This window comes from Arminella tubonensis (assembly GCF_003240585.1).
Lineage (GTDB): Bacteria > Pseudomonadota > Alphaproteobacteria > Rhizobiales > Rhizobiaceae > Rhizobium > Rhizobium tubonense.
The window spans coordinates 1-52780 of sequence record NZ_PCDP01000084.1 but is presented as its reverse complement, the minus strand read 5'-3'; the positions used below and the strand labels follow the sequence as shown (position 1 = coordinate 52780).

The window sequence follows — 52780 nt, the reverse complement described above, 5'->3', positions numbered from 1 at the left end:
CATCCTCGATGAACCAGCTCGACGCCGCCACCCAGCAGAACGCCGCCATGGCCGAGGAAACCACGGCATCGGCCGAGACGCTGGCCAACGACACCGAGGACCTGCTCGACCTCATCCGCGGCTTCCGCATCAGCGACGGCCGCCAGGCACCGCAACAGCACAACAGCCGCCGCGCCGCCTGATCCACGCAGCGCCTCACGCCGGACGGATTTCAGACCGCCGGAGAAATCCGGCGGTTTTGCGTTGTGCGGCTTCAGCGACTGAAGAGCAGACGATCACGCAGCTTCTGGCTGTCTGCTATATAAAATCGTTCGAACCAGGCGGTCTCGCCTGGCCCTGGTGGCTTCGCAAGTTTGATGACGCCTTTACCCGCCTTGGCCGCGCCGGATTTCGGCACGCCTGCCTCTTCCATCTTTGTTCTGAAATGCAGATGATCGAACATCCGAAGCGCCTCGATGGCGTAGGCAGTGGCGACGCGCGCATTGCTGATCTGGATGAGATGGTCGCCATTGCCCTCTTCGCCGCTAAACGACAAATTGGAGGAACCGGCAAATAGCTTTGCGCTTGGCAAATCAAAGTCGGTCACCACAAATTTATGATGGATATTGATCCCCGCCTCCCCGGACCACTCCTCCTTGAAAGGCGTCGGAGCGTGGGCTCCGAGATATTTGAAATCCACCACGCCGTCGGATCCATCTGGCTTGACGAGCTTCAATCCGCTTTTGCGATTGACAACGCCGTAACTGAACAAAGGTTTGTCCAACAGCCTATCAAGGGCCTTGCGGATCGGTCCCTTTGTGTCCTGATTGAGGAATGCCACCGAATAGAAAATGCTCGACGTCGCCTGCTCGATGGCGCCCTCCAGCGGCGTAAGCGAGACGCTGCTGGTGCCGGGATGCGGCGAAAAACAAATGCGAACCGTCGATCCGTCGGGGGCCGTCAGGGCATGCCAGATCTTCGAAAGCGGGTCCGCCTCCAGAGCCTTCGGCCCGACGCGGGCGAGAGCGAACATCTGCGAAAACAGATTGACGGCCTCCGGCGCGCTGAAAAGCAGCATATTGTTGGCCTGGATATATAGGCCGCGGAACGAAAAGTTTGTCGATCCGCAGATGACGCGCTCGGCCACACCGTTGCGCTTCACGATAACAACCTTGTTGTGCTGCAACCCGTCGAAATGATGTCTGTGGACTTCCGCGCCTGCCGTTCTCAGTCGCCCTGCCGCCTGCGTCTCCGCGCTATCGGCTTTACCGTGGTCATCTGAATCGTCGATGACAATACGCAGTGTGGCCACTCCGCCGGCTGCACGGCGAGCGACTGTCTCAAGGCATGCAACCATGTCCGGCTCGTTGAGATCATAGGCCAACACATCAAGGGTCGTCGCAGCGTCCTGAGTGGCTTCGGCGAGGATACCGAACAGCAACTCAGTCGATTTCCCTCCCAGCCATTGATAGACGCCGTCGGGTGCCTTCGTCTTATCGAGCGACAGGCCATCCTTCGCCTTGTCGGGCAAAATCAGCTTGCGGCCGGCCCTGTCGGGAAAAGTGTCGGCAAAGGCTTGGGATGACGCGAAATTCCTGGTGAAACCGATGTCGACAAATCCAGGAACCGTTTCATCGAAGAGCTCGATGCCGACAGTTACCTGATCACCGGCGCGAAGCGCAGCCGCGGTCATGTGCATCATGGTAACCCGATAGGCATATTCACCCGGTTTTGGCTGATAGGGAAAATGGATCCACCGGAAGGTCTGCAGCGGGGCTTGCGAGGTCAGGTAATCCCGGTTGCCGGTAAGCGTCGTGCCCTGGGGATAGTCAAAAGCGAGCCGGTTACGCAGCCACTGAAAGCCTGCCGCACCCGGTGATTGCACCTCGATGGCAAAGCCAACAAAGTCCGGCGCGGGTTTCGGGTCAACATTCATGCCGATCAGGCACATTCTTTCACCGCGGCGAAGCTTCACCTTTAGCGCACCTGTCGCGCCCTCAACCTCGTGCACTGGCATGGACTCGCTCGCTAAAAAAATTTTGCGAGTAGCTGATTAACACAATTTTAAGTGGATGTCCTTTGGAAATGCGTCAGATTCGCAAAGATTGCCGGCCGCCTACCCAACTATCGATTGTCCTCGATGATCATTTCCGCGGCCTTTTCGGCGATCATGATCGTCGGCGAATTGGTGTTGCCGGACGTGATCGACGGCATCACCGAGGCATCGACGATCCGGAGTTTGCCGAGCGCTCTCAATTTCAGCCGTGGATCGACGACGCTGTCGCGGTCACCGCCCATCCGGCAGGTGCCAACGGGATGAAAGATCGTCGTGCCGATTTCGCCAGCCGCCCGTTCCAGATCGACATCGCTCTGATAGGACGGCCCGGGCTTGAATTCTTCCGGCTTGAAACGCGCGAAGGACGGCTGCGCCACGATCTTGCGCGTCAACCGGATCGATCGGATCGCGATGTCGCGGTCTCGCTGTGCCGTCAGATATTTAGGACTGATCGTTGGCGGAGCCGCAAAATCCGGGCTGCTCAGATGCACCGAGCCACGGCTCTCCGGCCGCAGATTGCAGACGCTCGCCGTGATCGCCGGAAAGGCATGAAGCGGATCGCCGAACTTGTCGAGCGAGACCGGCTGCACGTGATATTGCAGATCCGGCGTGTCCTTGTCGGAACCGGAGCGGGTGAAGATGCCAAGCTGGCTTGGCGCCATCGCCATCGGTCCCGAGCGCCGGACAAGATATTCGAGCCCGATCGCCGCCTTGCCGAACAAGGTCGTCGCTTTCTCGTTCAGCGTTGGCACGCCTGTGACCTTGTAGACGAGACGGAGCTGCAGATGATCCTGCAGGTTCTCGCCAATTCCGCTCACCTCGGCAACAACGTCGACACCCGCCCGCCGCAAGACCTCGCCCCGGCCAATACCGGAAAGTTCGAGGATATGCGGTGAACCGACGGACCCGGCGGACAGAATGGTTTCCTTCTTCGCATACACGCGCTTCGCAGTGCCGTCGTGCTGGAATTCGACGCCGCTGACAGCCCCTTCCTCAACAAGCAGTCGGCGCACCTGAGCCTTGGTCAGCACCGTCAGATTGCCACGCTTCATCGCTGGGCGCAAAAAAGCCTTGGCCGTATTCCAGCGAATGCCCGAGCGTTGATTGACATCGAAATAGCCTGAGCCCTCGTTGCTGCCGCGGTTGAAATCCGGCGTTTCCGGGATGCCGGCTTCCTTTGCAGCCGCTTGAAATGCGTCGAGCACCGCCCAGCGCACTCGCGCCTTCTCGACGCGCCATTCGCCACCTGAGCCGTGCATCTCGTCTTCGCCCCGATAGTGATCCTCAGACTTGCGGAAGAAGGGCAGCACGTCGTCCCAGCTCCAGCCGGCGCAGCCCATCTGCCGCCAGAGGTCGTAGTCGCGCGCCTGGCCGCGCATATAGATCATGCCGTTGATCGACGAGCTGCCGCCCAGCACCTTGCCTCTGGGGTAGCCGAGCGAGCGACCGTTCAGGCCCTCCTCGGGCGCCGTCGTGAAGCACCAGTCGGTGCGCGGATTGTTGATGCAATAGAGGTAGCCGACGGGAATGTGGATCCAGTGGTAGTTATCGTTGCCGCCCGCTTCCAAAAGCAGCACGCGGTTGTTGCGATCCTGCGAAAGCCGGTTGGCGAGTACGCAACCTGCACTGCCGGCGCCGATAATGATGTAGTCGTAGCGATCCATGTTCATGCCATTCGGCCAGCGTCAGCGGCGATAGACGAAACCCAGCTTCCGGCCGATCCAGGACGCGTAGAATTCCCCGATGATACCGCGGCGAAAGAGCAGCACGCAGACCATGAAGACGATGCCGGTAATGATCGTCACCGGAAATTCCGAAGTCGCGAGATAATTCTCCAGCGTCACCACAAGCCCCGCCCCGAAAAGGGGCCCGATTAATGTGCCGATGCCACCGAGCAGCGTCATCAGGATCACTTCGCCCGACATCTGCCATGTGACATCCGTCAGCGTCGCGAATTGGAAGACGATCGCCTTCACGGCACCCGCAAGCCCGGCAAGGGCCGCCGACATCACGAAGGCGCCGAGCTTGTAGCGCGCCACCGAATAGCCGAGCGATATCGCCCGGCTCTCGTTCTCCCGGATCGACTTCAGGATCATGCCGAACGGCGAATTGATGAAGCGCCAGATGATCAGCACCCCGATGATGAACACGCCAAGCACGAAATAATACATATTTGTCGAGCTGTTGAGATCGATGAAGCCGAACAGGTGGCCTCGCGGGACGGACTGAATGCCGTCCTCACCTTCCGTGAATTTGGCCTGCAGACAGAAGAAATAGAACATCTGCGACAGCGACAGCGTCACCATCGCGAAATAGATGCCCTGCCGCCGGATCGCGACGAAACCCATCACCACGCCGAGAAAGGTAGCACCGGCCACGCCGACAAGGATGCCCAACTCGGGCGGAAAGCCCCATTCCTTCACTGTATAGGCAGTGAAATAGGCAGCCCCGCCGAAGAAAGTGGCATGCCCGAAGGACAGCAGCCCGGTATAGCCAAGCAGTAGATTGAAAGCGCAGGCAAACAGTGCAAAGCACAAGAGCTTCATCAGGAAGATCGGATAGAAGAAGAATGGCGCCAGCACCAGCAGCAACAGCCCGACAATGAGAAATCCCGCCTGCACCGAGGCGGCGATGCCGCTCTTTTCCGTTGGGATCGTTTCGGTGATATCAGCCATCCTATGCATCCCGGCCGAAGAGGCCGGCGGGCCTGATGAGAAGTACGATCGCCATGATGACGAAGATCACAATGTTCGACGCTTCAGGATAGAATACTTTGGTGAGGCCTTCCGCGATACCGAGCAGATAGCCGGTGATGATCGCGCCCATGATCGACCCCATGCCGCCGACCACGACGACGGCAAAGACGACAATGATGATGTTCGACCCCATCAGCGGCGAGACCTGGTAGATCGGCGCCGCCAGCACGCCGGCGAAGGCAGCGATCGCGGCGCCCAACGCGTAGGTGAGCGTCAGCAGCACCGGCACGTTGACGCCGAAGGCCTGGACGAGGATCGTATTTTCCGTGGCGGCTCTGAGATAGGCGCCAAGCTTAGTCTTTTCGATCAACAGCCATGTGCCAACGCAGATGATGAGCGACATCACAACGACCCAGCCACGATAGATCGGAAGGAACATGAAGCCGAGGTTGGCTCCGCCGGCGAGTGCTGGCGGCGTCGCATAGGGCTGGCCCGACGAGCCGTAGAGGTAGCGGAAGGTGCCTTCGATCGTCAGCGCCATACCGAAGGTGAACAGCAGGCCGTAGAGAGGATCGAGATCGTAGAGCCTGCGCAGAAACAGCCGCTCGACCACGGCTCCCAGCAGGCCGACGATGATAGGCGCAAGGATCAGCGACGGCCAATAACCAATGCCTGCGTATGCAAGCAGCAGGTAAGCGACAAAGGCGCCGAGCATATATAGGGCGCCGTGCGCGAAGTTGATGACGCGCAGGAGGCCGAAGATGATGGCAAGGCCAAGGCTCAAGAGCGCATAGAACGAGCCGTTTATAAGGCCGATCAGCAACTGGCCGAGCAACGCTTGGACGGGAATGCCGAAGATCATCGTCATTGCCTACACCCCCAGCACTTTGTGCAATGTATCCATCCTGCCAGCCAGTTCACCGACCGGGAATTCGGAGACCATCTGCCCATGATCCATCAAATAGAAGCGATCAGCGATGCGACTGGCAAAGCGAAAATTCTGCTCGACGAGCAAGATAGTCATGCCGCGCTGTTTTAGCTTCTTCAACACGTCACCGATGCGCTGCACGATCACGGGCGCCAGGCCCTCCGTCGGTTCGTCGAGCAACAGCATTTTCACGCCGGTGCGCAGGATGCGCGCCATGGCCAGCATCTGCTGCTCGCCGCCGGAAAGCTTGGTGCCGGAGCTGTTGCGGCGCTCATAGAGATTGGGAAAGAGCTCGTAGATTTCGTCCACAGACATGCCGCCTTGAGCAACGACAGGCGGTAGCAGCAGGTTTTCGGAAACGGTCAAAGTCGCGAAGATGCCGCGCTCTTCCGGTACGAAGCCGATGCCCGTGTGGGCCGCCTTGTGTAGCGGCACCTGCATCATATTGTTGCCTGCAAAGCTGATCGTGCCTTTGCGGCTCCGGACAATGCCGACAATGGTGCGCAGGGTGGTCGTCTTGCCCACTCCGTTGCGGCCAAGGATGGTGACCGTTTCGCCCTCGCCGACATCCATGTCGACACCGTGCAGGACATGGCTTTCGCCGTACCATGCATTGAGGCCCCGAATGTCCAGAAGCGTGCCCATCAGCCCTCCTCCGTACCCATATAAGCCTCGCGTACACGAGGGTCCGCGCTCACTGTCGCATAATCGCCCTCCGCGAGGATTTCGCCACGCTGAAGCACGGTCACATAAGCGCAGATATCGGCGACGACGGAAAGATTGTGCTCGACCATCAGTACCGCACGCGACCGCGCGACCTCACGGATGATCCCGGAGACGACGCTGACATCTTCCTGTCCCATGCCCGCCATCGGCTCGTCGAGAAGCAATACTTTTGGATCGAGGGCCAGGGTCGTGGCGATCTCCAGCACGCGCTTGCGGCCGTAAGAGAGATCAGCCGCGAGCTGGTCTTGTTCCTTTGTCAGGCCCACGGACGCCAAAAGCTGTTCGGCGCGTTCGTTGAGCCGATCAAGCGCGGACATTGGCCGCCAGAATTGCGTGGCGAGATTGTTCGGTCGCTGGAGAGCGACACGCACATTGTCGCGTACCGTGAGATGCGGAAACACGGCGGAAATCTGGAAGGAGCGGACCAATCCCATGCGCGCCACCTTGTCAGGCGGCGTTTTCGTGATGTCGACGCCATTAAGCTTGATCGTGCCATCAGTCGGCTGCAGGAATTTGGTGAGGAGATTGAACACCGTCGTCTTGCCCGCGCCATTCGGTCCGATCAACGCATGCACGCTTGCATCATACACATCGAGATCGACATTCCTGACGGCCGTGAAGCCACCGAAATCACGGCGCAGGCCACGGGCGGAAAGGACCACCCGTGGCTTGTCTTCAGTTGGCATTGCCGAGACCGCCATGGTCTCTCACTTCACCAGATCGCAGCCGCTCTTGGCCGGATCGATATAAGCTTCCTTGCCCGGGATCGTCGCGAGGACGTTGAAGTAATCCCATGGCTCCTTGCTTTCGGCGGGCTTTTTCACCTGAAGCAGATACATGTCGTGGATCATCCGTCCGTTCGCGCCGACAGTGCCCCCACGTCCGAAGACGTCATCGACCGGCATGGAATGCAGTTCCTTGGCAACGGCTTCCGTATCGTCCGTGCCGGCCTTCTGGACGGCCTTGAGATACTGTGTCACGGCGGAATAGGTGCCGGCGTGGATCATGTTCGGCATCTTGCCGGTACGCTCGAAGAAACGCTTGCCGAACTTGCGGCTTTCGTCGTCACGGTTCCAGTAATAGCCTTCCGTCAGCGTCAGGCCTTGCGCAGCTTCAAGGCCGAGGCCGTGAACTTCGGCAAGCGTGAACAGCAGCGCTGCCAGGTGCTGGCCACCCTGGGTGATGCCAAATTCGGCCGCCTGCTTGATGGCATTCGCGGTGTCGAGGCCCGCATTCGCAAGTCCGATCACCTTGGCGCCCGATGACTGGGCCTGTAACAGGAAGGAGGAGAAGTCCTGGGTGGACAGCGGATGGCGGACCGAGCCGACCACCGTGCCGCCACTCGACTTGACGAAATCGCTCGTCTGCTGCTCCAGCGAATAGCCGAAAGCGTAATCGGCGGTGAGGAAGAACCAGGTGTCGCCGCCCTGTTTGACCAACGCGCCGCCGGTGCCGACAGCCAGGGCATGCGTGTCATAGGCCCAGTGAAAGCCGTAGGGCGAACATGCCTTGCCGGTGAGATCGGTGGTGGCGGCGCCAGTCACGATATCGATCTTCTTCTTTTCCTTGGCAACTGCCTGAACGGCCAATGCCACCGAGGAGGTCGTCAGTTCCATGATCGCATCGACCTGCTGGGTGTCATACCACTGACGTGCGATGTTCGAGGCAATATCCGGCTTGTTCTGATGGTCAGCGTCGACGATCTCTATCGGTACACCCAGAACCTTGCCGCCGAAATCCTCAGCTGCCATCTTCGCGGCCTCGACTGAAGACTTGCCACCAAAATCGGCATAGACACCAGACTGATCGTTCAGGATGCCAATCTTCACCTTGCCGTCGGATGCACCGTCGGCGAATGCGACCGTGCTGCTTGCAAGCAGGAATGCCAGGGACGCGATGAGTTTGTTTCGCATATTTTCTCCTCCCAGAGATCAGCCAGATTGCGGGGTCTCTTCGAATTTGGCCGGCAGCCCTCCTCAAGGCAACCAACGCAGCCCTTACGATCACGGAAATCCCGCGTTGAAGCAAGGGTCGTTCACAACTAATTCAAACTTGTGGCTCGGCATAACCTGCTGACACGAGCGAGCTGCTGTAAATCTCTCGGCAAATTCGGATTTTCGCCTGGCAAGCGCAGGCGCGCACTCGCACGGTAATGTTGCACGACCGTTGCGCACGCCACCAGGTCGATCATTTCGCTGCGCGACCAGCCATCCTCGACTGAAACGGCGTCAATATATTAAACTCTAGTCCGTCGAGCCTCCCGGCACTGGCGGCTTGGCGGCTCTGGACGTGCTCTGCAACGTATTGGCCTTGGCTTTCGACGCCTTGCTGACCTTCAGCGCGCGGCTGGCAGCTTTTGCCTGCTCCAGCATCATCTCTATTTGAATCTGCTGGATCTCGGTCAACCGCTCCCACTGGCGATTGAGAAGATGATCGACCTTTTCATGGAGGTGGCGGATTTCCAGTTCGGCTTTCAGGTTGACCTTATAGTCGTTGAGGGCGCGCAACCGATCCTTTGCTTCCTGCCGCCGCTGGCTCATCATGATGATCGGCGCCTGCAGAGCGGCAATGGTCGAAAGGATCAGGTTCAACAGTATGAACGGATAGACATCGAAAGCCGCCGTCGTGCCCAAGGCAAGGTTGATACCCATCCATACCGCCAGGAAAAGGCAGAAGGATATGATGAAGGTCCAGCTGCCGCCGAACGAGGCGACGATGTCGGCCATGCGGTCGCCGATCGACCGGTGATCTTCGTAGTCCTCTTCGATATTCTCGGCCAGGGTGTCATGCGTCTTCAGGCTTTCGACAACTTCGTCCTCGAGATTTGAAAGCTCGCCGCGCTCGTCCCTCAGCAATTCGGCGATATATTGCCCGCGATAGTCGTCCATTGCCTTTCTGCTTATGTAGTCGTCGGAGCGAATTCCCGGGTGTTTTTGACGCATGAACTCCGCCAGAGCCGGGCGCAGATCGTCGAAATGCACCGCGTCCTTCTTCTTGAGGACTGCGCCTGTAATTGCATCGACCAGTTTGACAGACTTGGCTTTTGCTTGGGCAAGGCTCTTTGTGTAGTCATGCATCTCAACGGTTGCGGCTTCGCCTTCGCCCGCATCAAAATCGACTATCCCCTCCGCCGAATCAAATGTCTTCGCGCCTGTCATTGAAGAATCCCCTTTTTGTGGTTCCCGCTCGTCTAGCCAATGATCAGAACAGGAATATGACAGTTTATCGACAGCGGAGATCGGCTTTGTGACGGCCGCAGCCACGTTGCTACCCGCTTGACCGCCGAAGGCCGGTTCGTCCGAGTGCCTAGCTGCCCCATTCCTGGAAACCCGTCGGATTGTTACAAACCAGAGAATATTCCGGCAACCTTTTGGGCAACATCATGCTGCATTGCAATATGCGTCTTTCATTAGACAAATTCACCGGCTAGCCTAGGCGGGCGTCGGTCGAGTCTTTCAGCCATTGGCATCGGACGGCGCTGAAATATATCAATTGCTCAAGCGATGATGCGAGACATCCGATGAGCACGTGAAGATTGTGATATGGAGTAGGTGATTGCTGGCATCCGAAGCGGACGAAATCGTCTTTGAACATCTGAGCGAGAACCGTTCGCGGGCGGCACTGAGGGGGGCATTCTGGTCGGCTCTCGACACTCTGATACCGACCGCACTCAACAGCCTGGTTTTCATTGTCACGTCGCGATTTCTGCAGCCGCAGGATTTTGGTCTCGTTGCGCTTGCCTTCAGTATAGTGAGTTTTGCCGCCGGGCTTGGGCCGACCGCTTTCGGTGAAGCGCTGATCCAGCAGAAGTCGATCAGGCGAAGTCATCTCGATACCGTTTTCTGGCTGTCATTTGTTTCGGCTGCCCTTCTCTACGGCGGGCTGTTCGCAGCCTCCCCCTGGCTGGCGCATTCATTGGGGCACGACGAGATCGTCGGCCTCTTGATGATCATCGGACTGAAGATCTTCTTCGACATGATGATCATCGTTCCAAACGCATTGATCGGCAGGACAATGTCCTTCCACCTTGCCGCGGCGCGCACTGCCATTTCCACCTTCGTTTCAGCCACGATATGTCTGTCTCTAATTTTAGCCGGCTTCGGCTTGTGGGCACTGGCGATCGCGCAGATCGCTGCACCGGCCGCGGCCTGCGTTGCCGCTTTCTGGGGCGCTCGATGGCTGCCCGGATTCCGGATCAAGCTTAGCAGCCTTCGCGAGTTGCTCCACTACGGCATATTCGCTTCCGGGAATCGATTCCTGCAGACCATGAGCCTTGACCAGCTGATCATCGGCACCCTGGTCAGTCCCGCAGCACTCGGCATCTATAATTTTGCCAAGCGTCTGTTCGAAATGATCAACAACGTCGTCGCTGGCGGATTGACTTCGGTCACTCACGTGCTCCTCTCCTCGCTGCAGCACGATCAAAACAAGGTCCGCGAAGCCTTTCTCATGGCAACGTTCGGCTGCTCGCTCATTTCTTTTCCGGCCTTCATGGGTCTGGCCGCGGTGGCGGACGACGCCATCCCACTGATATTCGGATCTCATTGGGCCGCCGCAATATGGCCGGTTCGCTGCTTCTGCGTCATCGGATTGATGAGCGGAATAGGTGTCGTTCAGGCATCCCTGATCACGAGCCAGGGCCGATCCGACTGGTGGTTCTACTACCAGCTTGCCCGCAACATTGTGACCATCCTCACCGTGTTTCTGCTCTATAAATATGGCGTCACGACCATTGTCTTCGCGCTGATGCTCGAGGTGCTGCTGATGTGGCCGATAACGCTGTGGATGGTTTCCCGGCTCATCGGATTGAGCATCGGCGACTATTTCGTCCAGTTCCTGAAACCGACGGCAGCCTATCTCGGCATGCTTGCCGCTGTTCTGGCAACGTCGGCGGCGTTGCACGACTGGCTGCCCGCCGGACGACTGGTTGTCGAAATCCTGGTCGGCGCGATCGTGTACTCAGGCCTGATATTCGGTCTCTGCAGGGAGAGAATCCTCTTCCTGGTGCGCACGACCCTGCAAGGTCGGCGAACGAAGACGCAGTAGTGCCGTTCATCTATTCCGCGATTGCGGTTCTGGTCATAAATAAAGAGGAACTACAATGACGCTGGTCACGTTCATCATCCCCGTCCGACACCAGGAAAATTCGAACGACTGGTCCTCGCTGAAGGACAGGCTGTCGCAAACGGTGGCTTCGATCGCCGGGCAGACGAATAGCGACTGGCGCGCCGTCATCGTCGCAAACGAAGGTGCCGATCTTCCCGATCTGCCGGCGCAGTTTTCGGTCGCGAGGGTTACCTTTCCGCCGAACCAGCTTCACGACCTGGACGGTGCAGATCGCGAAAAAGTCTACGACGCGTTTCGATTGGACAAAGGCCGTCGCGTGCTGAGCGGGATGCTTTCGGCCCGCGATACGCGTTTTTTCATGATTGTCGACGACGACGACTTCGTCAGTGCAAATATCGTTGCCTTTGCAGCCACGCATCCCGATGCGAACGGCTGGAAGATCGACAAGGGTTACCTCTGGAACGAAGGCGGCCGCTTGCTCTTGCATCACAATGATTTTGCGAATTTCTGTGGCACATCGCTGATCGTGCGCTCGGACCTCTACCATCTCCCTGCAACCTTCGAGGATGCCGATATCGACTTTGTAAAGTCGATGCTCGGCAGCCACATCCGCATTGGCAAAGCGCTGGCCGACGCCGGCAATCCGCTGGCAGCGCTACCCTTTCGCGGCGCGATATATCGGGTCGGGCATAGCGGCGCGCACAGCAAATCCTCGAACTTGATCAGCACATATTTTCTGAACATGTCGGTTCTGCGTCGCCCCAGGGAGCTTCTGCGCAATCTCTTGCGGGTGCGCACGCTCGATCGCAGCCTGCGAAACGAGTTCTTCGGCGTGCGGGCAAATGGATAGAGCCAGACCCGGAACGCCAAACCGAGGCCCTGGAACTATTCGGACAGTTAGCGGAGGCACTGCGATGAGAAGCCAAGCCATCCATCCCCTTAGCGGCGCTTCGACCAATGGCAGCTGACGAGACAAGGCATCGGTACGCGTCGCTGGATGCAATGCGCGGCCTGGCCGCGTTTGCGGTCGTCGTGTACCATCTCCAGAGGCCCTATGCTCCGTCGGCCTACATTGCGGTCGACTTCTTTTTCGTCCTCAGCGGATTTGTAATCGCCAGAGCCTATGGCGAAAAGCTTGCGAGCGGCATGTCTGTAGCCGAATTCATGAAAGCCCGCTATCTGCGCCTTTATCCCCTGTTTCTCCTCGGCAGTCTCTACGGCCTCGTTCAACTGCTGGCACATTGGCAATCTTCGGGCGTGGGTGCCGCAGATTTGCTTGCAAGCATGGTATCCACCTTGTTCATGTTGCCGTCGCCCAGCTTCCTGACGAGATCGGCGACAGATCTGTGGCCGCTTTACCCGCTGAACGGCCCGGCCTGGTCGCTGTTCTGGGAATTGACCGCAAATCTCGTCTTTGCGATTACCCTCTTCAAGCTGCAAACACGGAGCCTCGTGGTCGTCGCTGTCCTCTCCTTGGTAGTGCTGGTTGCATCGGTCTTTGTGCACAAGACGCTTGATCTTGGCTGGGAATGGCGATCCATCGATGGCGGCCTCGCCCGCGTCTTTTTCTCTTTCACCCTGGGTATGATCATTTACAGGCTCCGAAGCGTCCATAAAATCGGGCGGACCGTCAGCACCTATTTCGCCATCATTCCGATCGCCGCAATTTGCGCAATGCTGCTCCTGCCCACCTATTCGCTGAAATTCGCCCTGCTCTTTTGCATTCTAATCTCTCCCCTCATCGTCTTCGCGGGCACAATGCTTGAAGTACCGCCGAGATTTCAGCGGGTCTGCATTTTTCTCGGCTATCTCTCCTATCCGATCTACATGTGTCATCGCGGCTTTACCGAGGCCTATGCCTACATTCTTCGCGATGTTCAGCTTCCGCCGCTTGTCTATATCCTTCTGTTCATCGCCTTGATTTCCGGGATTTCTTTCGTCTCCGCGCAGGTCGCTACCGTCCTCACGAGATTTGCGTTGTCGTTGAGCGGCGCAACTAAGAAGGCAAGCGCCAACGCCGGTGGCTCATGACAGCTTGGCTCCCACACCGAGCCCTCTCAGAAATTTTTCCTGTGGTGACGAATAGCGCGAATTGGAAGGACGCCGGAGCAGCTTGTCACGAGAATGACACGGCCCCCGCCTGAACAGATGGTCCACGCTGCTCAGGCCTTCGCCCTGGTCCATCGGCATCAGCCCGCAGGCGTCGGTTCCCCGAGCGACAGCATCAGCCGATTGGCCCAGTTGAAGAACGCAGCACCATGGACGACGTCGGCGATTTCCAGATCGTCCAGTCCCTCGGCGCGCAAGCGCTCGATCTCGGCCGCACCAAAGGCCGAGGGCGTGGCTGTGAGCGCTACCGATGCGGCGACGATGGCATTCCAGCGACTGCCGAGATCGGCATCCGTCCCCTGATCGAGAAGCCGTTGGACATCGTCCTGCCGCTTGGAGTGATGCGATGCGAAGCGTGCATGGACGGAGGCACAGAAGATGCAGCCGTTGGACCGGGACGCGGCGGCGGCGGACAGTTCGCGGTCGGCGCGCGGCAGCCCCGACTTGGTGTTGTAGAAGATATCCTTGTCGGTCTTTGTCCGCGCCTCAAGAATGTCCGGATCTCGGGCAAGCAGCATGAAATAGGTCGACTTTGAGCGAGAGGCATCGACGAGGCCGGCCCAATGCCGTTCGGTCAGATCCTTCTCCTCCAGAGGCGCGAGCCATGGCGTCCAGCCGATTTCGGCCTGCGTGAACGCATTCGGGCGATTGTCGACGTCGGCATGGATGATCGTCTCGGTCATGATGAATATCTCCTATTCGGCTGCATTTGCTGCGGACTGGGGCTTTGCCCCAGACCCGGCAGCAGCGAGTGCGCTCAGGCCAACAACGACACGGATCTGGAACGCCAGGAAGGCGACGATCTGCGACAGGGTGACGATCGCCGTCGTGCTCCAGCCGGCATCCAGGAGTTTTTGCAGGGCCGCTGGGCTTGCCTCACGTGGCCGGAAGACCAGCAGGTGGCTGTGTTCCAGGACCGCGGTTAGCTTCTTGCCGAGAATGACGGCATTGAATTCGGAAATGCTGAATGCCGCACCTGGCTTGTCCTCGACGGAAAGCGGCCCGCTCGGAAAGCGTCCATAAGGGCCTTGCGTGCTTCCCTTCTCGACCTCCGCGTTGACCGCGCCGATAAGCGATGCGCCGCCTGGGATTTCAGCGAGGCCTGAAGCGTAGAATTCCGCGACTTGATCGGCGCGGTGTAGTCCGGCGACGAAGGCGGCAACCGCTAGACGCTCGGTCTGTGTAACGTCGCCCTGCTCGACCGGTTCGAAAAGCGCGAGGTAGCTCTTCTGGGCATTGGCACGCGTTTCAGGTCGCTCCGAGCGAATGTGATCGACTTTCGACCCAGCTTTTATCCCGGCCAGAAGATTGATGATGTCAGGTGTGATTGACGACATGGGAATTGCCTTTCGTTGTTGGTGGGAGCGATCAGGCGTTGGCCGCATCCAGACGCTCGATCTGCCGGTCCGTCTGTCCGCTCCAGCCGAGCGCAGGTGCAACTTCCGTCGCGATCAGTTCGAGCGAGCGCAGGATGTATGCGTGTGGCGGATCGACGGAGTGAACCTGGAAGACGAGATCGGTGACGCGCGACAGCGCAGCATCAGCCCGCAACGACACGATGACGTCGGCTGGCGTACCGACATGTACGTCAAACGCCTTGATCAATTCCGCCGTCGTCCTGCCTGATATGGTATGGCCGCTGGCGACAAATCGATCGACGCTTCGCTGCAGGCCAAGTTCGGCCAGATGCAGCGCTTCTTTTCGGTCGTCGGCAACAAACAGACTGCGTGAACCGAGAATGCGCGGCGTACGGCCCGGAGGCAGGGCCGCGAGATAGGCGTCGATGATCGGGTTCTGCAGATCCCAAAGATCGACATTCGGCGCTTCAGAGGGGCGTGGCTGGGTGCGCGACAACATCAGGCCGTCGCCATCACGCCCTGCCCTCAGCCCACCGTCCACAGAGAATGTCGCCTGCCAGACGCGATCGGCGAGATCGGGGGCATCAGGATAAAGGCGGTTGCCGCCGGCCAGTTCGCCTCCATTCCAGGCATTGCGGATGGTGGCGAGATGCCTGGCATAGACCGGTCCGCGCGCGGTGCTCTCCAGGCCGAAAGGCAGAAAGGCTTGGGGGGTGCCGCCGGTCCCGAATCCGACTTCCAGCCGCCTTCCGGACAGCAGATCGAGAACGGCGGTGTCTTCGGCCACCCGGACGGGATTTTCCATCGGCAGCGTAATGACCCCGGTACCGAGGCGAATACGGGACGTGCGGGCGGCGATATCGGCCAGAAGAACGAGCGGCGCCGGCAACCCTCCTTCCTCACCGTTGAAGTGGTGCTGCGCCAGCCAGGCGCTGTCGAACCCGAATTTTTCCGCATGGATGATCTGCTCGCCGACCAGGCGATAGCGCGTCTGGGCGTCCGCCTGATCGAGGACGCGGCTGAAGAAGCCGAGCCGCTTCGGTTGTGAATAAGTAGTCATGGAATTATCCTGCACTTGTGAGAGCACTGTGCGTCAGCGTCTGATATCGCTTACCGGGAATCGCATCGAGAAGTTCGCGCGTATAGGCGCTTTGCGGGCTACCGAAGACCTGCTCGACCGACCCGCCATCGACCAGTTTGCCATTGTTGAGCACCGATACCGTATCGGCAATCTGCCGGACGACGGAGAGATCGTGCGACACGAAAAGATAGGTGAGACCCAGGTCCTGTTGCAACTGAGCCAACAGCGCCAGAATCTGTGCCTGTACGGTAACGTCGAGCGCCGAGACCGCCTCGTCGAGGACCAGGATCCGTGGATCGAGGACCAGCGCCCGGGCAATGGCGACGCGTTGACGCTGGCCGCCGGACAGCGCCTGCGGCCGTCGCTGCAGGACATCGTTGGGCAGGCCGACCTTTTCGATCATCGCGCTGACCTTCTCGAGGCGCTCGGCCTTCGAAGTCCGATCGAAGTTCAAAAGCGGCTCCTCGACGATCCGGCGTACCGTCTGATGCGGATCAAGCGATCCGAAGGGGTTCTGGTAGACAAGCTGAATTTTCCGGCGAAACAGCCGAAGCGTTTCCCCCTTGAGTGACGCCAGATCGAGCCCGTCTATCGAGATCTTGCCCCGTGTCGCACGCTGGAAACCGGCGATGGCGCGAATGGTCGTGGTCTTCCCGGAACCGGATTCCCCGACGATCGCATGCGTGGTGCCGGTTCGGACGCGGAACGAGATGTCGTCTACCGCACGAAAACCCGCTCCGCTGCTTTGCCCAAAATCCTGGATGAGATTTTCGACCACGATGATGTCCGGCGATGGATCGCCTGAGGCATTCGCGGCAATTGCAGCCACCGGCGCCGGCTTGGCATTCAACGATGGCGCGTCGGACAAGAGCTGGCGCGTATAGCTGCTTTGCGGGCGGCGCAAGATCTCAGTCGTCCGGCCCTGTTCCTGGACGCAGCCATTTTGCAGCACGATTAATCTGTCAGATCGGTCGGCAGCGACCCCGAGGTCATGGGTGACAAGCAGCACCGCTGTACCCGATTCCTGGCGCAACAGATCGATCAGCTCGAGGATATGGCGCTGCACAGTCACGTCCAGAGCGCTGGTCGGTTCGTCGGCAATGATCAGCGAAGGTTTCAGAGCGATGGCGATGGCGATCAGCACCCGCTGCTTCATGCCACCCGAAAGTTCGTGGGGATATTGCTCGGCGCGAAGTTTCGGCTGATGGAGCCCGACGCGGTGCAGGAGATCGATGGCGATCGCGTGGGCCTGCGCGCCCGATGCCCTCCCGTGGATGGTCAAGATTTCCGCGACCTGCCGACCGATCGTCTTGACCGGATTGAGCGAATTGCCCGGGTCCTGAGGAATGAGGCTGACGACGGACCCGCGGATACCGTTCAATCGTTTTTGCGGCCAGCGGGCGATATCCTGGCCATTGAGGCGGACGCTGCCGCTTTCAAGACGGCCATTTTCCGGCAGCAGCCCGATGATCGCCTGCGCCGTCGAGCTCTTGCCGGAACCGGATTCTCCAACGAGAGCCACGACTTCGCCAGCCGCAACCGTGAAGTCGATGCCGTGCACGGCGGTCCGCCAACCATTGCGGTCTTCATAGCCGACGGTCAGCCCGGAAACCTCGAGCGCCGGCACAGCGGTGGTGGAAAGTGTCTGGACGATGGTCAAATCCGCGCCCTCCCGACCGCCTGGCTGACGCGATTGACCGACAGAACCACGAGCACGACGACAACCCCGGGAGCTGCGGTCAGCCACCACGCCGTCGCGATGTAGTTCCGTCCCTCGGCGATCAGCAGCCCCCACTCCGGCGTTGGCGGCGGTGCGCCAAAGCCGAGGAAGCCAAGGGTAGCAAGCTGGAGGATCGCCCAGCCGATCTGCAGTGCGGTGAAGCCGATGACGGAGGTCAGGGAATTTGGCAGGATATGGCGCCAGAGCACCCGCAAGAATGTGCCCCCGCTTCCAAATGCGGCCTCGACATAATCGCTGCGGCGGACGGTGACGACTTCGGAACGCACTAGCCGCGCGAAACTCGCGATCGAGGTGACGCCGACAGCGATTGCCGCATTTCCGGTGCCGAATCCGAGCAGTGCGATGACGCTCAGCGACAACAACAGCGCAGGTATGGAAAGCAGCACATCGATGAAGCGGATGATGGCTGCATCGAGCCAACCACCGAGCGAGCCGGCGAAGATGCCGAGCGTCGTGCCGACCACAAGCCCGATTGCGACGGCTGCGAGGGCGCCTGAAAGCGAATGGATGGCCCCGTAGACGATCCGGCCATAGAGATCGCGGCCAAGCGAGTCCGTACCCAGCAGATGCAGTGCGCTCGGCGCTTTGAGCTGCTGGCCCGGCAGGCCGGCAAACGGATCATAGACCGTGAACAGTCCGGGTGCGACCGCCCAAAGAGAAACGACGGTGAGAACAATAATGCTGAGGACGAGACCCGGTTGAATGCGCCGTAGCCGCCGTCGCGAGATCGGTTGCTTGTGAGCGCTTGCAAGACCGGGTCGAACGGGCGATTCGATGTCAGTTGTTTTGAGCTCGCGCTCGCTCGCGTTGAGAACGCTCATCGGACGCCCCCTACAGCAACCTTCAGCCTTGGGTCGAAGACCGGATAGAGAAGATCGACGATAAGATTGATGGTCACGAAGGCTGCGGCGGAAATGACCACGATGGCCTGCAGCACGGCGACATCCTCGCTGTTGACGGCCTGCTCCGTAAGCCCGCCGATGCCGTTCAGCCCGAACACCGTTTCGGTGACCACGGCGCCAGCGAGAAGCTCGCCGAAGAGCACGCCAGCCACGGTCATCACGGGCAGCGCGGCGTTCTTGGCGACATGCCGCCAAAGGACCCAGGCATGCGACGCGCCCTTGGCGCGCGCCACCGAGACAAACGGCCGCGTCAGCACCTCATCAATATTGCGCAACAGAATTTGCGCCATCGGCGCCGAGATCGGCACTGCCAGCGTCAGCACGGGCAGTATCAGGCCCTGCCACGGTCCAGGGTTGATCACCGGGACGAGCCGGAACCGGAATGAGAACAGCTGAATGAGCATGATGCCGAGCCAGAAGGCCGGGACAGAGACGAACAGTGCCGGGACGGACTGGACAACGGCCCGCAATCTACCGAAGCCGGAGAGGTTGGATAAAATAGCGATGACGACGGCGAGGATTGCGGCCGTGAGAAAGCCAAGTCCGGCAAGCCATAGGGTCGCCGGCAGATTGGTGGCGATCTGTGCGCTGACCGGAACGCCTGCCTTCAGCGAATAGCCGAAATCACCTGTCAGGAATTTGCCTATAGCGTGGATATATTGCTGCACGATCGATCCGTCTGCAGCATAGGCGGCACGGATTTCCGCGAGCTGCTCAGGGCTAAGGCCGTAATCCGGATTTTGGAATTTGATCAGCACGGCATCGCCGGGCATGGCCTGCAGCAACACGAATGAAATCGTGAAAGCGGCCCAAAGTACCAGCGCCGCCTGTCCCACTCTCGATACTATATATCTTGTCATAACATGCCTCATCAGCCGCTGGCTGGCCCGGCAAACGGCCGGGCCAAGTCGTGCTTTCAGTGCTCGGCAAGCCAGGTGTCGTAGAAGCTTGGGCGACCGACGCCTTCAAAGGTAATGCCATGAACATATGGCGCACCGGCAAAGACTTGCGGCTCTTCGAAGATCGGGATGACATAGGCCTGATCCAGGAGATATTCCTGTGCCGCCTTCGAGGCTGCGACACGCTGGGCGCTATCGGTTCCTGACGCGACACTCTCCAGGATGCCGTTCAGCTTCGCGTCGGTGAAGGTTGCCTTGGCATTGAGGCCGCCCTTCTGCAGCAGCGCGTCGCGGTTCAGCGGGTAGAACTGGCTTTTGATCACATCGGGATCGGCGCGCCCAACTTCGGCGACCACAAGCGGCGTCTTTTCCGGGTTGACTGTATCAATGACGATATTGCCTGAAGTACCGGCAAGCACCTGCAGCTTGACGCCGATCTTCGCCCACTGTTGCGCCACGAGTTGCAGGACGGCCTTGTTCTGCGGCTGCGGCAGGGACTCGTAGACGGCCAGCGACAGCGACTTTCCATCTTTCTGGCGGATGCCGTCGGCGCCCTTTGTCCAACCCGCCTCGTCGAGGAGCTTCGCCGCGAGGTCGGGATCATAGGCCAGCCTTGCCGAAAGATCCTCATAGCCGGCCGCTGCCGACGAAATCACCGTGGTGGCGCGCGGATAATTGGCCGAGAACAGCGTGTCGACGATTTCTTTGTTGTTCGTCGCATGCAGCAGAGCCTGGCGCACCTTGACGTCCGCAACCAGCGGATTTTCGGGCCGGAAAGCGATGCTGTCGTTTACACCACGCGTCGGCGCTGCATAGATCGGGAATTTCTGGTCACTGACCTGCTTTTCGTCGTAGGCCTGCAGCTGTCGTATGAAATCTGCCTGACCCGATAGAAGGCCCCCGATACGCACGCTGTCTTCGCCGGTGATTATGTACTTGATGCCGTCAAGATAGGCGCGACCTTGATGGGTCAGCTTCTGCGGCCCCCATTTGTAGTCATCGCGAGCCTTGAGCGACAGATCCTTGCCGAGCGTTTCGCTCGCGACGACGAAAGGACCGGAGCCGATTATCTTGGTGGCGTCGCCGAGCTGCTCGAATGGTAGCCCCAGGGTCTTCAGCGACACGAGACCGGAGCCGATCACAGATGTCCCCTGCAAAAAGCCGGGCGACGGCTTCTTGAAGAGGAATTTTACCGTCTGGGCATCGATGACTTCGCTGTGGTCATAATTGTTGATGACCTCGGAAACCGGCTGCTTCAGATCCTTGTTGCCGCGTCCGAATGTGTCGTAGTTCTTAGCAACAGCATTGGCGTCCAGCGGTGTTCCGTCAGAGAACGTCACGCCTTCTCGGAGCTTGAAAACGTATTCCGTCGCGTCTGCGTTTACCGTCCACGAGTCTGCAATCCAGGGCTCGATCTCCAGCGTCTTCGGATTCTGATAAGTCAGCTTGTCGGTGATCTGATTGAGAATGCCGCCGTTCGGGTAGAAGCCGCCGGCGGGCGGATAAAGATTGGTATGCGACTGCTGCTCAAGATAGATCAGCGTGCCCCCCTGCACGGGCTTTGCAGCATCTTCGGCGAAAACAGAGGAGGTTAGCAGTGATATCGCGCCGATGAATGTCGCGGCCTTGAAAGTAACTTGATTGCGCATTGTGAGCCCTTGATGTGGTGTTCCCCAAGGGTACGGCATGCCGCATTAGACACAATATTCTCTATTGAATTAGTGTTCTATTTTAACGGCGCAACTCAAAACGTTGGACGCGCCAAGCATGCATTCTCAGCAACTTAACTCCAAACCCAAATCGCAACTCTCACTGGACCATCCAGGGAACTAGAAATGCCGAGCCGGCCTGTGCATTGAAGATTCGTGGTGCCCCTCACCCGCCGGGCTTTTGGAACTTCAGGATGAAGCGGTCACTTTCGCCGATGGCCTCATATTTCGCGCGGTCCTGGGAGCCAAGCTTATAGGTCGGCGGCAAAGTCCAGACTCCGCCCGGATAGTCCTTGGTGTCCTTCGGATTGGCGTTGACCCCCGAACTGCCGATGAATTTGAAGTCGGCGGCCTCCGCAAAGGCAATGGCGACATCCTGGTGGACAAAGTCTTCGTAGAGACTGCGCAACGGCGAGCCGGGCTGCGCAGTCTCTGGAGTTCGTTCACGATCAGTGCGCAACCACCTGGCAACCATAGCCACGTGATCCCGATTGTCGCTCATCCGCTCCGGTTGCGGCTTTTACTTCTGAATGCAGGTGTCAACGGTATCTTTCGTGCATTCGTCGAGCCCGGTGAAGACCGGATCTTCAACCGGTTTGCCAGCGATCAGGTCCAGCATCACAGACGGCGCCTTGTAGCCCATCTCGAACGGCCGCTGACCGACAAGTGCCGTGACCAAGCCTTCCCTGGCAATCGCCACTTCGTCGCCGATCGTGTCAGCAGCGCCAATGACGAACGCGTTGCTGGCGATCTTGTCTGCTATCGGCTTGAACAGGTCTCGATAGGGTTGCGGTGCGCCGAACAGCGGCCAGCCGCCCATGATTCCGAATGCATCGAGAGTGGGATTTGCGGCGAGGATGTCGGTCATCGCCTGCACGCCCTTGGCGCCATCGTCATTGGTGAAGACGGGGCAACCGGCTACTTCCGTCCAGCCTCCTTCTCCCTTCAGTTGAGCCAAGCCCTTTTGGCCGGTAAGCGTATCGCGCATGCCCTGAGCGCGGCGCAGGATGTTGTCGGCGCCTGGATTGCCTTCGATCGTGCAAATCTTGCCGCCGTTCGGCTTGGCCTTCTTGATATAATCGCCAATACGGGCACCCATCAGGTAGTTGTCAGTTCCAAGATAGGTCTTTCGCAATGCTGAGTCTTCCGCAGCAAGATCGGCGTCGACTGTCATAACCGGCACTTTCGTATTGGCGGTCTTGAGCGTCTGGGCGATCAGTTTCGCATTCGACGGCGAGATGGCGATCGCCGCCGTGTCCGGCTTGCCGAGTATGTCCTGCACGATCTGCGCTTCGCCGGCCTCATCCGAGGTCGATGCCGGACCTGTGTAGAAGCACTCATATTCGGCGTCCGGGTTCTCCTTGTTCCACTTCTGGCAACCCTGGTTGATAGCTTCGAAGAATGGGTTGTCGAGACCTTTCACCACGATGACGAGTTGCTTCTTTGCCAAAGCCTGCCCGGCTGTCAGGCCCAGTACTGCGACTGCAAGCAATAATGCCTTCTTCATAGGTTCCTCCCTTTGGTACAGGCGGACGCGATGTGGCCGCCACACGATCAACCCGGATACCAGACGATGCGAGGGTCATTCTGCGAGCGCTCGTATCGCCAGGCCGAGTCAATGAGCATTTCGAGATCGTAGCGAGGACGCCAGTTCAGCAGGTATTTGGCCTTGCTGTTATCCATCCAGCTCGAATGGTACCGGCTTGCTATGTCGATGGAGGCAAGACCACGGGTGCGGGCCAGATAGGCAGCGACCTCACCATAGTCCACGGGCCGATCCATACAGACATTAAAGAGCTGTCCACTTGCGTGCGGATTATCGAGAGCGGCCAGCATCGCCGTCACCAGGTCGTCCACATGCACGAAATTGCGTTTCAGGGGACGCCCGTCCGCATCGCGCAGCAGTGGCACGGTTCCATCCTGAGCATAGCGCTTGGCGTCGGGTTCCGGAACCAGCGTCTTCCAGTCGGGGCCTCCGAAGACGTCCGCCCCAAACGAGAGTGAATGCTTGAAGTCGTCCTTTGCCATGATCCAGGGCGCGCGCAGGCAGCAGCCATTGATGCCGTGCTGGATGCAGACCTGTTCCAGCATCACTTCCTCCAGAACCTTGGAAAGCGCATAACACCCCGGATATGCCCGGTGCGGCGTGGCTTCGGTGATCGGACTGTCATGGCGATAGTAGAAATGGCCGATCGCGGCATCGCCGCCGATCAGGATGAACTGGCGCGCCGTGCTCGTCACGCGAAAGGCTTCGAGGAGCCAGAATAGTCCCTTGACGGCAACATCCATGACATCGCCGGGGGTCTCCTTGCATGTGGCAAGATGCACCACATGGGTAACGCCGGCGAGCGCTGCCGATACATTCTTTTGATCGGCGATCGAGCCACGCGTGACCTCGACCCGATCGGTCTCCTCAAGCAAACGATTATGGCACAGCGCGCGGATGCGCACTTCAGAAAATCGCGGATCGTCAAGCAGCCCAGCGATGAAGTGCTGCCCGACCTTGCCCGTTGCACCGGTGACAAGGATCAGCATGCTCTTCCTCCCACCACAGCTAATATCCATGCGCTTCCGACGTCAACTTCTATTCGTCATACTATAAGGATTTTCGCGGGGAGCAGGCGGATTTGGCAGACATCCGATTGACGGTTTCACGCGGTTTTGCGTAAATGTGCCTGTCGCTTTTTGGGGAGGAAGTCGGAAAGCGAACTCGCAGAGCCTGTCCGGAACGAAATGCAGTTCGGAACGGCAGCGAGCGCGCAGATTCCGGGAGGCTAGAAGGCTCGTGGCAGTTCTCGAGCTCGCCAATATATCCAAACATTTCGGCGCCATCCAGGCGGTCAACGATGTCTCATTCTCCCTTGACGCGGGACAGGTGGTCGGCCTGATGGGAGACAACGGCGCCGGCAAGTCGACGCTGGTGAAGATGATTGCCGGAAATTTCAAACCAAGCCACGGGACAATGCGGCTCGACAATTCCGAGATCGTGCTCCATCGGCCCTTGGAAGCACGTCAGCACGGGATAGAGATCGTCCATCAGGACCTGGCGCTCTGCGACAATCTCACAGCGGCGGCAAACGTCTTTCTTGGACGCGAAATTCGCCGCGGCTTCGGGCCGCTGCGCATTCTCGACTACAGGACGATGTACCGGCGTGCCGGCGAAATCTTCAAGGAGCTGAAATCTGAGACGCGAGCTCGCGACCTTGTCAAGCAGATGTCGGGCGGTCAACGCCAGGCGGTGGCGATTGCGCGCACGATGCTTTCAGAAGCCAAGATCGTATTGATGGATGAGCCGACGGCGGCCATTTCGGTTCGCCAGGTGGCGGAGGTCTTGAACCTGATCCGACAATTGCGCGACCGCGGCATCGCCGTCATCTTGATCAGCCACCGCATGCCGGACGTCTTTTCGGTTGCCGACCGGGTGATCGTCATGCGGCGCGGCAGGAAGGTTGCGGACAAGCAGATCGCCATGAGTTCGCCGGAGGAGGTCACGGGGCTTATCACCGGGGCCATCGAACAGGTATGATCAACGCTGCATGTCGGCGTGAGGAGAAATAGGTCGACGATGGCAATCACCCTGGAGCAGACGATCGAGCACAAGCCGCGTGGCGCCCTCGCCGTGATCCTCGGCAGCCAGACCTTCTGGGTGCTGATTGCCGTGATACTTGCCTGCATTTTCCTGTCGTTCGCGACGGATTCCTTCGCGACGCCGAGGAACCTCTACAATATCACCCGCAACGTAACCTTCGTGGCGATCATTGCGCTTGGCATGACGCTCGTCATCATCACCGGCGGCATCGACCTGTCGGTCGGCTCGGTCTTGTGCCTTTGCAGCATGATCCTCGCTGTTGTCATGCACGCCGGCTACAGCATCGAGATCGGCATTGCGGCTGCGATCGGAACAGCGCTCGCAGTCGGCGCCTTCAACGGTCTTCTGATCGCCTATCTCGGCTTTCCACCTTTCGTGGTCACGCTCGGCATGCTGTCGATTGCGCGCAGCCTGGCGATGGTAGCGTCCAACAACACGGTCGTGTTCCAGTTCGGACCGGACCACGAAAAGCTCCTTGCGCTTGGGGGCGGCGCGTGGGTCTTCGGCATCGCCAATCCAGTGCTCTACATGATCATACTGGCGCTCCTTGCCGGCTTCGTCCTGCGCTGGACCCGGTTCGGCCGCTACCTCTTTGCAATCGGCGGCAACGAACACGCGGCAACACTGACCGGCGTCCCCGTCAAGAAGATCAAGGTCCTCGTCTATATGATCTCGGCCTTATCGGCGGGAATAGCGGGAATTATCCAGACAGGATGGCTCGGTGCCGTAACGACCAACATAGGTGCCGGGATGGAGCTCCAGGTGATCGCAGCCGCGGTGATCGGCGGCGCCAATCTGACCGGTGGAACCGGCACGGCCTTCGGCGCACTCGTCGGCGCGGCGCTGATCGAGGTGATCCGCAACAGCCTCGGGCTACTCGGCATCAATGCCTTCTGGCAGGGCGCATTCATAGGCGGCGCCACCATCCTCGCCGTCCTGTTCGACCGGATCCGAAACTTCCGGCAGAGCGAATAAAATTCAATGGATAGAGGACGTTCACGCCTACGCCCTTCGTATTGCTGACCGCCTAGTTTGCCCGCCGGGAGACGCCAATGCGGTGGTCATCGATGTCTTCCCGTCACGTCGGGTCGTTCGAAACGAACCTGGTGAAAGACCACTGCTGATCGATGATGCACGTGCACTCGCTTGCCGACGAGAGCGCCGCCCCCTATCAATCGGACAGCATCCACACAGATGAAGGGTTGGTAATGAAGGAGCTTCACGAGCTAGTCGATTGGATCATCGACAAGGGCATTTGTAGCAACAGCATCGAAGAAATCCTCCTCGGCGTGAGCAAACGGCTAGTGGAACTCGGCTATCCGCTTTTACGCACGTCGATTTTAATGCCCACCATCGATCCTGCACAACGCGGGTTCTCTGTGTCGTGGTCATCAATCGAAGGTGTTTCAACCGAAATACAAGCTCACGGAAGCGCTGGACAGGAGTTGTTCGAACGGTCTCCCATTTTCCATTTGCTTTCGAACGACCTCCTGTTTGCCCGGTGGAAGCTGTCAGCGGGCGAAGGTACGCACTCCTATCCGCTTCTTTCCGAATTGCTGGAGCAAGGCGCAACCGAGTACGCACTGAAATTAACTTCGTTTCCCGGCGAGACAGTCTTGAAGGGCGTGGGTTTTTCGATGGCGGTTGACGGCCCTCTGGGGCTTTCAGAAGAACAGATCGACGACCTGGATACGTTTTTGCCCGCGTTGGCTCTTGCATGTTACCGCATTGCTGCGACCAGGATCTCCACAGAAATGCTGGCCGTCTACACAGGTCCGCGGACGAGCGGAAGGATATTGAGCGGGCAGACCGCGCGCGGCGAAGGCACTGCGATTTACGCGGCAATTCTCCTTGCCGATCTCAAGAATTTTACGTCATTGAGCGAGGCTTATGAGGCGAGCCGGATCGTGGCGTGGCTCAACGAGCATTTCGAGGCAATTGGTGGTGCAGTCGAAGCAAATGGCGGCGAGATCTTGAAGTTTATGGGAGACAGCGTGCTTGCAATTTTCCCGGCTGACATCGATATGCCGGCAACCGCGTGCCGAAAGGCCCTGGCAGCGGCGAAAATTGCACATGCGGCTAATGATGATCTCAATCGGAAGCGATTGGCAGCAGGCGACCCGGAGATCTTAGTCGATATCGTTTTACACGTGGGTGAAATCTTCTACGGAAACGTCGGGTCGTCTCGACGCCTCGATTTCACAGCCATTGGAAAGGCCGTCAACGAAGCAGCCCGGATCGAGAGATTGTGCGACGAGGTAGGGCGAAATCTTTTGGTTTCAGCGAGCTTCGCCGACCACTTTGAGACCGAATTCGAAAGAGTAGGGACGTTCACTCTGCGAGGCGTCACCGCAGCTGCCGATGTATACGGACTATCGGCAGATTCCCGACGGGAGCCAGATATGTGAACGCGTCCGACCAGAATGTCTTGTTGCGCACAGCGAGGACGCACAATGAAGTCACGCTGCCGACACGTCCCTAGGCCCCACCTTTCGACGTCCTAGAAAGGGGAAAGAAGGCATCAACATCTTCACCGACCGCCCTCGAAGCGCATACCTGTCGATCGAAGACGTGCCGAAAGGCGACGACTAATGTTTGCTGTGACAGGTTGCGCGGTCACCCGACTGCGGTAGAGGGGGTGTATCGGCGGTAGAGCGTGATGCTCCGATATCGTTTTCTCGGGCCGGCGACAGACCAGATTTCCGCCCATTGATCCGGGCCACGGACGATAAATCGCCCATGGTAGCTGTCATCGCCGCAAGAATGCGAGACGCTCTGGGATGGTTGGCAGGTGAGACGGACGAAATGCGAACCATCCGGAAAGAGAACGGAGGCGAAATCGTCTTCCATGTTCAGCCTGTAGTGTCGGCGAGAGTCGAGCCGGTTGCCTGCCACCTGAAACTGGCCATGCTCTTCGAATGCATGCTCGGTGATGATGGCATTGCCAATGAAGGTCAACGCACCGCCGCCGCGATAGTCAATAACCTTCCGGCGAACCGACCAGCTCCCGATCAGAATTTTCGGGCTCGCCAAGTCACTGGACATGGCAGCTGCCAATGACGGAGCATGTTGCGCGAAATGATGCTCAGTCATCCCAGGAGGAGGCCGAGACATATGTGGCTGCGAGCGCCTCGATGCCTTCCCGATCCGCCGCATCGAACCTGCCAGGGGATGGACTGTCGAGATCGATGACGCCGAACACTTGGCCATCGCGAAACAGCGGCACGACCAGCTCGGAACGCGATGCTGCGTCACAAGCGATGTGACCCGGAAACGCATGGACATCTTCCACGACGATTGATTGGGCTTTTTCGACCGCCGCTCCGCAAACACCGCACCCCACCGCTATGCGGACACAGGCGGGCTTGCCCTGAAACGGGCCCAGCAGAAGCTCGTCTTCCGTGTGAAGGAAATAGAAGCCTGCCCAATTGAGATCCGGCAGCATCTGAAAAATCAGCGCCGATGTGTTGGCTGCATTCGCCACCGGATCGCTTTCTCCTGACAGGAGCGCGTGCAGTTGGGAGCCGAGCTCATGATAGAACTCCGGCTTGCTGCCAGTGATCGCCTTAGCCTCGAACATGCTCGTCTCCTTCGGTATTGCAGTCGCACCGTCCCGATAGCATGAGATGCCGACGGTGTTAACTGCGATCAACAACGTGGCCGTCCGCACGATAAGACCTGCAGACTCCCAGGCCTATGAATCAGCTGTATGATACCAAAGAGGTGTGTGGTGCGATCCAAGGTAAGTTCGCTCGCCTCTGCGCTCAAGAATAGAGGGGGAAGCGATGGTCCGTGAAAATGAAATCCGAAAAAATGAGGTCGCCATCGAGCCACCGCCAACAACGGATGCCGGCCTCGTTTTCATCGGCCGCATCTCGACGCCCTGGACATCACGCTTGCAGACGCCACGTCAAGGTCGGCACGACGGTCCGATCTGCAGAATAGAGATTTTCGAGCCGTGGGCATTGGCGTTGAGAGGCGTCGAGGCCCTCGAGCAGCTGGAAATTCTCTATTGGCTCGATCGCTCGCGTGGTGATCTGGTGCTGCAAAGCCCTGCTAGCAACGGTACGGTGCACGGCACCTTCTCCTTGCGATCTCCCGTTCGGCCAAACCCGATCGGCACTTCGATTGTCAAGTTGGAAGCCATCGAGGGCGCGATGCTGCTCGTGCGCGGGCTTGATTGTCTCGACGGCACGCCGCTCATCGATATCAAGCCCGACCGGACCCTGTTCAAGCCGATCGCGCCACCTCAACCGGGTGACTCCCAGACCGGCGACGAAGGCACGGCTCACTATTGTCAGAAGGTCTGACAATATTCAGTCGACGGCGACCATCACGTCGGAGGCTTTGATCACCGCATAGGCCGATCCGCCGACGGCGAGTCCGAGTTCTTCGACAGCCTGATTGGTGATCGACGCCGTAACGACGGCACCGTTGCCGATATCAATGCGCACATGGGATGTTGTCGCACCCTTGGTCACCTCGACGATTTTGCCCTTGATCTGATTACGTGCACTTATTTTCATCGGATCTCCCCTGGGCGTTGCAGCTGCTTGAAATATGCCCGAGCCTGATTGCTTTCAATGCAGCATTGCCACAAGCCGCCGACCAGAACAATCGCCACGAGACGGAGTTACAGACGCAGGCCGATAGCGTCCGGGGACGCGACTGCCATGACTGGGCCTCCAAGGGGCATCATATCCATCGTCCCTGGCACGTTAAACTTTTTGCGTGAACCAGACTGTCGGTGTCCCGACCACTCCCCCACTCTGCATCGCCTTTCCCAACTCCTCCAACCTAGTGAAGGCCTGGGCCGCCTCCAGCGTCGCGAATTCGTGGGTCACGGTGACGTCGTTGGGGTTATCGATGGCTTGATATACCGCCTCCGCTGTTACGCCGTTCGCCTTCTGGATCGCAGAAAAACTGTCGTAGACCTTCCGCCAAGTCCTGTAGTCCGAGACAGCATGCCTCACGAACAATGTCGTCATGTCATCCTCCATTGCAGCGTTTCTAATTGCCGGTCTGACGTTCGTTGCCAGTGGATCAGAACTCCTGCCATCGATGGGCAGTGGCCAACACTTGCGACAAGCCAGAGCCAATACGGCTGCCGTACGACACTGATCCAACGCACACTCACTCGTCAGCATAGCAGGGAGTGAAAGGGACTCGGCTCAAATGCGTGCGGCTCGACTTGCCGTTGATCCAACCCAGCCGGACTATATCATTAAAGACGCCTGGTAGCGTGCGAATTGCTTTCCTCAGATCGTAAGTCATCAAGCCCAAGGCTGCTCGCTATCGACCGGCCGCATCCTCAATCACCAGGCGATCGAGGTTCTCGTTCAAGCGCCGCATCAGCCGCACCAAAGTTGATACCTTCCTGTGAAAACCACTCGAGAACTCTGCCGCGGCCTTGCATGAGCGCCTCGCGTACGGCCGGCAACGCACGCCGCCGAGGCGGCCGCGATCGAGCTTTCTGACCTCGGTTCGGCATTAACCCTGAAGCACCCGCGGGCTCAGGCCCACGGTTGCCCATAGCGCGACTTTGATGGTCACTGATCCGCTGTGGCGTCTGCGAGAATAGTCACGTGCAGAACACGACGCTTGATAAAGCCAAGCTGGCTATAGAGAGCGATCGCCGATTGGTTGTCCGTCTTTACATGAAGCATCGGGATTTCTCCGCGGTGGAACGCCGACTGGGATAACGTCGCTATCAGCGTTTGAGCGTAATGCTTACCCCTGTGATTGGGGTGAACGCAGACGGCGCTGATCTCGACATGCCGTCCAAACCGCATTCGCTCGCCAGCCAACGCGACGAGTTCACCACCGGACCGGATGCCGAGATAATCTCCAAGCTCGTGCGTTCTTGCGCAGAACGGCCCCGGCTTCGTCATTTCGACAAGCCGCTGCATGTCCGGAACGTCCTGGCGGCCCAAGGTAACGATCTGCGAAGTGTCCGCCGGTGGAGCAACGAAATTTGCCACCATCTGATCCAGCTCAAACTCCATCTGGATTCTCAGTGTCTCTGGCGGGCTGACCTTTTCGACCGTGAAGAGCACGACATGACCGCCAGGCGGAATAAGCCGGCGGAGCGCCTCGAAGCTTTGCGGCGTGCGATCGTGAAGGTAGCCGAATGGCGCGACTTCTGACGGATAGCGTTGTGCAAGCGCACCACCTTCCGCAAGCCCTTTGTGGGCGCTGGTCAGCGCTGCCCGGATCGGATCGTCGAGTTGGATTTGATCTGCCTTCGGCACTTCGGCTTCTTGTTCGAATTGTTGAAAAGTAGACATCGCTGCATCCTGGTTTTTTAAGATTTCGCGGCATTGTGCGGTGGAGACTTATCGTCTTCTGCGGTTACGGAGGGGCGCTTTCAGGATATAGGGATGCAGTCTCGGTTCTACGATATGGCCGTTTCATGCAGCCTGCTTTATTACAGCACATCGGCATATTGACCGAGCATCAGGATCTCGCGACGCACGCATTGCTCGACTTTTCGGCGAAACCTTTCATTAATTTGAACCAAAAGTTGACATCGGAGTGCAGACAGCCTATTTAAGGTTTATCGATATTTGCTTGACTGGCTTTTGTTATTGCGCGCTTGGCAGCGCGCCCGGACGAACTTCCCCTTCAAAATCGAGATCGTCATTCGGCGTCACTATGCGCGTCGATCCTCCAATGTTGCTATGAAAGGGTTTCGTTATGGCCACTGGCACAGTTAAATGGTTCAATTCCACAAAGGGCTTCGGCTTCATTCAACCTGACAACGGCGACGCGGACGTATTCGTCCACATCTCTGCTGTTGAACGCGCTGGAATGCGCGAAATCGTTGAAGGTCAGAAGATCGGCTACGAATTGGAACGCGACAACAAGTCGGGCAAAATGTCCGCTGGACAGCTTCAGGCTGCCTAAATCGGTCTTTGTGCTTTTTCGGTGACCACGGATGTACTGGCACCGTTTATTGGCACGACTACCTCTGGAAGGTCAGGCAATTTGCCTGGCCTTTTTTGCTGATCTATCACTCGCCGCCCCGGGTAGGCGGGACTTGGTCGCGCAAACCGTGACAGGCGCGGGCGCCTTTTAGCGAAATCAATTATCCGGCCTGAGAGAACCGCGTCGAGCTTTGACGTCGGACCAAGGGCTGCTGGAGAAAGCCATGCGCCCTGTTCGATGGAGTGAAACGGTCGACCTGATGATAAAACCGGGCGAGATCGTCACGCTGAAAAGCCCGATTGACGCACTTGAGTTTCTCGATGGACCCTGGCCGGGAGATCCCGGACCTCGCCATGCTGCCGCCAGACGTTTCTGTCGCGCCGCCATCGCCGGCAACAAATCCTCCGAAGATGCACGCAAGGTATTCATCGAGGCCGCGCAGGAAGCCAATCTCAAGCCGCGTTGAAGTGGCGACTGACGGCCCCGAACCCCGGAAGTTATCCTTCTGACAGATGCATGCCGCTGTCTATGATCATGCATTGACCGGTAACGCGCGTCGCGCGATCGGTCAGCCACAGGATCGCGTCGGCGACGTCTTCGGCGTCGGGGATAGTCTTGAGCGGAGCGGCAGCCAGCAGCCCTTGCTTGAACGTCTCGTAGGATTCCTCGCTATGCCAGGACAATGCCCAAGTCGTATCGACAAAGCCGGGGCAGACGGCGTTGACGCGGATGTGGGGTGCGAGCGAGCGGGCGAGCCCTACGGTCATCGTGTTCACCGCTCCCTTCGAGGCCGCATAGGCAAGCGACGAACCTGAGCCCGAGAAGGCGGAATCCGAGGAGATGTTGACGATCGAGCCAAGTGAGGCCTTGCTCAAACGCCCTGCCGCTGCGCGGATCATCTGATAGGTACCGATGACGTTGACGCTGAAGATATGCTCGAAATCAGCGGCGTTCGCAGCAGCCAGATCTTGCGCAGGCGCGTATCGCGTCACGCCTGCATTGTTGACAAGCGCGTCGATGCGGCCAAAGCGCTGAACGGCCGCGTCTACAATCGATAAGCATGCGGCATCGTCGGCGATATCGCCGGCGGCGCTGATCGCCTCGACTCCGAGTGAACGGCATTCCTCGACAATGCTGTCGGCGCCATCGCGGTTGCTGCTATAATTGACGACGATGTCATAGCCGGCCTTGGCGAAGGCGATTGCCGTCGCTGCGCCGATACCCGAGCCACCGCCGGTGATGATGACGCATTTCCTGTTGCTCATCGTTCTATCCTATGCAGTGATCCGGTGGCCGGCTTCGTCGAAGAGGCACACCTTGGACAGGTCAATCGCCAGCATGACCTGCTGGCCGGGCTGCACGACAAGCCGCTCATGCGCGAGCGCGACCAGTTGCTGCCGACCGACGATCGCAACGATTTCGGTGGTCGCGCCGGTTGGCTCTACGAGATGGACCGTTCCGGCGACGCCTTTATCCGAGAGGCGAATATGTTCCGGTCGGATCCCATAGGATATCCTGTGCCCTTCGGCCAGCGAGACGGCAGGAAGCGGGAAGCGGCTTCCGTCAGATGCCTCGAAGGCGCCGTTGCGCACCTCGCCTTCGAGAATGTTCATTGCCGGCGAGCCAATGAACTGCGCGACGAAGATATTGGCCGGATTGTCGTAAAGGTCGAGTGGTGTACCCGACTGTTCCACGATACCCGCGCGCATGACGACGATGCGATCAGCCATCGTCATGGCCTCGACCTGATCGTGAGTGACATAAACCGTTGTCGTCTTGAGACGCTGGTGGAGGGCCTTGATCTCGCCGCGCATTTGAACACGCAGCTTTGCATCGAGATTGGAAAGCGGCTCGTCGAAGAGAAAAACCTTCGGATCGCGTACGATTGCCCGGCCCATCGCGACCCGCTGGCGCTGGCCCCCGGAAAGCTGGCGCGGATAGCGCAACAGCAGATCCCCAAGGCCGAGAATTTCCGCCGCGCGCATAACCTTCGCCTCAATTTCCGGCTTCGGGACCTTCTTCAGCGTCAGCGCGAACTCCATGTTCTCGCGGATCGTCATATGCGGATAGAGGGCGTAATTCTGGAATACCATGGCGATATCGCGCGATTTGGGCGCGACATCATTGATGACTGAGCCACCGATCGAGATATCGCCGTCGGTGATCTCCTCGAGGCCCGCGATCATCCGCAACAGCGTCGATTTTCCGCAGCCTGACGGACCGACAAGGATGACGAATTCGCCATCGGGAATATCGACAGATACATTGCGAATGACATTCGTCTGGGCATAGTTCTTGCTGACGTTGCGGACTTGAACGGAGCTCATGACGACCTCAAAGATTTGGGAGAGAAATAATCGACGGCGTCACTTTACGGCCCCTTGCGTGATGCCCGCGATGAACTGCTTTGACAGCACAATGTAGAGCAGCGTGAGGGGCAAGGCGGCAAGCGTCAGACCGGTAAACATCACGCCCCAATCCGTCGTGAATTCGCCGATGAAAACCGTCAGACCCTGTGGCAGGGTCTTCAGATTATCCGATGTGATCAGGATCAGCGGGAAGAAGAAATCATTCCAGATCGGGACTGCGTTCTGGATGGCGACAATGACCATTGCCGGGCGCGCGAGCGGCAGCATGATGCGCAGCATGATCAAGAGCTCGCTGGCGCCATCGATACGCGCGGACTCCTCAAGCTCGCGGGGAAGCGTGCGAAGAAACCCCGTCATGATAAAGACTGCCGACGGAAGGCCCATGGCAACGTAGACGAGGACAAGCCCGGCATAGGTATCAACGAGATGGAGCGTTTCGAGCTGGATGAAAAGCGGAATGATGGCAAGCTTCAACGGCACCGTCATGCCACTGATGAAGAACATCAGGACTGTCCCGCCAAGCTTGAACTCGTAGCGCGCAATCGCGTAGGCGGCCATGGTGCCGAAAATGAGGATCAACAGAATGGAGGCGACCGTCACCCCCAGCGAGTTCAGCATGTATCGGATGAAATTTGTCTGATCCCAGACCTTCTGCAGATTGCCGAAGGAGAAGGCCTGCGGCAGCGCGAAGGGCGACGTGAATATCTCGGCGTTCGTCTTGAATGACGAAAGAACCATCACGAAAAGCGGGTAGAGCATGAGCAGCGCGTTCAGTGCGAGCAGCGCCTGAATGAAGCCATTCTTGATCCATTCGTCGAAATTTTTCATCTCTTGTTCCGCAGTTCAAAAAGAGGCGACGGCAAGGGCGGATCCTCAAAGCTGGATTTCGCGCCTGCGCAAGAAGCGCAGCGCAACGAACGAAAACCCGGCGACGAACAGAAACATCAGCACCGCCAGCGCACTGCCCTGGCCGAAATCCTGAATGCCGTTGGTGACGCTGCCGAAAGCGGTGCGGTAGAAATAAAGGCCGAGCACGTCGGTCGAGCCACCTGGAGACCCGGTAAGGCCGGCCATGACGTAGGGTATCTCGAACCAGTTGAAGCTGCCGATGAATGTCAGGATGCAGACGATCGTGACGCTCGGCGCAATGAGCGGCCAGATGATGCGGCGCAGAAGCACGTAGTCCCCTGCCCCGTCGAGCCGCGCGGCCTCAATGACCTCGGCCGAGATGCGCTGCATGCCTGCGAGCAGGACAAGCGTCGGAAAACCCAGCCAATGCCAGACATTGGCAAAGATGATGCTGCCAAGGGCTGTCTTCTCGTTTCCGAGCCATGCCGGGCCGTGGATGTGAACGAGGGCAAGCGCGCCATTGACGATGCCGAACAGCGGATGAAGGAACAGCTTCCAGAGAAAGCCGACAATGACGGAGGAAAGCACGACCGGCAGAAAGATGATCACCTGGTGGATCCGATGGCCCGGAAGCCCCTTCAGCAAGGCGAATGCGATCAGAAAAGCCGTGCCGTTTTCAAAGATCATCAGCGAAACGAAAACGATGACGTTGTGCCAGAAGGCGTTGTAGGTCCAGTCGCTGTATGGCTCTTCGAAAAGGACCTTGCGGAAGTTCTCAAGCCCGATGAAATTCGAGGGCAGGAGGCCGTTGAATTCGTAGAAGGCGAACCGAAGGGCGGAAAGCAGCGGCCAGACGACGAAGAGCGTCATCACGACCAATGCCGGCAGGAGCAGGAAAAAGATCCACAACGACCGGCGCCGCGGCAGAAATGTCGTGGAGCGGCGTCGGTCGTTGTTCATCTCATTTCCCCTGGAACGGCTTGTACCACTTGGCAAGACCGTTGGTCAGGTCTTCGCCGAGCTGTTCAGGCGTTATCGAGCCAGACATCATCTTGGTGATGTCAGTCTGCAGCAATTCCGAACCGGTCGGCTTTTGGAAGCGGAAATAGACGACGTTGATGTGCGGCATGGCCGTTTCGTTCAGCTTCGAAACTTCCGCAAGCAGCGGATCCTTGATCTCGACGCCCCTGATCGGCGATATATTGCCGAGGAGCGCGGTGAACTTGTCGCCGAACTCCTTCGTGCCCATCCAGGCGACGAGCTTCAGCGCCGCCTGCTTGTTGGGCGAGGCCGCATTAACGGCGTAACCACCGTCGTAGAATTTCGTCGCTTGCGGGATATCGCCTGCCTTGGCGGTGGGCGGTGCGATGAAGTCCATGTTGATTTGCGGGTTCTGGCCCTTGTAGGTGGCGATATCGAAGCTGCCGCCGGCAAGCATGGCGGCGCGACCGCTGACGAAGAGCTGGCCGGCCGTGTCGTAGTCGATGCCTTCATAGCCGGGCGACATGTAGTCACGCAATTCAAGGAGTTTGTTGAGCGCCGCGATGTAGCGCGGATCCTTGAACGTCGCCTTGCCCGTCTTCAGATCGGACACGAACTCCTGGCCGAGGAAAGGCCCAGTGAATGAGGCGACGAACATCTCATTGAACCAGCTGGTGCCAAGGCCGTTTGCGAGCGGAATAATGCCCTTTTCCTTCAGCGCCTTGGAGACAGTAATGAACTCGTCCCATGTCGTCGGTGCCTTGAGGCCGACCTTTTCGAAGACGTCCTTGTTAATGAATAGGCCGAGCGTCTGCGAGGCGAAAGGCAGCGAGTAAACCTGCCCGTCGGCGCGATAGGTGCCGGCAAGCAGCGCATCCGCCGACATGTTCGCTAGCGAAGGCATGTTGGAGCTGTCCTGCTTCAGGAGGTAGCCGGACTTCACGAACTGTTCGAGCCAGCCATAGGCGTGGGTATGGATGACGTCCCCGCCCTTGCCGCCCGCAAGAGCAGTCGAAACGATGGTTGGATAATTCTCGTCCGGGAAGGACTCGAACTTCACGTGGACATCAGGGTTCTCCTTGGTGAAGACATCGAATAGCTCGTTGTAAGCCGCCTTGTCTTCCTGGCGCCACGTCCAGAAGGAGATGTCTGTTGCATAGGTGAAGGGAGCCGAAAGCCCCCAGGCGATTGTCGCTGCGGTCAGCAGCCCTGCGATCGATTTGACTTTCATTGCGCTCCCCTTTTTTCGCTCTAGGGCGTGTTCACGATCGATAACAAATCATAGTTCTTGCGTTCTGGCTAGATAGTTTGTAAATTTGCCTAACTTTCTTTTCTTCGCTCATCGTCCTATGCGGAAGGCATTTGAATCAATGATACAAAGCGGTCTCATTGCCGGTATCGATATCGGTGGAACCAAGACCCATTTCCTCATCAGCCAATCGGGAAAAATCGTTGCCGACAAGGTCGTGGCGTCGGCAGATTGGCGCACTTGGGACCGATTGAAAGACGCCGCGGCGCTTGCAGCCCTTGTTCGGAAAGTCGCCGGCGGTGAACCGGCTGCGATCGCGATCGGCGCACACGGTTGCGATTCCGATTGGCACTGCAGGCAGATGGAAGCCGATCTAGGCGCTAAGCTTGAGGGGCGGTTGAAGGTCGTCAACGATTCCGAACTTCTCGTCCCCGCTGCCGGCTTCGACGGGGGCATTGGCGTGGTATCGGGCACGGGCTCGATCGCAGTGGCGCGCACCGGGACCGGTGACATGCTGGTCGCCGGCGGCTGGGGATGGATCCTCGGCGACGAAGGCAGCGCCGCCGCTCTGGTGCGCGAGGCGGCACGGGCTATCCGCGCCTCGATCGATCTTGGCGAAAGCGGCGATCCGCTTGTCGAAGGCCTGATGGCCAAACTCGAAACCAATGATGCAACGAAGATAGGCCGCCTCTTGAACGACGTGCGCGGGGCCGCGGTCTGGGGAAGCTATGCCGGAGCTGTATTCGACGCTGCCGCGCGCAATTCGCCCCTGGCAATAAAGGTCGTCAACGAGGGTGCGACGGCACTTGCCGGTCTCGTCGGCATCCTGATCGCCCGGGGAGCAGATGCAAGCCATGTGGTGATCGGCGGCGGCGTCGTGGTCGAGCAGCCGGCGCTGTTCGAAGCGTTCCGCGAGGCGATGTCTATTGTTTCGCCCCAGAGCGAAGTGACGCTTCTGCGCGCTCCGCCCGTGAATGGCGCCTTGGCGCTGGCCGAACGCCTGCTCGATTAATCCTGATTTTTCGACAAGAGGAACACGCAATGGAACGAATTGGCTACAGAAACGCGGTTGCTCGACAGCCGGAAAGTCTCGCCGCAGGCCTGCAAGTCGTGCGGACGGCTCTTGGGCCGCTGGATCTGACCGGCTTCGCCGGCAAGACGGTCGGCTTTGCCGGCATCGGGGCAAGCTATCAGGCGGCGATGGTCGGAGCCTTCTATCTTCGAGATCTCGGCATACCCTCCTTCCCCTATTGCCCGACCGATCTCTATGGCGCCGTCAGCAGCGCAGCGCAGGCATTTGTCGCGTTGTCTGCCTCCGGCCAAAGTCGTGAAATCTGGGATGTGATGAAGCTCAGGTCAGATCTGCCGCAGGTCGCGATCTGTCGCGGTAGCGACAACCCGTTGGCGGAATTGACCGGCGCAGTGATCTCCAGCGGCTCCGGATCAGACAACGGCGCGAGCTCAACCGGCTATACCGGCATGCTTCTCGCGATCGGCCTTCTCTGCGAGCGGATCGCCGGAGTGACGTCGTTTGCCGGCTGGGAACGTCTACCGTCAGTTGTCGCCGAAACACTGCAGTCCACCGTTCAGGCGGCAAAGGCAGCCGCAGACAGCCTGCGAGAATGCAGTTCGATCGACCTCGTCGGCGCTGGCGCCGGTTTTGCGACGGCCGGCGAAGGCGCGATGTTGATCCGCGAAGCCGTGCGCATACCCGCTGCGGGCTGGGATACCCTCAACTACCTGCACGGCCCGATGGAATCGCAGGATGGCCGCGCCGGCGTCATCGCTTTCGGCAACGCTCGTGAAGTGAAAATAGCGGAGGATATGGCTGTGTTCGGCTGCCCCTCGACACTCATCACCAACCGCATAGACGTTCAACCCCGTGAAAACCTCGCGGTTGTCACAGTTCCAGGCCTCGGCAACCCGGTGGCCGATGCGATCGTGCAGATCGTCGCGCTACAGATGATCGTCGGGGACATGCAGGATGCAGCCGGTCTCACCAACACGACCTTCCGATACCGCCAGACCGACACCAAACTCAAGCCCTGGTCTCCGACGGAGGTCTGACTCTAGCCGAACGACGGCTGCGGCTCGCCGTCCGCGGTCTCGTAAAAGGGCAAGACGACCGTCGCGTCGGGGGTCTCGCCGAGAATTTCCGCAAGGGCATAGTCGGCCGCAAGCCGCGTTGCGCCAAGCACAGTGCCGTTTGTGCCGAGCGAGCTCACCGCGATTTCGGTCGCCCAGGTCAGATCGCGCGCGACATGACGCACCTCTTCTAACATCAGCGGGTTCTGGCCGACGCCACCGCCGAGAACCACAAGACCAGGATCGAAAAACCCGATGAAGCCAGCCACCATCCGCCCTATATCCGCCGCATGGCGGTTGACCCAGACAAGCGCCTGTTTTTCCCCCTGTTGCGCCCGGTCGAAAAGCTCGCGCGCGGTAGCAGGCGGTTCGTCGCCGGTTTGTAGCCAGCCGGCAATGCAGCGCTCCATCAGCGCATCGGAGCCAAGATAATGCTCCAGCCCTTCGCGCTCGGGAATTTCGCTTGGCGACCATGGAAAAGGCAGGCGTCCCGCCTCGCCCGCAGCTCCGTTGAATCCACGAAACAGCCTGCCGCCGATGACAATCCCAAGGCCGATACGCAAACCCACCTGCAGGAAGAGAAAGATGTCCCGTCCTTGCGCGACGCCGTTGTGCATCTCGCCGAAGGCAGCGCAATTGACATTGTTTTCGAGCAGGATCGGCGCATCAACGGATTGGCGAAGGCGCTGAAGCACGGCCTCCGGCCCCTTGCGCTTGTTCTGCCCCAAACGGTGTCGCGAAACGATACGCGGCACGGCGACGGCGATACTGCGGAGGATCGTGCTGCGATTGCCAACGGCGAGAATGGCGGCATTGGCCGCATCGTCGACGACAGTTGCCACCTCCTCGATCGTCGCCCGCTGCTGCTTTGCGATCTTGAGCTCGACGGTTGCAAGCGGGGATCCGTCAAGCCCCTGGGCCACGGCCCGCACCTGCGCCACGCCGACATCGATGCCGATGACATAGCCGGCCGCCGGACCGAGAGCATAGACCGTGGCCGAACGGCCCATCGCTCCTTGATGCGAACCGATAGAGGCAACGAGGCCAAGCGCGCTGAGCTCGTTCATGACGGCCGACATGGTGGGCTTGGACAGATTGAGGATGGCCCCCAGCCGCGGCCGCGTGATCGGACCCGACGAGGCAACGATGCGCAGGACCGAACGCGAGCTTTCTGTCAGGGAAGGAACAGGGCTAGGCGACATCATCTCTCTTTCGGCCAAGCACACCAGGCGTTTTTGAATGCTGGCGGCTACGGCGTTGAATTTCAATCATTGTCCATGGCCCAGTGTCAATAAAGGTTTGATCCCGATGTCCAGCGCTACCGACAACAACCAATCCGGCTTGAACGCCCTCAGCATCAAGGGCGGTAAAACATCCCTTAACGCCGTAGAACAGATCGCGGCCGAATATTTCGGAATTGCCGGCAAGGCGTCCACCCTTTCAAGCGAGCGAGATGAAACCTTTCTGATAGAGACTGCAGATAGCACGAAATACGTTTTGAAGATCGCCAACCCCGCCGAGAGAATGGATGTGCAGCACTTTCAGACGCAGGGCCTGCTGCATCTGGCCGGGAAAGACATTCCGCTGCCTTTGCCGCGTGTCGTACCGGCAAGTGACGGAGGCGCCTTGCTCGCTCTGCCCTTCGACGGCGAACCGCGCATCGTCAGGATGCTGACGTTTCTCGACGGCCTGCAGCTTCACAAAGCACTACGCTCTTCCGGGCAGATGCAAGCGCTAGGCACGGCGCTTGCCCTGCTCGGCCAAGGTCTCGCCGATTTCCGGCCGCATGTCCCGCCGCAAAATCTTCTATGGGATATATGCAACGCAGGGACGTTGCGCAGTCTTGTTTCCCATGTGGACGCGGCGCACCAGCCACTGGTTCTTTCCGCGCTCGATGGTTTCGAAGAGCTCGCGGATGGAGCGATGGCGACCCTGCCGGGCCAGGTGATCCACAATGATTTCAACCCACACAACATCCTCGTCGCGCCGGCAAACGCCGCCCTCGTCACCGGCGTCATCGACTTCGGAGATATGGTCGAAGCCCCCCTCGTCAATGACGTCGCGGTGGCGCTGTCCTATCAGATCGGCGCAGACAATGGCATCGAGGACGCGATCACGATGCTGGGCGCCTATGATGCGGTTCGGCCCCTCGATCGGCTCGAGCTTGATTGCCTTCCGACGCTACTGCGCACGCGCCTGGCAATGACCGTGATCATCACCGAATGGCGCGCCACCCTCCATCGTGAAAATCGCGACTACATTCTTCGCAACCACCCCGTTGCCCTTGCCGGGCTCCGTCGCCTTGCCGATGATAGCGATGCGGCTCTCGGCGCCTTTTTCCGGCAGAAAATCGGAGATTTCAAATGACCATGATAAATGCATTCGGCGCCGATGATTTCGCTCGGCTGAGCGCGGACGAACAGGCGCTAATCGCCCGGCGCGAGCATGTGCTCGGTCCCGCCTACCGCCTGTTCTACGAACGCCCAATACATTTCGTCCGGGGCGAAGACGTGTGGCTCTACGACGCCGAAGGCCAGGCCTATCTCGATGCGTACAACAATGTGGCGTCGATCGGTCATGGCAACAGGACGGTGCTCGATGCAATCTCGCGCCAGGCCGCAACACTGAACACGCACACGCGCTATCTCCACGAAGATATTCTGACCTATGCCGAGGCACTGACGGCAACCTTTCCCGCCGAACTCAGTCAGGTGATGTTCACTTGCACAGGTAGCGAAGCCAACGATCTGGCCGTTCGAATCGCTCGGAGTTTCACCGGCGGAACCGGTATCATCGTCACCTCGAACGCCTATCATGGCGTGACCAGCACTGTGGCGGAATTCTCTCCGTCGCTCGGCCCCTATGTCGATCTCGGCGCTCATGTTCGCACCATCGATCCGCCGAATCCGGCCGCGTCAGATGTCGAAGGTGATTTTGCAAGCAATGTTGACAGGGCGATCGCGGACCTCAAACGCCATGGTATCAAACCGGCACTGCTGATCATCGACACCATCTTCTCGAGCGACGGTGTAATCCCCGGGCCCGTTGGCTTCCTGAAATCGGCCGTCGAATCCATTCGAAAAGCCGGCGGCCTTTTTATCGCCGACGAGGTACAGCCCGGCTTCGGGCGCACCGGAGATGCCATGTGGGGATTTGAACGTCACGGCATCGTCCCCGATCTTGTAACGGTGGGCAAGCCGATGGGCAATGGCTACCCCATGGCAGGGCTGGTGGCGCGTCCGGAAATTCTCGCCGAATTCGGAAGGAACGCCCGCTATTTCAACACGTTCGGTGGAAACCCGGTTGCCGCTGCGGCAGGCCAGGCAGTCCTCGACGTCATTGCTCGCGATGGGTTGGTCGCCAATGCCAGGCAAGTGGGTTCCTATCTCAGGACCCAACTGGAGCTATATTCGCAGCCCGGGTCACCGATAGGAAATGTGCGCGGAGCGGGTCTTTTCATCGGCGTCGATATTGTCGAAAACGGCAGGCCATCGGCGCCGACAGCAGCACGCATCGTCAATGGATTGCGCGAGCGGCGGGTTCTCATTAGCGCGAGCGGAAAGCATGGAAATGTCCTCAAAATCCGCCCACCGCTCATTTTTTCGAACGAGAACGCCGATCTGTTTCTGGAGGCGTTCAAAGCCACTCTGGGTGACTAGAGATGATCGGAAGGTAACGCGCCCATGAGAGCCGTGACGGTTAAAGTCATGCGGTCCGGCACCATTGCGCCCCCTCCCCGCAAGAGGCGTTTCCGGGTGCTGTCAGCGCCTGTTGCAGTCATCATTTAAGCATTCTCAAAAAATTCGAACTGGCGCAAACCATTGGGCGAACACCCAATAAGCTGCTGGTTTCATTTGGTAATTTGAATTGATATCGCATGCCTCTATTGATATTCACTAGAGACTTGACATTTGTCGATCACTAATTGACTATTGTAACCAGCGATACGGGCTGCGGAGAACAGCCACGCCGCTGTCGGCTTCCCATCGCCTGGGCAGCCGAGTGCCGGGAGGAGGATTTCGTGGAATATTTGCTCGATGTTGAGGGGCTGAAGAAGTCGTTTGGCGGCGTCGCGGCGCTCCGAGACGGCCGCTTCCAGCTCAAGGCGGGCTCCGTTCACGCACTTTGCGGCGGAAACGGCGCCGGCAAATCGACATTTCTGAAAATCCTCATGGGAATTCACAAGCGTGATGCGGGTTCCATCCGGCGCGCCGGCAAGGAAGTCGACTACTCCAGTCCTTCGGAGGCCCTGGCATCTGGCATTGCCATCATCGAGCAGGAGCTGAGCCCCGTCCCGCATATGACGGTCGCGGAGAACATCTACCTCGGTCGCGAACCTTCGGGACGGTTTGGCGGCATCGATTTCAAGACGATGAACCAGAACGCCCAGCGACTTCTTGATCAACTCGAATTCAAGATTCGCGCCAACCAATACATGATGAACCTGTCGGTCGCGCAGATGCAGTTGGTGGAAATCGCCAAGGCGTTAAGCCACGATGCCGAGGTCATCTTTATGGACGAGCCGACCTCGGCCATCGGCGAGAAGGAAGCACAGCAGCTTTTCAGGACGATTGTCCGCCTGAAGGCCGCGGGCAAGGGTGTCGTCTATGTCTCGCATCGGCTCTCCGAGATCTTTCAGATTGCCGACGCCTATACGGTATTCCGCGACGGCGCCTACGTGGGCAGCGGCAACCTTGATGAGATCGATCGGCCGAGCCTTATCCGCATGATCGTCGGCCGCGAGCTTGGCGAGGAATACATCAAGACCAACGTGCCGACAGAGGTAACCGGCTTCGAAGTGACCGGATTGAGCGCCGCTGGCAAGATCGAAGACATTTCCTTCGCGGCCAGGAAGGGCGAGATTTTCGGGATTTACGGGCTCATGGGCTCGGGGAGAACCGAGATATTCAATTGCCTCTTCGGGCTGGACAAGGCCGAGAAAGGCACCCTGCAGCTTCACGGCGAGACCATTACGGTTTCCAAGCCGGCCGAGGCCATGCAGCACGGCATCGCCTTCGTCACAGAAGACCGCAAATTGACCGGCCTCAATCTGAGCGACAGCGTGCGAGGCAACATCGTGCTGGCCAGTCTGCCTGAAATGAGCCCCGGCTTTACGATGCAGAGGCGCGATGAGCAGGCCGCCGGCAGCCGAATGATTGCGCGCTTCGACATAAAGGCAGCGCGCGACACCATGTCGGTGTCGGGGCTGTCGGGCGGCAATCAACAAAAAGTGGTGCTTGGGAAATGGTTTCTGCGAAACCCGAAAGTTCTCCTGCTGGACGAGCCGACCCGAGGCGTCGATGTCGGCGCCAAGCGCGAAATCTACCGCATCATCTGCGACTTCGCGGCAGAAGGCGGCACAGTCATCATGATCTCATCGGAAATCGACGAAGTGCTTGGAATGTCTGACCGAATCCTTGTGATGCGGAACGGGCGGTCCGCCGGGATCTACAGGCGAGACGAAACGGACGCCGAGGCGCTCGTCCATCTGTCGACGTAACGACTTCCCCACGACTGCCCAGATATCCGACCGGCTCGGCAAGAGGTAATAAAAAGTGGCTCTCTTAGAAAACAAGACAACAACCGGATGGCTCAATTCCGACCGTCGCAGATTACTGGTCCAGGAATACGGCATCTTCCTCGCCTTTCTCCTGTTGTCCTTCATACTGTCGATCTCGAATGAATACTTTTTGACACCCGGGAATATATCGAACGTTCTGCTGCAGACCTCGATCAACGGTGTCCTGGCAATCGGGATGACCTTCGTCATCCTCACGCGTGGCATCGATCTATCCGTGGGTTCTGTCGTAGCACTCACCGGCATCGTCAGCGCCAGCCTGGCGACCACCTCTGCGACCGCCGGCGTGGTGGGGGCGCCCTATCCCTTCTACATCGCCCTTGCCGTGGGCATTCTCGTCGGGGTGGCATGCGGCACCATTGTCGGGATCATCGTATCGCGGTTTGCTGTTCCGGCCTTTGTCGCCACACTCGGCATGCTGTCGGCGGCACGCGGCATGACCCTCATTTATGGTGGCGGCAAACCGGTTCCCGCCTTGACGCCTGAATTTCGCTGGATCGGCACAGGCAATGTCCTTGGCATACCGATGCCGGTCGTCCTGCTCGCCATCGTCTTCATCGTGTCATGGTGGATCCTGAACAGAACACGCTTCGGCCGCTACATCTATGCAGTTGGCGGAAATCCGCATGCGGCGAAAACGTCCGGCATCAACGTCACTCAGATCCGTTTCGTCGTCTACACGATCTCCGGAGCGCTGGCAGGCCTCGCAGGAATGATGCTGTCGGCCCGCACCGGTTCTGCCTTGCCGCAGGCCGGCATCGCCTACGAACTGGATGCAATCGCCGCGGTAGTCATCGGTGGGACCAGCCTTTCGGGCGGTGTCGGCCGGGTCACTGGCACACTCATCGGCGCCCTGATCATCGGCGTCATGAACAACGGCCTCGATCTTCTAGGGATCGAATCCTACTACCAGCAGGTCCTCAAGGGCGCACTGATCGTTGGCGCGGTGATGCTGGACCAGAAGCGGAATCAAGGTCTTTGACCACGTCATTCGGGCTGCACCCTGCACCCGTCACCGAACGGTGCGCCACGACGGCGGCCGGAATTCTCTATGGAGGAGAAAGAAATGAAGAAACTGCTGATAAGCCTGATCGCAAGTGCAGCAATCCTGGCATCCCCGGCCATGGCTCAAGACAAGAAACTGAAAATCGGCGCCACCACCTACGGACTGAACGCTGAATTCATGCAGCTTTGGTCGGCGGCACTGAAGCAACATCCTGCTGTCAAGAGCGGCGAAGTCGAGTTGACTGTATTCGACGGGCGCTACGATGCCCTCGTTCAGCAGGAACAGTTCAATACGATGATCACACAGAAGTTCGATGCCATCATCTTCGTGCCGATGGACGTCGAGGCCGGCGCCGCTGCTGTTCAGGCAGCTCATGACGCAGGCATCCCCGTTGTTGGCTCGAATGCACGTGTCAACTCGGACCTGCTGACGTCCTATGTAGGCTCGAACGACGTCGAAGCAGGCGAGCTCGAAGGCAAGGCCGTGCTCGACAAGATGGGTTGCAAGGGCAACCTCGTGATCCTCGAAGGCCCAATTGGCCAGTCGGGACAGATCCAGCGCCTCGAAGGCAACGAAAAGGCGCTCAAGGCATGCCCGGATGTGAAGGTTCTCGAAAAGCAAACCGCGAACTGGTCGCGCGCAGAAGCACAGACGCTGATGGAAAACTGGCTGACCTCCCATCCAGGCCAGATCAACGGCGTTATCGGCCAGAACGACGAAATGGCGCTCGGCGCGATCGAAGCAATCAAGGCGGCCAACCTCAAGGTCGGTGACTTCGCGATTGCAGGCGTCGATGGCGTGACCGACGCCATCAACGCCGTAAAGGGCGGCCAGATGGCCTCCATCCTGCAGGATGCGAATGCACAGGCACAGGGCGCCTTGGATGTCGCGATTAAGGCGGCGAAGAAAGACTATCAGCCCGAATCTGCAATCTGGAAGCAATATCCGTCCATGAAGTGGGACGATGGTGTTGTGAAGGACTATCTTGTTCCCTGGACCCCGGTCACCCCGCAGAATGCCGATCAGCTTCTGGAATCGCGCAAGTAATAGCAAAGTCAGAGGGGCGGCCGTCTATGCCGCCCCGATCTCAACAGACCAAGGTTCGAAAACATGACCGATACCGCTCACCCAATTGACCTTAATTTCCCGCTGACAGGCAAAGTGGCGCTCATCACCGGCGGCGCCTCCGGGATCGGCGCTGCCATTGCCGATGCCTTCGCTTCCAAGGGTGCCAAAGTCGCCGTGCTCGACATCAATGCAGACATTGCCAAGCTCAAAGCCGATTCACTCGGCGGTGGTGCAAAGCCCTTTGTTTGCGACGTCTCTGATCCGACGTCGGTCAATCAGGCAGTTGCCGACGTTCTTGCGGCCTTCGGCGGGATCGATATAGCGGTCAACAGCGCCGGCGTTGCGCTCCTGGCCCCGGCCGAGGGCATCTCGGTCAACGATTGGGACAAGACCATCAACATCAATCTCAAGGGGAGTTTTCTTGTCACGCAGGCAGCGGGACGAGCGATGATCGCAGCCGGCAATGGGGGAAAGATCGTCAACATGGCCTCTCAGGCCGGCACGGTCGCCATCGAGGAGCATGTGGCTTACTGCGCGTCGAAATTCGGTGTCATCGGAATGTCCAAGACTTTCGCCGCCGAGTGGGGCAAATACGGAATTTGCGTCAATACTATTTCACCGACCATCGTGCTCACCGAACTCGGCAAGAAGGCCTGGGCCGGCGAGAAGGGCGAGGCCGCCAAGAAGCGCATTCCCACCGGTCGCTTTGCATATCCCGAGGAAATCGCCGCCGCCGCAGTCTTCCTGGTCTCGGCAGGCGCGAACATGATCAACGGCGCCGATCTCTTGATCGACGGCGGCTATACAATTCTCTGAGCTGAAACGCCCGGACATTTCAAGGAGACACTATGCAGCGGTTTATCAATAACCCCGATCAAGTCGTCGAAGATACGGTCAGGGGCTTCGTCAAGGCTCATGCCGATATTCTCCGTCTTGCACAAAATCCACGCGTCATTGTCGCGAAGAACGCCCCCATTGCCGGTAAGGTCGGCGTCGTAACCGGAGGCGGCTCGGGTCACGAACCTGGCTTTATGGGCTACACCGGCAAAAACATGCTCGACGCGGTTGCCGTCGGCGAGCTCTTTTCTTCTCCGACCGCCAAGAGCTTTCACGACGCCATTCGTGAGGCAAACGGCGGAGCGGGCGTCGTCTGCCTGTATGGCAACTATGCCGGCGACAACATGAATGTGAAGATGGCGATCAAGCTGGCTGCCAAGGATGGCATCGAGGTCGCAACGGTCGTTGCCAACGACGACGTATGCTCGGCCCCGCCCGCCGAGCGGGAAAAGCGCCGCGGCGTCGCCGGCGAAATCTTCATGTGGAAAATCGGCAGCGCCAAGGCATCAGAAGGGGCGAGTCTTGAGGAAGTGCGGGCTATCGCTCAGAAGGCGATCGACAACTGCCGCTCGATCGGGGTCGGGTTGGGGCCATGCACCTTGCCGGCCGTTGGTCATCCCAACTTCCAGATCGAACCAGGCACCATGGAGGTCGGCATCGGCCATCACGGCGAGCCGGGTGTTCGCGTCGAGGCACTAAAGACAGCAGAGGAAATCGCCAAGGACATGTGCAAGATCGTACTTGACGACCACAACCTGCCTGCTGGCACGGAAGTGGCCGTCCTCGTCTCCGGTCTGGGCGCCACGCCTCTCAACGAACTCTACATCCTCAACGACACGATCGAGAAGGAAATCGTCGGGCGTGGGCTCGTTATTCACAAGACCTATGTTGGCAACTATTTCACGTCGCTGGAAATGGTTGGGGCGACACTTACCGTTCTTGCCCTTGATGCTGAAATCAAACCGCTCCTCGATGTCGAGGCCGCTTGCACCATAAAGCTTTGAGGAGAGACCACTATGCAGACCTTCACGAACAGCTCAGGGGGAGCGATCGTACTTTCCATAGCCGATCGCATTGTGGAGAATCGCGCCTATCTCAGCGAGATCGACGGAAAGATCGGCGACGGCGACCACGGCGTGAACATGGCCAAGGGTTTCGGCATGGCGGCAGAGCGCCTGAAAGGCAAAGATGCATCGCTGGGCGAATCCTTCGAGACACTCGGCACGTTGCTGATGACCGAAATTGGCGGCTCGATGGGCCCGCTCTATGGTGTCATGTTCACCGAGTTTGCCGAGAAGCTTGAGGGGGCGGAGACCATCGATCCCGGCACTTTCAGCGTCATGCTGCATGCCGGGCTCGAAGGTATCCAATCGATCGGCGCGGCAAAGGTTGGCGATAAAACCCTGCTGGATACGCTCGCGCCCGCAATAGAAGCCTTCGATGCTGCCATCGCTTCCGGCAAGTCGTTTGCCGACGCTCTCGATATCCTTGTCAGTGCTGCCGAAACGGGTCGCGATTCGACGATCAACCTAGTCGCGAAGATCGGCCGCTCGAGCCGCCTCGGCGAGCGGTCGCTCGGCATGCTCGATGCAGGCGCCACCTCATGCGCAATCATCCTCAAGGAACTTTCGCTCGGCGCTCGCGCCCGGCTTCAGGCATAAGGGAATAGGCGGGGCAGTTCGCCCCCTCGGTGTCTCCCAAGGCTGCGCGATCCGGCCAATTGCGGCTGGGTCGCGCGCCGCTTGTTTCGTCAACGGAGTTGCAAACACATGTTATTGCTTCCATCTTCCCGACGAAAGAAATGGGGGTCTATCGCAGATTCATGACGGTCAAGATATCCAAGAGAACCAATGCGTCAGAAGCGCCCGACCTGATGCCCCTGCGCTATGGCGACGACCCCTATGTCTGGGCTTGCTGGCTCTACTACGAAGACGGCATGACCCAGGGCGACATAGCGGACGTGATGGGAATCTCCCGCGCCACCGTCAACGCCTATCTCGCCGAAGCTCGGGAGAGGGGTATCGTCAATATTGCCATAGAGCCGGCTCGCCTCGCCTCGCTAACCGTCGCGCAGGAACTCAAGCGCCATTTCGGCCTGGCCGACTGTCTCGTTGTTCCAAGCGAAGACAATGCCCGCCCACTGATCGACAGAATAGGCGTGGCGGGTGCGCAGGCACTTCGGAAGCTGCTCAAATCCGGCGACACGATCGCCGTTTCTTGGGGGCGGACCGTGCTGGCGATTGGCGAGCGGGCCTCCGTGCCCGGCCTGCAGGATGTCACTGTCGTCCAGGCGACCGGCGGTACCCGCGCCAGCTTTGGCTATACACCGGAACTCTGCGCTGCCGCCATTGCCGGCGCAGTCAACGGCAAGCTGATCAATATTTCTGCGCCCGCAATTGTTTCTGCGCCCGATATCCGTGACATGCTGTTGCGCGAAACCCTAATTGAGAGCCAGTTTGAGGCGCTGTCCGGCGCCAACAAGATCCTCTTCGGAATTTCGTCTCTGCGTCCCAATTCGACCATCCACACAAGCGGGTTCTTCGAGTCGGTGTCTCTCCAGCAATATCTGGCGAAGAACGCAGTTGGTGTCGTCTCCGGTCGCTTTATCGACGGACACGGGCGCCCCGTCGACGGCCCGCTCGACGACCGGACGATCGGAATATCGCTTGATATGCTGAAAAACATTGGCCTGCGGATCGCTGCGGCGGGTGGCTTCGACAAGGTACCGGCAATCCTTGCCGCACTTCGCGGCGGCTACGTGAACGTGCTGATCACCGATGCCGCAACAGCGCGCGGCATTCTCAACGCCGACGGCGTCACGGAAATCGACCAGCGACTTTCGCAGCGTGCAAAGATGGAGGTCAACGCGGCTCCCTCTCAGGCAGTCCCCCGCACACACATCAAGAAATTCCTCAACAATCCCGACAATGTCGTAGAGGAAATGCTTGAAGGCGTGGTGAAGGCGCATTCCAGATATATCGTCCCGATCGACAAATCCCACCGTGCCCTGGTTGCCCGCGACGGGCCCAGGCCCGGCAAAGTCGGTCTCGTCATCGGCGGCGGAACGGGCCACGAGCCTGGTTTTTTTGGCTATGTCGGCAAGGGTCTGGCCGACGCGGTGGCCATCGGCAACATCTTTTCCTCGCCGCCGCCTGATCCAATTCTTCGATGTGCCGAAGCCGCGTCAGGGGGCGAGGGCGTGCTTTTCGTCTACGGCAACTACGCCGGCGACGTCATGAACTTCGAGATGGCGGCGGAGATGGCCGAAGCAAAAGGCATTCCCGTAAGGACGGTGCTGACAACCGACGACATCGCCTCGTCGCCGCTCGAAGACCGGGAGGGACGGCGTGGCGTTGCTGGCAATTTCTTCATATTCAAGATCGCGGGCGCCGCCTGTGATCGCGGCTTGCCGCTTGCCGCATGCGAGGCCGCAACCAGGAAAGCCAACGCGCGCACCTACACGGTCGGGGTGGCACTCGAACCCTGTTCCATGCCTCAAACCCGACGGCGCAATTTTGAGATCGGCCCCGATGACATCGAGTTCGGCATGGGAATCCACGGCGAGCCGGGCGTTGTTCGGGAGCCGATGATCGATGCTGATGAGATCGCAGACAAGGTATTGGATCGCATTTTTGCAGAAATGAAGCCGGTTTCAGGTGACCGCGTCGCTGTCCTGGTCAATTCGTTCGGCGCGACGCCGCTGATGGAGCTCTACATCCTCTTCAGGAGGGTGGAGCAACGGCTTAGCGCAAAAGGCATTGCCATCGAGGCGAATTGGGTCGGACACTACTGCACCTCGCTCGATATGGTGGGCGCATCGATATCGATCTTGCACCTCGATCACGAGTTGGCCGGACTGTTATACCATCCTTGCGACACCCCTGTTCTCAAGGTCGGCTGAAAACCAAACGGGGTGCGGAAGGCGAATAGCCACCGCATCTCGCTCAAGCGAGGAGGATAATCATGCCTGGAAGCGCGACGCGAAGGCTAAGCGGGATGTTCAATCGGATATCCAATGAAATTACCGAGGAGAAGGATCGCCTTACGGCCCTGGATGGCGCGATCGGCGATGCTGATCATGGAATAACCATGTCGCTCGGCTTCATGGCCGTCACCAGCGAGCTGGCGAGAATAGATCTTGATCATACGCTGCCATCGGCTGTGTTCAGGATCGCGGCTTCGGCATTCCTAAATGCCGTTGGTGCCTCGACCGGTCCCCTCTATGCAACAGCTTTCCTCCGAGCCGCACAGGCTCTGGAGAAAGACGAACGTCTTTCGCTTGCCGACCAGGCGGCGGTCGTCGAGGCAATGACGGCCGGTATCCAGCAGCGCGGAAAAGGCCAGCTTGGTGACAAGACGATGCTGGACGCGTGGATTCCTGCTGCCGATGCCGCTATGGGCGCAAGAGCGCGTGACGCCGGAGCCTCAGAGATGTGGAGCAGTATCGTGGAAGCCGCTGAGACCGGCGCGAACGCGACACGATCCATGGTTGCGGCTCGTGGACGGGCGGCCAGGCTCGGAGAACGATCTCTTGGGCACATGGATCCGGGTGCCGCCTCTGCAGTCATCATCCTGCGCGCAATGATGAAGACTTTCGCAAGCGAAAACTCGCGAGAACAAGTTTTTCCAAGCTAATGCGTGTCGCGTTCAATTGGCCCGATCCGGTAGTCTTGAAGCAGTTGTGGCATTCTTCAATCGAGACGCGCGCAATGATCCAAGTCCGGCAATACTTTCCTCGACAGTCGGTTTCCCGACCTATCAGCCCATGCGTTCTGAGGCGTAGGAGCCGGGGCTGGCCGGGAAGACGATGGTGCGGTTGCCGTTGATGAAGACGCGGTGATGGATATGGGCGTGGATGGCGCGAGCCAGCACCTGGCTTTCGACGTCGCGGCCCATCGAGACGTAGTCTTCCGCACTTTGCGAATGGGTGACCCGCACCGTGTCCTGCTCGATGATCGGGCCTTCGTCGAGGTCGGCGGTGACATAATGGG

52 protein-coding genes are annotated in these 52780 nt (G+C 59.0%); 22 read left to right on the top strand and 30 right to left on the bottom strand.

Annotated elements, in window-relative coordinates; translation table 11 throughout:
- A partial coding sequence (locus tag CPY51_RS32130; protein ID WP_146260216.1) for a hypothetical protein occupies positions 1 to 182 on the top strand: 182 nt, incomplete at its 5' end.
- Between the two features lie 71 nt (positions 183 to 253).
- Here the strand turns inward: CPY51_RS32130 and CPY51_RS32125 are convergent.
- From CPY51_RS32125 to CPY51_RS32090, 8 genes are all read right to left on the bottom strand, one after another.
- Positions 254 to 1996, bottom strand: a complete 1743-nt coding sequence (locus tag CPY51_RS32125) for a phospholipase D-like domain-containing protein (protein ID WP_111164415.1) — start codon at positions 1994 to 1996, stop codon at positions 254 to 256.
- Between the two features lie 107 nt (positions 1997 to 2103).
- The gene (locus CPY51_RS32120) at positions 2104 to 3699 is read right to left on the bottom strand and encodes a GMC family oxidoreductase (RefSeq protein WP_111164418.1); all 1596 of its coding nucleotides are present in this window, start codon (positions 3697 to 3699) and stop codon (positions 2104 to 2106) included.
- Between the two features lie 21 nt (positions 3700 to 3720).
- Positions 3721 to 4710, bottom strand: coding sequence for a branched-chain amino acid ABC transporter permease (locus CPY51_RS32115; RefSeq protein WP_111164414.1), 990 nt, complete (start codon positions 4708 to 4710; stop codon positions 3721 to 3723).
- 1 nt (position 4711) lies between these two features.
- On the bottom strand, positions 4712 to 5599 hold the full coding sequence (locus CPY51_RS32110) for a branched-chain amino acid ABC transporter permease (RefSeq protein ID WP_111164413.1): 888 nt from the start codon (positions 5597 to 5599) through the stop codon (positions 4712 to 4714).
- Positions 5600 to 5602: 3 nt separating this feature from the next.
- Positions 5603 to 6304: an ABC transporter ATP-binding protein gene (locus CPY51_RS32105; RefSeq protein WP_111164412.1), complete on the bottom strand. Its 702-nt coding sequence runs from the start codon at positions 6302 to 6304 to the stop codon at positions 5603 to 5605.
- The gene (locus tag CPY51_RS32100; RefSeq protein ID WP_111164411.1) at positions 6304 to 7086 is read right to left on the bottom strand and encodes an ABC transporter ATP-binding protein; all 783 of its coding nucleotides are present in this window, start codon (positions 7084 to 7086) and stop codon (positions 6304 to 6306) included. The genes CPY51_RS32105 and CPY51_RS32100 overlap by 1 nt, the downstream gene beginning before the upstream one ends.
- A 6-nt stretch (positions 7087 to 7092) precedes the next feature.
- A complete protein-coding gene (locus CPY51_RS32095) occupies positions 7093 to 8298 on the bottom strand; it encodes an ABC transporter substrate-binding protein (RefSeq protein ID WP_111164410.1) in 1206 nt (401 codons plus the stop codon).
- 330 nt (positions 8299 to 8628) lie between these two features.
- Positions 8629 to 9543, bottom strand: a complete 915-nt coding sequence (locus CPY51_RS32090) for a DUF1003 domain-containing protein (RefSeq protein ID WP_111164409.1) — start codon at positions 9541 to 9543, stop codon at positions 8629 to 8631.
- 397 nt (positions 9544 to 9940) lie between these two features.
- On the opposite strand from CPY51_RS32090, the gene CPY51_RS32085 reads away from it, so the two are divergent.
- From CPY51_RS32085 to CPY51_RS32075, 3 genes are all read left to right on the top strand, one after another.
- Positions 9941 to 11431, top strand: coding sequence for a lipopolysaccharide biosynthesis protein (locus CPY51_RS32085; RefSeq protein ID WP_111164408.1), 1491 nt, complete (start codon positions 9941 to 9943; stop codon positions 11429 to 11431).
- Between the two features lie 55 nt (positions 11432 to 11486).
- Positions 11487 to 12302, top strand: coding sequence for a galactosyl transferase (locus CPY51_RS32080; protein ID WP_111164407.1), 816 nt, complete (start codon positions 11487 to 11489; stop codon positions 12300 to 12302).
- Between the two features lie 107 nt (positions 12303 to 12409).
- Positions 12410 to 13483: an acyltransferase family protein gene (locus CPY51_RS32075; RefSeq protein ID WP_111164406.1), complete on the top strand. Its 1074-nt coding sequence runs from the start codon at positions 12410 to 12412 to the stop codon at positions 13481 to 13483.
- A gap of 158 nt (positions 13484 to 13641) precedes the next feature.
- Here the strand turns inward: CPY51_RS32075 and CPY51_RS32070 are convergent, their stop codons facing one another.
- The 10 genes from CPY51_RS32070 to CPY51_RS32025 form a co-directional block, all read right to left on the bottom strand.
- A complete protein-coding gene (locus CPY51_RS32070; protein ID WP_111164405.1) occupies positions 13642 to 14244 on the bottom strand; it encodes an alkylhydroperoxidase domain protein in 603 nt (200 codons plus the stop codon).
- A 12-nt stretch (positions 14245 to 14256) separates the two neighbouring features.
- Entirely contained in the window at positions 14257 to 14898 is a 642-nt protein-coding gene (locus tag CPY51_RS32065; protein WP_111164404.1) for a CMD domain protein, read from the bottom strand.
- A gap of 31 nt (positions 14899 to 14929) precedes the next feature.
- Entirely contained in the window at positions 14930 to 15979 is a 1050-nt protein-coding gene (locus tag CPY51_RS32060) for a putative FMN-dependent luciferase-like monooxygenase (RefSeq protein WP_111164403.1), read from the bottom strand.
- A gap of 4 nt (positions 15980 to 15983) precedes the next feature.
- On the bottom strand, positions 15984 to 17660 hold the full coding sequence (locus CPY51_RS32055; protein ID WP_111164402.1) for a dipeptide ABC transporter ATP-binding protein: 1677 nt from the start codon (positions 17658 to 17660) through the stop codon (positions 15984 to 15986).
- On the bottom strand, positions 17657 to 18562 hold the full coding sequence (locus CPY51_RS32050; RefSeq protein ID WP_111164401.1) for an ABC transporter permease: 906 nt from the start codon (positions 18560 to 18562) through the stop codon (positions 17657 to 17659). The genes CPY51_RS32055 and CPY51_RS32050 overlap by 4 nt, the downstream gene beginning before the upstream one ends.
- Positions 18559 to 19503, bottom strand: coding sequence for an ABC transporter permease (locus CPY51_RS32045; protein WP_111164400.1), 945 nt, complete (start codon positions 19501 to 19503; stop codon positions 18559 to 18561). Before CPY51_RS32045 ends, CPY51_RS32050 begins: the two co-directional genes overlap by 4 nt.
- A gap of 56 nt (positions 19504 to 19559) precedes the next feature.
- Complete coding sequence (locus CPY51_RS32040; RefSeq protein ID WP_111164399.1) at positions 19560 to 21191, bottom strand: TIGR04028 family ABC transporter substrate-binding protein; 1632 nt, start codon at positions 21189 to 21191, stop codon at positions 19560 to 19562.
- Positions 21192 to 21417: 226 nt separating this feature from the next.
- Complete coding sequence (locus CPY51_RS33030) at positions 21418 to 21753, bottom strand: hypothetical protein (RefSeq protein WP_206607276.1); 336 nt, start codon at positions 21751 to 21753, stop codon at positions 21418 to 21420.
- Between the two features lie 18 nt (positions 21754 to 21771).
- Entirely contained in the window at positions 21772 to 22758 is a 987-nt protein-coding gene (locus CPY51_RS32030; RefSeq protein ID WP_111164398.1) for a substrate-binding domain-containing protein, read from the bottom strand.
- A 47-nt stretch (positions 22759 to 22805) separates the two neighbouring features.
- Positions 22806 to 23786, bottom strand: a complete 981-nt coding sequence (locus CPY51_RS32025; RefSeq protein ID WP_111164397.1) for an NAD-dependent epimerase/dehydratase family protein — start codon at positions 23784 to 23786, stop codon at positions 22806 to 22808.
- A 184-nt stretch (positions 23787 to 23970) separates the two neighbouring features.
- On the opposite strand from CPY51_RS32025, the gene CPY51_RS32020 reads away from it, so the two are divergent.
- The 3 genes from CPY51_RS32020 to CPY51_RS32010 all read left to right on the top strand — a co-directional run bounded on the left by CPY51_RS32020 (position 23971) and on the right by CPY51_RS32010 (position 27248).
- Complete coding sequence (locus tag CPY51_RS32020) at positions 23971 to 24777, top strand: ATP-binding cassette domain-containing protein (RefSeq protein ID WP_195909677.1); 807 nt, start codon at positions 23971 to 23973, stop codon at positions 24775 to 24777.
- 39 nt (positions 24778 to 24816) lie between these two features.
- Positions 24817 to 25815, top strand: a complete 999-nt coding sequence (locus CPY51_RS32015) for an ABC transporter permease (RefSeq protein ID WP_111164395.1) — start codon at positions 24817 to 24819, stop codon at positions 25813 to 25815.
- A 152-nt stretch (positions 25816 to 25967) separates the two neighbouring features.
- Complete coding sequence (locus CPY51_RS32010) at positions 25968 to 27248, top strand: adenylate/guanylate cyclase domain-containing protein (protein ID WP_244598855.1); 1281 nt, start codon at positions 25968 to 25970, stop codon at positions 27246 to 27248.
- Between the two features lie 208 nt (positions 27249 to 27456).
- On the opposite strand, the gene CPY51_RS32005 is transcribed toward CPY51_RS32010, so the two are convergent.
- Together CPY51_RS32005 and CPY51_RS32000 are read right to left on the bottom strand one after the other, a co-directional pair.
- On the bottom strand, positions 27457 to 27885 hold the full coding sequence (locus tag CPY51_RS32005; protein ID WP_111164394.1) for a DUF6314 family protein: 429 nt from the start codon (positions 27883 to 27885) through the stop codon (positions 27457 to 27459).
- A 40-nt stretch (positions 27886 to 27925) separates the two neighbouring features.
- Positions 27926 to 28420, bottom strand: a complete 495-nt coding sequence (locus tag CPY51_RS32000) for a GAF domain-containing protein (protein ID WP_111164393.1) — start codon at positions 28418 to 28420, stop codon at positions 27926 to 27928.
- A 205-nt stretch (positions 28421 to 28625) separates the two neighbouring features.
- Between CPY51_RS32000 and tsaA the strand changes: the two genes are divergently transcribed.
- Positions 28626 to 29150, top strand: a complete 525-nt coding sequence (tsaA, locus tag CPY51_RS31995) for a tRNA (N6-threonylcarbamoyladenosine(37)-N6)-methyltransferase TrmO (protein WP_111164392.1) — start codon at positions 28626 to 28628, stop codon at positions 29148 to 29150.
- Positions 29151 to 29156: 6 nt separating this feature from the next.
- Here tsaA and CPY51_RS31990 read toward each other — a convergent pair whose 3' ends face one another.
- The 3 genes from CPY51_RS31990 to CPY51_RS31980 form a co-directional block, all read right to left on the bottom strand.
- Positions 29157 to 29366 (bottom strand): TOBE domain-containing protein, encoded by a 210-nt coding sequence (locus CPY51_RS31990; RefSeq protein ID WP_111164391.1) that lies wholly within the window; start codon positions 29364 to 29366, stop codon positions 29157 to 29159.
- A gap of 192 nt (positions 29367 to 29558) precedes the next feature.
- The gene (locus tag CPY51_RS31985; protein ID WP_111164390.1) at positions 29559 to 29828 is read right to left on the bottom strand and encodes a cyclase; all 270 of its coding nucleotides are present in this window, start codon (positions 29826 to 29828) and stop codon (positions 29559 to 29561) included.
- 561 nt (positions 29829 to 30389) lie between these two features.
- On the bottom strand, positions 30390 to 31127 hold the full coding sequence (locus tag CPY51_RS31980; protein WP_111164389.1) for a GNAT family N-acetyltransferase: 738 nt from the start codon (positions 31125 to 31127) through the stop codon (positions 30390 to 30392).
- A gap of 409 nt (positions 31128 to 31536) precedes the next feature.
- Between CPY51_RS31980 and CPY51_RS31975 the strand changes: the two genes are divergently transcribed.
- On the top strand, positions 31537 to 31746 hold the full coding sequence (locus CPY51_RS31975; protein ID WP_111164388.1) for a cold-shock protein: 210 nt from the start codon (positions 31537 to 31539) through the stop codon (positions 31744 to 31746).
- Positions 31747 to 31990: 244 nt separating this feature from the next.
- Positions 31991 to 32233, top strand: a complete 243-nt coding sequence (locus CPY51_RS31970) for a DUF982 domain-containing protein (protein WP_111164387.1) — start codon at positions 31991 to 31993, stop codon at positions 32231 to 32233.
- Between the two features lie 31 nt (positions 32234 to 32264).
- Here CPY51_RS31970 and CPY51_RS31965 read toward each other — a convergent pair whose 3' ends face one another.
- The 5 genes from CPY51_RS31965 to CPY51_RS31945 are packed head-to-tail and all read right to left on the bottom strand — an operon-like array spanning position 32265 to position 37197.
- On the bottom strand, positions 32265 to 33032 hold the full coding sequence (locus CPY51_RS31965) for an SDR family NAD(P)-dependent oxidoreductase (RefSeq protein WP_111164386.1): 768 nt from the start codon (positions 33030 to 33032) through the stop codon (positions 32265 to 32267).
- A gap of 9 nt (positions 33033 to 33041) precedes the next feature.
- The gene (locus CPY51_RS31960) at positions 33042 to 34094 is read right to left on the bottom strand and encodes an ABC transporter ATP-binding protein (protein WP_111164385.1); all 1053 of its coding nucleotides are present in this window, start codon (positions 34092 to 34094) and stop codon (positions 33042 to 33044) included.
- A 39-nt stretch (positions 34095 to 34133) separates the two neighbouring features.
- On the bottom strand, positions 34134 to 34964 hold the full coding sequence (locus CPY51_RS31955) for a carbohydrate ABC transporter permease (protein ID WP_111164384.1): 831 nt from the start codon (positions 34962 to 34964) through the stop codon (positions 34134 to 34136).
- A gap of 45 nt (positions 34965 to 35009) precedes the next feature.
- The gene (locus tag CPY51_RS31950; protein ID WP_111164383.1) at positions 35010 to 35945 is read right to left on the bottom strand and encodes a carbohydrate ABC transporter permease; all 936 of its coding nucleotides are present in this window, start codon (positions 35943 to 35945) and stop codon (positions 35010 to 35012) included.
- A gap of 1 nt (position 35946) precedes the next feature.
- Positions 35947 to 37197, bottom strand: coding sequence for an extracellular solute-binding protein (locus CPY51_RS31945; RefSeq protein WP_111164382.1), 1251 nt, complete (start codon positions 37195 to 37197; stop codon positions 35947 to 35949).
- Positions 37198 to 37336: 139 nt separating this feature from the next.
- Between CPY51_RS31945 and CPY51_RS31940 the strand changes: the two genes are divergently transcribed.
- Positions 37337 to 38227, top strand: a complete 891-nt coding sequence (locus CPY51_RS31940; RefSeq protein ID WP_244598854.1) for a BadF/BadG/BcrA/BcrD ATPase family protein — start codon at positions 37337 to 37339, stop codon at positions 38225 to 38227.
- Positions 38228 to 38256: 29 nt separating this feature from the next.
- Positions 38257 to 39282 (top strand): SIS domain-containing protein, encoded by a 1026-nt coding sequence (locus tag CPY51_RS31935; RefSeq protein WP_111164380.1) that lies wholly within the window; start codon positions 38257 to 38259, stop codon positions 39280 to 39282.
- Positions 39283 to 39284: 2 nt separating this feature from the next.
- On the opposite strand, the gene CPY51_RS31930 is transcribed toward CPY51_RS31935, so the two are convergent.
- Positions 39285 to 40502: an ROK family transcriptional regulator gene (locus CPY51_RS31930; protein ID WP_111164416.1), complete on the bottom strand. Its 1218-nt coding sequence runs from the start codon at positions 40500 to 40502 to the stop codon at positions 39285 to 39287.
- Between the two features lie 106 nt (positions 40503 to 40608).
- Here CPY51_RS31930 and CPY51_RS31925 point away from each other — a divergent pair, with 106 nt between their 5' ends.
- From CPY51_RS31925 to dhaL (CPY51_RS31880), 10 genes are all read left to right on the top strand, one after another.
- The gene (locus tag CPY51_RS31925) at positions 40609 to 41667 is read left to right on the top strand and encodes a phosphotransferase (RefSeq protein ID WP_195909676.1); all 1059 of its coding nucleotides are present in this window, start codon (positions 40609 to 40611) and stop codon (positions 41665 to 41667) included.
- Positions 41664 to 42959 carry an aspartate aminotransferase family protein gene (locus tag CPY51_RS31920; RefSeq protein ID WP_111164378.1) on the top strand — a complete coding sequence of 432 codons (1296 nt, stop codon included), beginning with the start codon at positions 41664 to 41666 and terminating at the stop codon, positions 42957 to 42959. Before CPY51_RS31925 ends, CPY51_RS31920 begins: the two co-directional genes overlap by 4 nt.
- 362 nt (positions 42960 to 43321) lie before the next feature.
- Positions 43322 to 44800 (top strand): sugar ABC transporter ATP-binding protein, encoded by a 1479-nt coding sequence (locus CPY51_RS31915; RefSeq protein ID WP_111164377.1) that lies wholly within the window; start codon positions 43322 to 43324, stop codon positions 44798 to 44800.
- A 55-nt stretch (positions 44801 to 44855) separates the two neighbouring features.
- Positions 44856 to 45860: an ABC transporter permease gene (locus CPY51_RS31910; RefSeq protein WP_111164376.1), complete on the top strand. Its 1005-nt coding sequence runs from the start codon at positions 44856 to 44858 to the stop codon at positions 45858 to 45860.
- A gap of 84 nt (positions 45861 to 45944) precedes the next feature.
- The gene (locus CPY51_RS31905; protein ID WP_111164375.1) at positions 45945 to 46931 is read left to right on the top strand and encodes a substrate-binding domain-containing protein; all 987 of its coding nucleotides are present in this window, start codon (positions 45945 to 45947) and stop codon (positions 46929 to 46931) included.
- Between the two features lie 63 nt (positions 46932 to 46994).
- Positions 46995 to 47768 carry an SDR family oxidoreductase gene (locus CPY51_RS31900; protein ID WP_111164374.1) on the top strand — a complete coding sequence of 258 codons (774 nt, stop codon included), beginning with the start codon at positions 46995 to 46997 and terminating at the stop codon, positions 47766 to 47768.
- A 32-nt stretch (positions 47769 to 47800) separates the two neighbouring features.
- Entirely contained in the window at positions 47801 to 48793 is a 993-nt protein-coding gene (locus tag CPY51_RS31895; protein ID WP_111164373.1) for a dihydroxyacetone kinase subunit DhaK, read from the top strand.
- A 12-nt stretch (positions 48794 to 48805) separates the two neighbouring features.
- The gene (dhaL, locus tag CPY51_RS31890; protein ID WP_111164372.1) at positions 48806 to 49450 is read left to right on the top strand and encodes a dihydroxyacetone kinase subunit DhaL; all 645 of its coding nucleotides are present in this window, start codon (positions 48806 to 48808) and stop codon (positions 49448 to 49450) included.
- A 161-nt stretch (positions 49451 to 49611) separates the two neighbouring features.
- Positions 49612 to 51690, top strand: coding sequence for a bifunctional sugar-binding transcriptional regulator/dihydroxyacetone kinase subunit DhaK (locus tag CPY51_RS31885; RefSeq protein ID WP_195909675.1), 2079 nt, complete (start codon positions 49612 to 49614; stop codon positions 51688 to 51690).
- A gap of 62 nt (positions 51691 to 51752) precedes the next feature.
- Complete coding sequence (dhaL, locus tag CPY51_RS31880) at positions 51753 to 52424, top strand: dihydroxyacetone kinase subunit DhaL (protein WP_111164370.1); 672 nt, start codon at positions 51753 to 51755, stop codon at positions 52422 to 52424.
- Positions 52425 to 52547: 123 nt separating this feature from the next.
- Here the strand turns inward: dhaL (CPY51_RS31880) and CPY51_RS31875 are convergent.
- The coding region (locus CPY51_RS31875) for a formyltransferase family protein (protein WP_338049401.1) at positions 52548 to 52780 on the bottom strand (233 nt) is incomplete at its 5' end.

Coding starts and splice junctions, on each gene's coding strand:
- CPY51_RS31950 (WP_111164383.1), bottom strand. CDS start 35,945: ATGAACAACGACCGACGCCGCTCCACGACATTTCTGCCGCGGCGCCGG.
- dhaL (WP_111164372.1), top strand. CDS start 48,806: ATGCAGACCTTCACGAACAGCTCAGGGGGAGCGATCGTACTTTCCATA.
- CPY51_RS32095 (WP_111164410.1), bottom strand. CDS start 8,298: ATGCGAAACAAACTCATCGCGTCCCTGGCATTCCTGCTTGCAAGCAGC.
- CPY51_RS32000 (WP_111164393.1), bottom strand. CDS start 28,420: ATGTTCGAGGCTAAGGCGATCACTGGCAGCAAGCCGGAGTTCTATCAT.
- CPY51_RS32115 (WP_111164414.1), bottom strand. CDS start 4,710: ATGGCTGATATCACCGAAACGATCCCAACGGAAAAGAGCGGCATCGCC.
- dhaL (WP_111164370.1), top strand. CDS start 51,753: ATGCCTGGAAGCGCGACGCGAAGGCTAAGCGGGATGTTCAATCGGATA.
- CPY51_RS32010 (WP_244598855.1), top strand. CDS start 25,968: ATGATGCACGTGCACTCGCTTGCCGACGAGAGCGCCGCCCCCTATCAA.
- CPY51_RS31970 (WP_111164387.1), top strand. CDS start 31,991: ATGCGCCCTGTTCGATGGAGTGAAACGGTCGACCTGATGATAAAACCG.
- CPY51_RS31960 (WP_111164385.1), bottom strand. CDS start 34,094: ATGAGCTCCGTTCAAGTCCGCAACGTCAGCAAGAACTATGCCCAGACG.
- CPY51_RS31930 (WP_111164416.1), bottom strand. CDS start 40,502: ATGTCGCCTAGCCCTGTTCCTTCCCTGACAGAAAGCTCGCGTTCGGTC.
- CPY51_RS31955 (WP_111164384.1), bottom strand. CDS start 34,964: ATGAAAAATTTCGACGAATGGATCAAGAATGGCTTCATTCAGGCGCTG.
- CPY51_RS32100 (WP_111164411.1), bottom strand. CDS start 7,086: ATGGCGGTCTCGGCAATGCCAACTGAAGACAAGCCACGGGTGGTCCTT.
- CPY51_RS32070 (WP_111164405.1), bottom strand. CDS start 14,244: ATGACCGAGACGATCATCCATGCCGACGTCGACAATCGCCCGAATGCG.
- CPY51_RS32005 (WP_111164394.1), bottom strand. CDS start 27,885: ATGTCCAGTGACTTGGCGAGCCCGAAAATTCTGATCGGGAGCTGGTCG.
- CPY51_RS32040 (WP_111164399.1), bottom strand. CDS start 21,191: ATGCGCAATCAAGTTACTTTCAAGGCCGCGACATTCATCGGCGCGATA.
- CPY51_RS31990 (WP_111164391.1), bottom strand. CDS start 29,366: ATGAAAATAAGTGCACGTAATCAGATCAAGGGCAAAATCGTCGAGGTG.
- CPY51_RS31895 (WP_111164373.1), top strand. CDS start 47,801: ATGCAGCGGTTTATCAATAACCCCGATCAAGTCGTCGAAGATACGGTC.
- CPY51_RS31905 (WP_111164375.1), top strand. CDS start 45,945: ATGAAGAAACTGCTGATAAGCCTGATCGCAAGTGCAGCAATCCTGGCA.
- CPY51_RS31980 (WP_111164389.1), bottom strand. CDS start 31,127: ATGTCTACTTTTCAACAATTCGAACAAGAAGCCGAAGTGCCGAAGGCA.
- CPY51_RS32110 (WP_111164413.1), bottom strand. CDS start 5,599: ATGACGATGATCTTCGGCATTCCCGTCCAAGCGTTGCTCGGCCAGTTG.
- CPY51_RS32125 (WP_111164415.1), bottom strand. CDS start 1,996: ATGCCAGTGCACGAGGTTGAGGGCGCGACAGGTGCGCTAAAGGTGAAG.
- CPY51_RS31935 (WP_111164380.1), top strand. CDS start 38,257: ATGGAACGAATTGGCTACAGAAACGCGGTTGCTCGACAGCCGGAAAGT.
- CPY51_RS32050 (WP_111164401.1), bottom strand. CDS start 18,562: ATGAGCGTTCTCAACGCGAGCGAGCGCGAGCTCAAAACAACTGACATC.
- CPY51_RS31945 (WP_111164382.1), bottom strand. CDS start 37,197: ATGAAAGTCAAATCGATCGCAGGGCTGCTGACCGCAGCGACAATCGCC.
- CPY51_RS31920 (WP_111164378.1), top strand. CDS start 41,664: ATGACCATGATAAATGCATTCGGCGCCGATGATTTCGCTCGGCTGAGC.
- CPY51_RS32060 (WP_111164403.1), bottom strand. CDS start 15,979: ATGACTACTTATTCACAACCGAAGCGGCTCGGCTTCTTCAGCCGCGTC.
- CPY51_RS32075 (WP_111164406.1), top strand. CDS start 12,410: ATGGCAGCTGACGAGACAAGGCATCGGTACGCGTCGCTGGATGCAATG.
- CPY51_RS31965 (WP_111164386.1), bottom strand. CDS start 33,032: ATGAGCAACAGGAAATGCGTCATCATCACCGGCGGTGGCTCGGGTATC.
- CPY51_RS33030 (WP_206607276.1), bottom strand. CDS start 21,753: ATGAGCGACAATCGGGATCACGTGGCTATGGTTGCCAGGTGGTTGCGC.
- CPY51_RS31975 (WP_111164388.1), top strand. CDS start 31,537: ATGGCCACTGGCACAGTTAAATGGTTCAATTCCACAAAGGGCTTCGGC.
- CPY51_RS32015 (WP_111164395.1), top strand. CDS start 24,817: ATGGCAATCACCCTGGAGCAGACGATCGAGCACAAGCCGCGTGGCGCC.
- tsaA (WP_111164392.1), top strand. CDS start 28,626: ATGGTCCGTGAAAATGAAATCCGAAAAAATGAGGTCGCCATCGAGCCA.
- CPY51_RS32025 (WP_111164397.1), bottom strand. CDS start 23,786: ATGCTGATCCTTGTCACCGGTGCAACGGGCAAGGTCGGGCAGCACTTC.
- CPY51_RS31985 (WP_111164390.1), bottom strand. CDS start 29,828: ATGACGACATTGTTCGTGAGGCATGCTGTCTCGGACTACAGGACTTGG.
- CPY51_RS32090 (WP_111164409.1), bottom strand. CDS start 9,543: ATGACAGGCGCGAAGACATTTGATTCGGCGGAGGGGATAGTCGATTTT.
- CPY51_RS32065 (WP_111164404.1), bottom strand. CDS start 14,898: ATGTCGTCAATCACACCTGACATCATCAATCTTCTGGCCGGGATAAAA.
- CPY51_RS32030 (WP_111164398.1), bottom strand. CDS start 22,758: ATGAAGAAGGCATTATTGCTTGCAGTCGCAGTACTGGGCCTGACAGCC.
- CPY51_RS31925 (WP_195909676.1), top strand. CDS start 40,609: ATGTCCAGCGCTACCGACAACAACCAATCCGGCTTGAACGCCCTCAGC.
- CPY51_RS31900 (WP_111164374.1), top strand. CDS start 46,995: ATGACCGATACCGCTCACCCAATTGACCTTAATTTCCCGCTGACAGGC.
- CPY51_RS32120 (WP_111164418.1), bottom strand. CDS start 3,699: ATGGATCGCTACGACTACATCATTATCGGCGCCGGCAGTGCAGGTTGC.
- CPY51_RS31940 (WP_244598854.1), top strand. CDS start 37,337: ATGATACAAAGCGGTCTCATTGCCGGTATCGATATCGGTGGAACCAAG.
- CPY51_RS32105 (WP_111164412.1), bottom strand. CDS start 6,304: ATGGGCACGCTTCTGGACATTCGGGGCCTCAATGCATGGTACGGCGAA.
- CPY51_RS31885 (WP_195909675.1), top strand. CDS start 49,612: ATGACGGTCAAGATATCCAAGAGAACCAATGCGTCAGAAGCGCCCGAC.
- CPY51_RS32045 (WP_111164400.1), bottom strand. CDS start 19,503: ATGACAAGATATATAGTATCGAGAGTGGGACAGGCGGCGCTGGTACTT.
- CPY51_RS32080 (WP_111164407.1), top strand. CDS start 11,487: ATGACGCTGGTCACGTTCATCATCCCCGTCCGACACCAGGAAAATTCG.